Annotated in this window: 49 protein-coding genes (2 of these 49 running past the window's edge); 26 read left to right on the forward strand and 23 right to left on the reverse strand. The window is 72.5% G+C overall.

What is annotated here, in order from left to right; translation table 11 throughout:
- Nucleotides 1-34 carry the 3' end of a cupin domain-containing protein gene (locus HDA43_RS14290; RefSeq protein WP_179820809.1) on the forward strand. 455 nt of this gene lie to the left of the window's left edge, so only the last 34 of its 489 coding nucleotides appear in the window; the start codon falls outside the window, past its left edge; the stop codon is at nucleotides 32-34.
- A gap of 315 nt (nucleotides 35-349) precedes the next feature.
- Nucleotides 350-1711 carry a YVTN family beta-propeller repeat protein gene (locus tag HDA43_RS14295; protein WP_179820812.1) on the forward strand — a complete coding sequence of 454 codons (1362 nt, stop codon included), beginning with the start codon at nucleotides 350-352 and terminating at the stop codon, nucleotides 1709-1711.
- Here the strand turns inward: HDA43_RS14295 and HDA43_RS14300 are convergent.
- A complete protein-coding gene (locus HDA43_RS14300) occupies nucleotides 1597-2136 on the reverse strand; it encodes a PadR family transcriptional regulator (protein WP_179820815.1) in 540 nt (179 codons plus the stop codon). The two genes, HDA43_RS14295 and HDA43_RS14300, sit on opposite strands and share 115 nt — an antisense overlap.
- A gap of 88 nt (nucleotides 2137-2224) precedes the next feature.
- Here HDA43_RS14300 and HDA43_RS14305 point away from each other — a divergent pair, with 88 nt between their 5' ends.
- Both HDA43_RS14305 and HDA43_RS14310 read left to right on the forward strand, forming a co-directional pair.
- Nucleotides 2225-2800, forward strand: coding sequence for a DUF3159 domain-containing protein (locus HDA43_RS14305; RefSeq protein WP_179820817.1), 576 nt, complete (start codon nucleotides 2225-2227; stop codon nucleotides 2798-2800).
- 186 nt (nucleotides 2801-2986) lie between these two features.
- A complete protein-coding gene (locus tag HDA43_RS14310; RefSeq protein ID WP_312873248.1) occupies nucleotides 2987-3826 on the forward strand; it encodes a class I SAM-dependent methyltransferase in 840 nt (279 codons plus the stop codon).
- Nucleotides 3827-3863: 37 nt separating this feature from the next.
- On the opposite strand, the gene HDA43_RS14315 is transcribed toward HDA43_RS14310, so the two are convergent.
- Nucleotides 3864-4694, reverse strand: coding sequence for an AraC family transcriptional regulator (locus HDA43_RS14315; RefSeq protein WP_246423983.1), 831 nt, complete (start codon nucleotides 4692-4694; stop codon nucleotides 3864-3866).
- A 65-nt stretch (nucleotides 4695-4759) separates the two neighbouring features.
- On the opposite strand from HDA43_RS14315, the gene HDA43_RS14320 reads away from it, so the two are divergent.
- Nucleotides 4760-5170 carry a PTH2-like family protein gene (locus HDA43_RS14320; protein WP_179820822.1) on the forward strand — a complete coding sequence of 137 codons (411 nt, stop codon included), beginning with the start codon at nucleotides 4760-4762 and terminating at the stop codon, nucleotides 5168-5170.
- Here HDA43_RS14320 and HDA43_RS14325 read toward each other — a convergent pair.
- Both HDA43_RS14325 and HDA43_RS14330 read right to left on the reverse strand, forming a co-directional pair.
- Complete coding sequence (locus tag HDA43_RS14325; protein ID WP_179820825.1) at nucleotides 5145-6404, reverse strand: MFS transporter; 1260 nt, start codon at nucleotides 6402-6404, stop codon at nucleotides 5145-5147. The two genes, HDA43_RS14320 and HDA43_RS14325, sit on opposite strands and share 26 nt — an antisense overlap.
- A 13-nt stretch (nucleotides 6405-6417) precedes the next feature.
- Entirely contained in the window at nucleotides 6418-7035 is a 618-nt protein-coding gene (locus HDA43_RS14330) for a mycothiol-dependent nitroreductase Rv2466c family protein (RefSeq protein WP_179820828.1), read from the reverse strand.
- Between the two features lie 146 nt (nucleotides 7036-7181).
- Between HDA43_RS14330 and pdxR the strand changes: the two genes are divergently transcribed.
- A complete protein-coding gene (gene pdxR / locus HDA43_RS35935) occupies nucleotides 7182-8714 on the forward strand; it encodes a MocR-like pyridoxine biosynthesis transcription factor PdxR (RefSeq protein WP_179820831.1) in 1533 nt (510 codons plus the stop codon).
- A gap of 172 nt (nucleotides 8715-8886) precedes the next feature.
- Here pdxR and HDA43_RS14340 read toward each other — a convergent pair whose 3' ends face one another.
- The 3 genes from HDA43_RS14340 to HDA43_RS14350 form a co-directional block, all read right to left on the reverse strand.
- Nucleotides 8887-10164, reverse strand: a complete 1278-nt coding sequence (locus tag HDA43_RS14340) for an aspartate aminotransferase type Ic (protein ID WP_179820834.1) — start codon at nucleotides 10162-10164, stop codon at nucleotides 8887-8889.
- A gap of 259 nt (nucleotides 10165-10423) precedes the next feature.
- Nucleotides 10424-11173, reverse strand: coding sequence for an HNH endonuclease family protein (locus HDA43_RS14345; protein WP_312873249.1), 750 nt, complete (start codon nucleotides 11171-11173; stop codon nucleotides 10424-10426).
- A 269-nt stretch (nucleotides 11174-11442) separates the two neighbouring features.
- Nucleotides 11443-12411 (reverse strand): magnesium transporter CorA family protein, encoded by a 969-nt coding sequence (locus HDA43_RS14350; protein WP_179820837.1) that lies wholly within the window; start codon nucleotides 12409-12411, stop codon nucleotides 11443-11445.
- A 307-nt stretch (nucleotides 12412-12718) separates the two neighbouring features.
- Between HDA43_RS14350 and HDA43_RS14355 the strand changes: the two genes are divergently transcribed.
- Nucleotides 12719-13288, forward strand: coding sequence for a hypothetical protein (locus tag HDA43_RS14355; protein ID WP_179820840.1), 570 nt, complete (start codon nucleotides 12719-12721; stop codon nucleotides 13286-13288).
- A 118-nt stretch (nucleotides 13289-13406) separates the two neighbouring features.
- On the opposite strand, the gene HDA43_RS14360 is transcribed toward HDA43_RS14355, so the two are convergent.
- Nucleotides 13407-14780 (reverse strand): benzoate/H(+) symporter BenE family transporter, encoded by a 1374-nt coding sequence (locus tag HDA43_RS14360; RefSeq protein ID WP_246423984.1) that lies wholly within the window; start codon nucleotides 14778-14780, stop codon nucleotides 13407-13409.
- Between the two features lie 72 nt (nucleotides 14781-14852).
- Here HDA43_RS14360 and relB point away from each other — a divergent pair, with 72 nt between their 5' ends.
- The gene (gene relB / locus HDA43_RS14365) at nucleotides 14853-15470 is read left to right on the forward strand and encodes a type II toxin-antitoxin system RelB family anti-toxin (RefSeq protein ID WP_179820843.1); all 618 of its coding nucleotides are present in this window, start codon (nucleotides 14853-14855) and stop codon (nucleotides 15468-15470) included.
- A 59-nt stretch (nucleotides 15471-15529) separates the two neighbouring features.
- Here relB and HDA43_RS14370 read toward each other — a convergent pair whose 3' ends face one another.
- The 4 genes from HDA43_RS14370 to HDA43_RS14385 all read right to left on the reverse strand — a co-directional run bounded on the left by HDA43_RS14370 (nucleotide 15530) and on the right by HDA43_RS14385 (nucleotide 18053).
- On the reverse strand, nucleotides 15530-16273 hold the full coding sequence (locus HDA43_RS14370) for an MBL fold metallo-hydrolase (protein WP_246423985.1): 744 nt from the start codon (nucleotides 16271-16273) through the stop codon (nucleotides 15530-15532).
- A gap of 163 nt (nucleotides 16274-16436) precedes the next feature.
- Entirely contained in the window at nucleotides 16437-16994 is a 558-nt protein-coding gene (locus HDA43_RS14375; RefSeq protein WP_312873250.1) for a GNAT family N-acetyltransferase, read from the reverse strand.
- Nucleotides 16991-17263, reverse strand: a complete 273-nt coding sequence (locus tag HDA43_RS14380) for a type II toxin-antitoxin system TacA family antitoxin (protein ID WP_179820845.1) — start codon at nucleotides 17261-17263, stop codon at nucleotides 16991-16993. The genes HDA43_RS14375 and HDA43_RS14380 overlap by 4 nt, the downstream gene beginning before the upstream one ends.
- A gap of 226 nt (nucleotides 17264-17489) precedes the next feature.
- Nucleotides 17490-18053: a hypothetical protein gene (locus tag HDA43_RS14385; RefSeq protein WP_179820848.1), complete on the reverse strand. Its 564-nt coding sequence runs from the start codon at nucleotides 18051-18053 to the stop codon at nucleotides 17490-17492.
- 291 nt (nucleotides 18054-18344) lie between these two features.
- Between HDA43_RS14385 and HDA43_RS14390 the strand changes: the two genes are divergently transcribed.
- Both HDA43_RS14390 and HDA43_RS14395 read left to right on the forward strand, forming a co-directional pair.
- Complete coding sequence (locus tag HDA43_RS14390; protein ID WP_179820850.1) at nucleotides 18345-19193, forward strand: putative RNA methyltransferase; 849 nt, start codon at nucleotides 18345-18347, stop codon at nucleotides 19191-19193.
- A gap of 173 nt (nucleotides 19194-19366) precedes the next feature.
- A complete protein-coding gene (locus tag HDA43_RS14395; RefSeq protein ID WP_179820853.1) occupies nucleotides 19367-21133 on the forward strand; it encodes a S9 family peptidase in 1767 nt (588 codons plus the stop codon).
- A 65-nt stretch (nucleotides 21134-21198) separates the two neighbouring features.
- Here HDA43_RS14395 and HDA43_RS14400 read toward each other — a convergent pair whose 3' ends face one another.
- Nucleotides 21199-22737 carry a PP2C family protein-serine/threonine phosphatase gene (locus HDA43_RS14400; RefSeq protein WP_179820855.1) on the reverse strand — a complete coding sequence of 513 codons (1539 nt, stop codon included), beginning with the start codon at nucleotides 22735-22737 and terminating at the stop codon, nucleotides 21199-21201.
- A 121-nt stretch (nucleotides 22738-22858) separates the two neighbouring features.
- On the opposite strand from HDA43_RS14400, the gene HDA43_RS14405 reads away from it, so the two are divergent.
- From HDA43_RS14405 to HDA43_RS14415, 3 genes are all read left to right on the forward strand, one after another.
- Nucleotides 22859-27052 (forward strand): HAMP domain-containing protein, encoded by a 4194-nt coding sequence (locus tag HDA43_RS14405; protein WP_179820858.1) that lies wholly within the window; start codon nucleotides 22859-22861, stop codon nucleotides 27050-27052.
- A gap of 3 nt (nucleotides 27053-27055) precedes the next feature.
- Entirely contained in the window at nucleotides 27056-27688 is a 633-nt protein-coding gene (locus tag HDA43_RS14410) for a response regulator (protein ID WP_179820860.1), read from the forward strand.
- Nucleotides 27689-28217: 529 nt separating this feature from the next.
- On the forward strand, nucleotides 28218-28994 hold the full coding sequence (locus tag HDA43_RS14415; protein ID WP_179820863.1) for a MerR family transcriptional regulator: 777 nt from the start codon (nucleotides 28218-28220) through the stop codon (nucleotides 28992-28994).
- 624 nt (nucleotides 28995-29618) lie between these two features.
- On the opposite strand, the gene HDA43_RS14420 is transcribed toward HDA43_RS14415, so the two are convergent.
- Both HDA43_RS14420 and HDA43_RS14425 read right to left on the reverse strand, forming a co-directional pair.
- Nucleotides 29619-31271, reverse strand: a complete 1653-nt coding sequence (locus tag HDA43_RS14420) for an NYN domain-containing protein (RefSeq protein WP_179820865.1) — start codon at nucleotides 31269-31271, stop codon at nucleotides 29619-29621.
- Nucleotides 31272-31530: 259 nt separating this feature from the next.
- Complete coding sequence (locus HDA43_RS14425) at nucleotides 31531-32562, reverse strand: sigma-70 family RNA polymerase sigma factor (RefSeq protein ID WP_179820868.1); 1032 nt, start codon at nucleotides 32560-32562, stop codon at nucleotides 31531-31533.
- Nucleotides 32563-32825: 263 nt separating this feature from the next.
- Here HDA43_RS14425 and pyrE point away from each other — a divergent pair, with 263 nt between their 5' ends.
- Complete coding sequence (pyrE, locus tag HDA43_RS14430; RefSeq protein WP_179820871.1) at nucleotides 32826-33362, forward strand: orotate phosphoribosyltransferase; 537 nt, start codon at nucleotides 32826-32828, stop codon at nucleotides 33360-33362.
- Between the two features lie 82 nt (nucleotides 33363-33444).
- On the opposite strand, the gene HDA43_RS14435 is transcribed toward pyrE, so the two are convergent.
- Complete coding sequence (locus HDA43_RS14435) at nucleotides 33445-34254, reverse strand: DedA family protein (protein WP_179820874.1); 810 nt, start codon at nucleotides 34252-34254, stop codon at nucleotides 33445-33447.
- 169 nt (nucleotides 34255-34423) lie between these two features.
- On the opposite strand from HDA43_RS14435, the gene fbaA reads away from it, so the two are divergent.
- From fbaA to HDA43_RS14455, 4 genes are all read left to right on the forward strand, one after another.
- Complete coding sequence (fbaA, locus tag HDA43_RS14440) at nucleotides 34424-35446, forward strand: class II fructose-bisphosphate aldolase (RefSeq protein ID WP_179820876.1); 1023 nt, start codon at nucleotides 34424-34426, stop codon at nucleotides 35444-35446.
- 183 nt (nucleotides 35447-35629) lie between these two features.
- Entirely contained in the window at nucleotides 35630-36049 is a 420-nt protein-coding gene (locus HDA43_RS14445; RefSeq protein WP_179820879.1) for a DUF3151 domain-containing protein, read from the forward strand.
- Between the two features lie 127 nt (nucleotides 36050-36176).
- Nucleotides 36177-37460 carry an adenylosuccinate synthase gene (locus HDA43_RS14450; protein WP_179820882.1) on the forward strand — a complete coding sequence of 428 codons (1284 nt, stop codon included), beginning with the start codon at nucleotides 36177-36179 and terminating at the stop codon, nucleotides 37458-37460.
- Nucleotides 37461-37559: 99 nt separating this feature from the next.
- Nucleotides 37560-38504 (forward strand): glycerophosphodiester phosphodiesterase family protein, encoded by a 945-nt coding sequence (locus tag HDA43_RS14455; RefSeq protein WP_179820884.1) that lies wholly within the window; start codon nucleotides 37560-37562, stop codon nucleotides 38502-38504.
- Nucleotides 38505-38594: 90 nt separating this feature from the next.
- Here the strand turns inward: HDA43_RS14455 and corA are convergent, their stop codons facing one another.
- Entirely contained in the window at nucleotides 38595-39713 is a 1119-nt protein-coding gene (gene corA, locus HDA43_RS14460; RefSeq protein WP_179820886.1) for a magnesium/cobalt transporter CorA, read from the reverse strand.
- A 312-nt stretch (nucleotides 39714-40025) separates the two neighbouring features.
- Here corA and purD point away from each other — a divergent pair, with 312 nt between their 5' ends.
- From purD to HDA43_RS14485, 5 genes are all read left to right on the forward strand, one after another.
- Nucleotides 40026-41258, forward strand: a complete 1233-nt coding sequence (purD, locus tag HDA43_RS14465; protein WP_179820889.1) for a phosphoribosylamine--glycine ligase — start codon at nucleotides 40026-40028, stop codon at nucleotides 41256-41258.
- A gap of 213 nt (nucleotides 41259-41471) precedes the next feature.
- Entirely contained in the window at nucleotides 41472-42509 is a 1038-nt protein-coding gene (locus HDA43_RS14470) for a hypothetical protein (protein ID WP_179820891.1), read from the forward strand.
- A gap of 321 nt (nucleotides 42510-42830) precedes the next feature.
- A complete protein-coding gene (gene murA / locus HDA43_RS14475) occupies nucleotides 42831-44099 on the forward strand; it encodes a UDP-N-acetylglucosamine 1-carboxyvinyltransferase (protein WP_179820894.1) in 1269 nt (422 codons plus the stop codon).
- A 225-nt stretch (nucleotides 44100-44324) separates the two neighbouring features.
- Nucleotides 44325-45614, forward strand: a complete 1290-nt coding sequence (locus tag HDA43_RS14480) for a GTP cyclohydrolase IIa (protein WP_179820897.1) — start codon at nucleotides 44325-44327, stop codon at nucleotides 45612-45614.
- Nucleotides 45615-45994: 380 nt separating this feature from the next.
- Nucleotides 45995-46936: an EamA family transporter gene (locus HDA43_RS14485; protein WP_179820899.1), complete on the forward strand. Its 942-nt coding sequence runs from the start codon at nucleotides 45995-45997 to the stop codon at nucleotides 46934-46936.
- 136 nt (nucleotides 46937-47072) lie between these two features.
- Here the strand turns inward: HDA43_RS14485 and hisC are convergent, their stop codons facing one another.
- The gene (gene hisC / locus HDA43_RS14490; protein WP_179820902.1) at nucleotides 47073-48134 is read right to left on the reverse strand and encodes a histidinol-phosphate transaminase; all 1062 of its coding nucleotides are present in this window, start codon (nucleotides 48132-48134) and stop codon (nucleotides 47073-47075) included.
- Between the two features lie 102 nt (nucleotides 48135-48236).
- Here hisC and HDA43_RS14495 point away from each other — a divergent pair, with 102 nt between their 5' ends.
- Nucleotides 48237-48863, forward strand: a complete 627-nt coding sequence (locus HDA43_RS14495; protein WP_179820905.1) for a Uma2 family endonuclease — start codon at nucleotides 48237-48239, stop codon at nucleotides 48861-48863.
- Nucleotides 48864-48991: 128 nt separating this feature from the next.
- On the opposite strand, the gene HDA43_RS14500 is transcribed toward HDA43_RS14495, so the two are convergent.
- The 5 genes from HDA43_RS14500 to HDA43_RS14520 form a co-directional block, all read right to left on the reverse strand.
- Nucleotides 48992-49657: an NUDIX hydrolase gene (locus HDA43_RS14500; protein ID WP_179820908.1), complete on the reverse strand. Its 666-nt coding sequence runs from the start codon at nucleotides 49655-49657 to the stop codon at nucleotides 48992-48994.
- 19 nt (nucleotides 49658-49676) lie between these two features.
- Nucleotides 49677-51521 (reverse strand): DUF4434 domain-containing protein, encoded by a 1845-nt coding sequence (locus HDA43_RS14505; RefSeq protein WP_179820911.1) that lies wholly within the window; start codon nucleotides 51519-51521, stop codon nucleotides 49677-49679.
- 60 nt (nucleotides 51522-51581) lie between these two features.
- A complete protein-coding gene (locus tag HDA43_RS14510) occupies nucleotides 51582-52670 on the reverse strand; it encodes a glycosyltransferase (RefSeq protein ID WP_179820913.1) in 1089 nt (362 codons plus the stop codon).
- 18 nt (nucleotides 52671-52688) lie between these two features.
- Nucleotides 52689-53906, reverse strand: a complete 1218-nt coding sequence (locus HDA43_RS14515; RefSeq protein WP_246424360.1) for a nucleotide sugar dehydrogenase — start codon at nucleotides 53904-53906, stop codon at nucleotides 52689-52691.
- Nucleotides 53907-54146: 240 nt separating this feature from the next.
- Nucleotides 54147-55817: a glycosyltransferase family 4 protein gene (locus HDA43_RS14520; RefSeq protein ID WP_179820916.1), complete on the reverse strand. Its 1671-nt coding sequence runs from the start codon at nucleotides 55815-55817 to the stop codon at nucleotides 54147-54149.
- Between the two features lie 56 nt (nucleotides 55818-55873).
- On the opposite strand from HDA43_RS14520, the gene wecB reads away from it, so the two are divergent.
- Both wecB and HDA43_RS14530 read left to right on the forward strand, forming a co-directional pair.
- A complete protein-coding gene (gene wecB, locus HDA43_RS14525; protein ID WP_179820919.1) occupies nucleotides 55874-57043 on the forward strand; it encodes a non-hydrolyzing UDP-N-acetylglucosamine 2-epimerase in 1170 nt (389 codons plus the stop codon).
- 164 nt (nucleotides 57044-57207) lie between these two features.
- On the forward strand, nucleotides 57208-57215 hold the beginning of the coding sequence (locus tag HDA43_RS14530) for a glycosyltransferase family protein (RefSeq protein ID WP_179820922.1). 2050 nt of this gene lie beyond the right edge of the window; the window shows 8 of its 2058 coding nt (coding positions 1-8); it begins with the start codon at nucleotides 57208-57210; the stop codon falls past the right edge of the window.

A 57215-nucleotide genomic window follows, 5' to 3' on the forward strand; every position in this document is an offset into this window, starting at 1 on the left:
GTTCTACTTCCGCCACGACACGTTCTGGGTTTGAACTCCTCCCCGGCCTGAAGGCCGGAGCACCGGCCCGCATTTCGGTGGACGCGCCCGGCCGGCCGGTGGCGCGGCACGGCCGGTGCCGACCGCCTGACGGATCGGCGACAGGCGTTCACGCCGTCGCGGCGGGTCAGCGGCGGGTCAACCCGCCACCCGGCTCGGACCGGTGATACGCCGCGGAGGCGAGGGCCCGGTCAAGCGTCTGGCCGGGGTGCGAAGCGGCGGGATGTCCCACCTCTCGCGGGTCGTCGCGAGGGAGTAGAAAAAGTGCCGATCACCGCCGATACCGGGGGCCGCGATGCTGCGCGAGCGGATGAAGAACACATTGGGGATCGGCCGGCGCCCGGCGCGCGTCCGGCGGGGGCGGCGTCGGCCCTGGGCATGCCGGGCCCTGGTCGCGCTCCTGGCCATGACGCCGGCGGCGCCCGCCTCCGCGGACCCCGGCGGCCGGAACCTGGTCTATGTCACCAACTACGCCGACGGCACCATCTCGGTGATCGATGACGCGGCCCGCCGGGTCGTCCGCACCTTCCGCGTCGGCGGCAGTCCGGGCAGGATCGCCGCCGGTCCCGACGGCCGCCGTCTTTACGTCACCGACTTCGTCTCCGGGAGGCTGTCGGTGATCGACACCGTCACCGGTACCGTGGCCGCCTCCGTCCCCGTCGGCAAGGCCCCCTTCGGCGTGGCCGTCAGTCCCGACGGCCGGCGGGCCTACGTCGCCGACTTCGGCGGGGGCGGCCTGTCGGTGGTCGACACCGCCACCGACACGCTCACCGGCACCGTCGACACGGGCGTCACCCCCGTGGAGGTGGCGCTCAGCCCCGACGGCCGGCGCGCCTACGTCACCGACTTCGAATCGGGGACGGTGGCCGTGGTCGACACCGCCGCCGTCGCGGTGGTCGGCACCCTCAGCGTCGGCGGCGGCCCCTGGGGGGCGCGGGTCTCCCCCGACGGGCGGCGGTTGTACGTCACCGAGCTGCAGCAGAGCGTCGTGAGGGTGATCGACATCGCGACGGGTGAGACCGTCGCCGAGCTGGACGTCGGCAAAAGTCCTCGTGTCGTCAGGTTCAGCCCCGACGGCGCCCGTGCCTACGTCGGCAGCGCCTACTTCAACACCGTCTCGGTGATCGACACCGCGGCCCTGAAGGTCATCGCCGTCATCGAGGTCGGTGACGGTCCGCGGGTGGTGGCCGTCACCCCCGACGGCTCCCGGATGTATGTGGCCAACCAGGTGTCCGACACCGTCTCGGTGGTCGATATCGCCACCAACACCGTCGTGGCGGCCATTCCCGTCGGCGACCAGCCCCTCGGCGTGGTCATCGCCCACCGCCCGGCCACCACCGGGGGCGTCCCGGTCTCCCGGCCGACCCACTCGGGCCCCAGGCGGAGTCCCGGTACGGTCACCGGGCGGAACCACGGTACGGTCACCGGCCGGGAACAGCACGCGGCGGCCACCGCCGCGCACGTTCGCACCGTCCGGCACGACGGCCGCGCCCTCTGCGCGGTCGACGTCTCGTCACGCCGCCTGCTCCGGCGTCGTGACGCGCCGCCCGGAGTTCTTCACGGCCGGCGCGCGACCGCCTCGCGCTCCTCGATCCGCCGCTCGGCCCAGTCGGCCCACTCGCGCTGCATGGCGTTGAAGCGCAGCCCCCACTCCAGGGCCAGCCGACCGTAGAACGCCAGGTCGTCCTCCTCGGCCGAGACGGCGTCGCTCAGCGCCGCGAGGTCGCGCTCGGCCCCCGCGGCCGTCTCCGCCAGCCGCCGCAGGTAGGCGCGCGCCTGTCCGGGCTCGACCTGCCCCAGGAAGAAGACGCGCAGGAGCGTGTCGCTGCGACCCGACCGCGTCGGCGCGACCTCGGTCAGCCAGTGCCGGAGCTCGGCGCGGCCGGTGTCGGCGATGGCGTACTCCTTGCGGCCCCGCGGCCCCTCGGCGACCACCTCCACCAGCCCGGCGTCCGCCAGGCGGCCCAGCTCGGCGTAGACCTGGCTCTGGGTGGCGGGCCACACGTTGGCCAGCGAGACGTTGAAGATCTTCAGCAGGTCGTAGCCGCTGGCGGGCCCTGCGGCCAGGAGACCCAGCAGCGCGTGTCGAAGGCTCATGCCCTCACCCTATATTCCTACATTGACATGTCACAACAGGAGGTTCTATTCTCGACCTGTCTAAATAGGAATGTCAGGAGAGCCCCAAATGGCCCGCAGTCTGCTCGGTTTCCTCCCGTGGATCGCCTACGCCGTCGTCGCCACGAGCGACGAGTGGCGCTACGGCGCGATCCTCGGGCTCGTCATCGCCGTGGGAGTGATCGTCATCGACCGCCGGGCGGGCAGGACCTGGGACCAGATGGTGATCGAGGTCAGCGCGGCGGCGTTCTTCCTGCCGATCACCGTGATCTCCTTCGTGAGTCCCGACTCCCCGCTCATGCCGTACGGCCCGGCCCTGGTCAACGCCTGGCTCGCGCTCACCGCCTGGGGGTCGCTGGCCGTCCGGCGGCCGTTCACCCTGGGCATCGCCCGCCGGACGACCCCGCCGGAGGTGTGGCGGACCCCGCTGTTCCTCCGGGTCAACGTCGTCATCACCATGGTGTGGGGGGCGGCCTTCACCGTCGCCGCCGTCGCGCTCGCCGTCCTGCTGCACGAGGCCCCGCACGCCACCGCCGCCGTCGTCGCCGTCAAGATCCTCAGCTTCGCCGTCCCGGCGGTCTTCACGGTCCGCTACCCGAAGGCCGTCGCCGCCCGGCACCTCCGGCCCGCCGGCCACACCGCCTGATCCACACCATCCGAACCGATCCGCCGGTCGCGTCGAGTCCTGGATCCCCGACGGGAACGGCCGACCCGGTCGGCGGCGCGCCCGCCACTCCCACGAACGCCGCGTTGAGCGACCCGACGATCACTCTCCGATACGATCGGATTCCTGTCATGATCATCGGAACACGGTCTCGACGTGGGGAGAGACGTGAAGAACCACAACCGGGCGAGCCTCGCCCACCAGGTCGGATACGCCCTCCGCCGCCCCGGGCGGATCCCCCGGCACCTCAGGCGCGTGACCAGGAACGCCTGGCTCCGGCTGAGCACCTCCGACCATGTCGGCTACTACCGCGCCATCATGAGGTCCGAGGCCGCCCGCGGCGCCCACGCGGCCACCGGCAGCAGGTCGCACCGGCGCTGGCTGGCCATCGGGCAGATGCAGTTCGACTACCTCGTACGGCACGGCCTCGCGCCCGGTCACCGCATGCTGGAGATCGGCTGCGGCAACCTGCGCGCGGGACGCCTGTTCATCGGCCACCTCGACACCGGCGACTACTACGGCGTGGACATCTCCCCCGACATCCTGTTCGCCGCCCAGGACGTCGTCGCCGACTACGGCCTGCGCGAGAAGCTCCCCCACCTCACAGTGATCAAGGATCTGCGCTTCGAGTTCCTGCCCGACGCGATGTTCGACGTGGTGCACGCGCACAGCGTGTTCTCCCACTCCCCGCCGGAGGTGATCGAGGAGTGTTTCGAGCACATCGGACGGATCATGAAGCCGGGCGGCTGGTTCGACTTCACCTTCGACCGCACCGAGGGGCAGGAGCACCAGGTCCTCGGTGAGGACTTCTACTACCGCACCGGGACCCTGGTCGCCCTCGCCGAGAAGCACGGCCTGCGGGCGACGTTCATGGACGACTGGGAGAGGCTCCCCCACAAGCAGTCCAAGATCCGCGTCACGCTCCCGGACCGCGTCGCCGCCGACACCCCCCGTCCGGGCGTCGCGACGGTTCCTCCCCAGGCTCCCGCCGCCGAGGTCCAGCGCTGACGGACCCGGCCCGGAAACCGGGCTCGCCGGGCGGCGCTCAGGCCACGGCCCGGCGATAGGCGCCCGGAGTGACTCCGTAGCAGCGGACGAACCACCGGGTCAGATGCCCCTGGTCGGTGAACCCGGTCTCCGCCGCGACGTCGGCGATCGGCGCGCCGCCCGCCAGCAGCTCGCGGGCCGCCCGCAGACGGAGCTGCCGCCGGTAGTCGCTCGGTGCCATGCCGTACACCGCCTGGAAGGCGCGGTAGACGGCGAAGCGGCTGGAGCCGGCCGTCGCGGCCAGCTCGTCGGCGGTCATGTCGGTCCGGTGGTCCGCCCGCAGCGCCTCGGCCGCCCGCGCGGCGAGGACGGCCGCCCCGCGGGAGGCCGGCTCCCGACGGCTCCGCCCGGAGCCGGAGGCTGCGGCGCGGCCGGCCATGGCGCGGACGGCGGCGTCGAGCAGCTCGTCACGGAGCAGCGCGGGGGCGCCGCCGAGCAGCGCCGCGTGCAGCCTGCGCAGCGCCGCCGCGAGGACCGGGTCGTGGACGACCGGGTCGGGGAACAGGGGCAGGCCCACCGGGCGGCCCGCGGCGTCGGACAGCGCGCCGGCGACGAGTTCGGGGGCGAGGTGGACGATCCGGTAGGTGAAGCCCAACTCGTCGCCCGCCCGGCCGTCGTGCGGCTCGTCGGGGTTGAACGCCAGCACCATCCCCGCCGTGCTCCGGTGTCCCCCGCCCCGGCAGGTGAACGCCTGCACCCCCGCGTCGGTGACCCCGAAAGAGTAGGTCTCGTGACTGTGCCGGTGGTAGGTGTGCCGCTCGAAGTGGGCGTGCATCGCCTCCAGCCCCGGGCGGGGTGACCTCCAGTACCGGGACCAGTCACGCGGCATGCGTCCATTGTCCCGCCGCACGAGCGTCCAAGACCCGCCGGGGACCATGCGGCCAGGCTGTGCCCATGCGTCTCGATACGAAGCTCGGCATCGTGGTCCGTGAGGACCTCGCCGTCTGGCAGAAGCTCAACGTCACCGCCTTCCTGGCGAGCGGGGTGGCCGCCGGAGGGCCGCGGGTGACGGGCGAGCCGTACGCCGACGGGTCGGGCAACACCTACCTCGCCATGTTCCGCCAGCCCGTCCTCGTCTACGCGGCCGACGCCCCGGGCCTGGCCGCCGCCCACTCCCGGGCGCTGACCCGCGGCCTCGACGTGGCCCTCTACACCGAGGAGCTGTTCAAGACCGACAACGACGACGACAACCGGGCGGCGGTGCTCGACGTGCCGGCCGAGGAGCTGCGCCTGGTCGGCATCGCGGTCCACGGGCCACGGAACGCCGTCGACAAGACCCTCAAGGGGCTTCGGCTGCACCCGTGAGCCGCACCGCGGCGGGCCCGGTCCGGCCGGTCGGCCCCGTCCGCTCGGCCCACCGCACGGCCGGGCCCGTCGCCAGGCCCGCCAGCAGGAACAGCCCGCCCAGCGCGAGCCAGCCCGGGGCGCCCCAGCCCACGACCATCGTGGTGAGCAGCAGGGGACCGAGCATCCTGGCGACCGCCGTACCGGCGCCGAAGAAGCCCTGGTACTGACCCTGCCGGTCCGCCGGGGCCAGACCGAACCCGATCTCCCAGGCCCCCGGCGCCTGCATCATCTCGCCGACCACCTGCAGGCAGGCGGCCACCACCAGGATCGCCCCGGCAGCCCAGGCCGAGGGGACGGCCGCCGACAACGCGAACACCGCGCACGAGGCGAGCATCGTCGCGCCGGCCCGCCGTACCGACCGGGCCGCGGAGGCGAGATCGGTCACCCCGCGGGCCATCCGCACCTGGAACAGCACCACGCCCACCGTGTTCAGCACCAGCAGCGCCGAGACCGTCCAGCCCGGCGCCCGGGTGTGCTGGGCGATCCACAGCGGGACGACCAGGCTGAGCATCGGCATGTACAGCAGCATGACCGTGTTCAGCAGGGTGACCAGGGCGTACGGCCGGTCGCGCAGTACGGCCAGCGCGGGCTCGCCGGGTGGGGCGGGCGGCGCGGGCGGCACCGGGGGGAGGCGGAGCAGCACCAGCGCCGCCACCAGGAAGCTCGCCGCGTCCATCGCGAACACCGCCAGGTACGCCTCGCGCGTCCCGGCGTACAGGGCCAGCCCGCCGAGCGCCGCGCCGACCGCCAGCCCGGCGTTCACCGTGGCCTGGAGATACGCGCGGACCCGCGTCCGCTCCTCGGGTCCGACCAGCGCGGCGAGCAGCGCCTGGCGGGCCGCCGCGAGGCCGCACTGGCAGCACCCGTACAGGCAGGCCGCCACGACGAACGCGCCGAACGACCCGGCGAGGAGGAATCCGGCGACCGCCGCGCCGGTCGCCACGGCCAGCAGCACGGCGACCCCCCGGGGCCCCCGCCGGTCGGCCAGGTGTCCGAGCGGGACCCCCGCGGCGAACCCGGCGGCCCAGCCAAGGGTCAGGCCGAACCCGACCTGCTCGGGGGACAGCCCCGCGACACGGGTGAAGTACAGCGCCGAGCACACGTAGTACGCGCCGTCACCGAAGGAGTTGGCGAGCTGCGCCAGCGCCAGGACGCGCGGCGCCCCGGGGGGCGGGATGATCCGGCCGGACATGTTCGCCTCCTGCTCAACGGGTGATCGGCGGGCGGGTACGGCTCCGCTTCAGCTCGAAGAACCCGTCGACGCCGGTGACGAGCAGCACGCCGTCCCAGAGCCGCCCGGCGTCCTCGCCACGCGGGATCGGGCTCACCACCGGCCCGAAGAAGGCGTTGACCGTGCCGTCCGGACCGTGCACGTGGATCGCGGGGGTGCCGAGGTCCTCGCCGACCGGGCCGAGGGCGGCGCGGTTGGCGGCTTCCAGCTCCCCGTCCAGTTCGGCCGTCTCGGCGGCGTCGGCGAACTCGGCGGGCAGGCCGGCCTCGGTCAGCGCGGCGAGGTAGAGGTCGCGGCCCGGCGGCGTCCTGTCGTGGTGGATGCGGGTGCCGAGCGCGGTGTAGAGGTCGCGCGTGGCGGCGGCGCCGTACTTCCGCTCGACCGCGAGCGCCACCCGCGCCGGGCCCCACGCCTGGGCGAGCCACTCGACGTACCACTCCTCCAGCCCCTCGCGGCCCTCGTTCAGCACCGCCAGGCTCATCACGCGGAAGCGGACCTCCACCTCGCGGACCCGCTCGACCTCCAGCAGCCACCGGGAGGCGATCCAGGCCCAGGGGCACTTGGGGTCGAACCACATGTCGACCGTCGTCATCTCGTCTTCCTCCTCGTCGGGTGCGGGTCGGTCTCGCTTGCCGATCACGTTCGACACTTACGTTATGGAGCCGATTGGCTCGCTGTAAGATCCAATATCCGGCGAATCGATCAGGCCAATCCGACGAGAGACGAGAAAGGACGCGGATGGACGTCCACGTGACCCTGACCGGGCACGGCGACCTGGCCGCTCGCATCTACCGGCAGCTCCGCGAGGCCGTCCTGGACGGCAGGCTCCGGCCGGGCGAGCGGTTGCCGCCCACGCGCGAACTGGCCCGGCGGCTGGAGGTCTCCCGCAACACGGTGTCGATCGCCTACGACCGGCTGACGGCGGAGGGCTTCCTCGTCGGCAGGGTCGGAGCGGGCACCTTCGTGTGCGACGAGCCGCCCGGCCGGACGCTCTCGAGGAGCGCGCCCACGGGCGGCGGCGTGCGCCCCCGCGCCTTCTGGCGGTCCGCCGCGCCGGAACCGGGGACCGGGACGGCCGCCTTTCCGGAGCCGGGAGCCGGGACGGTGGCCCCGCCGGAACCGGGGACCGGGGTGGCCGTCCCGCGGGAACCGGGGGCCGGGACGGCGGCCCCGCCGCCCTACGACTTCCGGGTGGGCGTCCCCGACACGGGGCTGTTCCCTCTGGAGACCTGGCGCCGCCTCCTCGCCCGCGAGCTCCGCGCCGCCCTGGTCCGGCCCGCCGGGTACGCCGACCCGGCCGGGTACCCCGGGCTGCGCGAGGCGATCGCCCGGTACGCGGGCGTGTCCCGTTCGGTGCGGGCCGGCGCCACCGACGTGCTGGTCACCGCCGGCGCCCAGCAGGCTCTGGACCTCGTCGGGCGGGTGCTGATCGAGCCCGGTGACCTGGTCGCGGTCGAGGAGCCGGGCTACCCCCCGGCGCGGGCGCTGCTGCGGTCGCTGGGCGCCCGCGTCACCGGGGTGCCCGTCGACGCCGAGGGGCTGGTCGTCTCCGCCCTCCCCGACGCCGCCCGCCTGGTCTACGTGACGCCCTCCCACCAGTTCCCGCTCGGCACGCCGATGTCCCTCGCCCGCCGCGCCGCGCTGCTGGAGTGGGCCGCGCGGCGAGGCGCGGTGGTCGTCGAGGACGACTACGACAGCGAGTTCCGGTTCGAGGACCGTCCGCTGGAGCCGCTGCAGAGCCTCGACCGGGGCGGCCACGTCGTCTACGTCGGGTCCTTCTCCAAGACGCTGCTGCCCACGCTGCGCCTCGGCTTCCTGGTGGCCCCGGCCTCGCTGCGGCCCGCGCTGCGCGCCGCCCGGCGGCTCACCGACTGGCACGGCGAACCGTCCGCGCAGGCGGCCCTGACGAGGTTTCTCGACGAGGGGCTGATGGGACGGCACATCCGCCGGGCGACGCGCGAGTACGCGGCCCGCCGGGAGCGGATCGTCGCCGCGCTCCGGCGGGACTTCGCCGGGCTGCTCGACCCGGTGCCCTCCGTGGCGGGCCTGCACCTGTGCGCCCGGGTCTCCACCGGCGTACGGCTGGACGCCGGCGAGGTGGTCTCCCGCGCCAGGGTGGCCGGGATCGCGGTGGAGTCACTGGCCGGGTACTGCGGTGAGACGCCCGCCCAGGCGGGGCTGGTGATCGGCTACGGCGCGATCACGCCGGAACGGATCGCGCCCGGGATGCGGCGGCTCGCGGAGATCGTCCGGGCCGCCGTCCGGGACTGACGGCGGGCGGCTCCCGGAGTTCCGGGTCCCCGGGTGAGCGGTCCTCGGGAGGAGCGGTCCCCGGGTGAGCGGTCCTCGGGAGGAGCGGTCCCCGGGTGAGCGGTCCTCGGGAGGGCTCCCGGGTGGGCGGTGGGCCGCCACGCCACCGGGAGACCTCCCGAACCCGGATTCCCTACCCGGCCTGCTCCAGCAGCTTCTCGGTCGCGACCAGCCGTACGCAGACGGTCAGCCCGGTGATCGCCAGCTCCAGCTCCGCCAGGTCCGGATAGGTCGGCGCGATCCGGATCGTGCTGTCGCGGGGGTCGTCCCCGTACGGGTGGGTGGCGCCCGCGGGGGTCAGCGCGATGCCCGCCTCGCCCGCCCGGCGCACGACCTCGCGCGCGCAGCCAGGGAGGACGTCGAGCGTGACGAAGTAGCCGCCCGCCGGGGTGGTCCACGAGGCCAGGCCGGTGCCGCCGAGCTCCTTGGTGAGAACCGTCTCCACCAGGTCGAACCTCGGCCGGAGCAGCTCGGCGTGGCGGCGCATGTGCGCGAGGACGCCGTCGGTGTCGCCGAAGAACTCCACGTGTCGAAGGTGGTTGAGCTTGTCGGGGCCGATGGTGCGCTTGGCGGTGTTCTTCAGCGTCCAGGCGACGTTCGCCTCGGACGAGCCGAAGAAGGCGACGCCGCCGCCGCTGAAGGTGACCTTCGAGGTGGATCCGAACACGAAGGCGCGATCGGGATGGCCGTGCTCGGCGCAGAGCGCCAGGACGTCGGCGATCTCCACCGGCGTGTCCGTGAGGTGGTGGACGGCGTAGGCGTTGTCCCAGAAGATCCGGAAGTCGGGCGCCGCCGCGGGCATCGCCGCCAGGCGCCGCACCGTCTCGTCGGAGTAGGAGATCCCGCTGGGGTTGCTGTACTTCGGTATGCACCAGATCCCCTTGATCTGGGCGTCCTCACGCACCAGGCGCTCCACGACGTCCATGTCGGGACCGTCGGCGGTCATCGGAACGGAGATCATCTCGATGCCGAAGCGCTCGCACAGGGCGAAGTGGCGGTCGTACCCGGGGACCGGGCACAGGAAGGCGATCCGCGGCTCGTCCACCCAGCGGCGGTCGGCGCCCGGGACCCGGTCGAGCAGCGCGTGCACGATGGAGTCGTGCATCAGCGCGAGGCTGGAGTTTCCGGCCGCGATGAGCTGCCCGGCCGGGACCTGTAGCGGTCCGCTGAAGATCTCCCGGAGCTCGGGGAGCCCCTGGAGCCCGCCGTAGTTGCGGCAGTCGGTCCCGTCGGCGGCGGTGTGGCCGCCGGGCAGGGTGAGCATCCGGTCGGCGAGGTCGAGCTGGCGCGCCGACGGCTTGCCCCTCGTGAGGTCGAGGGAGAGCGAGCGCGCCCTGAGCGCCTCGTAGTCGCGCAGGGCGCTGTCACGCCGGGCGGCGAGCTCGCCGGGGTCCGAAGCGGGAATCGTCACGTGGTTCCTCCGCCTGACGGTCGCGGGTGGGGCTTCGCACGAAAGGATAGGAGATCGCCACGGCCGGATCGCGGCATTCGCCGCCCGTCCGGGAGCTCGGCGGCTTCCCGGGACGCCGTGCGCCGTCCTCGGGTGTCCGGGGACGTCTCCGCGACGTTCCCACGCGTCGTCCTCGGGTGCCCGGCGGTTCCCCGGGACGCCGTGCGCCGTCCTCGGGTGTCCGGGGACGTCTCCGCGACGTTCCCGCGCGTCTCCGTGCTCAGCGGCACTGGGCCAGCATGGCCGTCCTGTCGGCCCGCCTGACCGGGAGGCCGTACTTCAGCGCGACCTGCGCGAAGCGGACGACGTAGGCGCAGCGGATCCGGTGGGACGGCGGCAGCCAGGTGGCCGGCCCCGAGCCGCCCTTGGCCTGGTTGGCGGCGCCGTACACCGGTATGAGGTTGAGCGGGTCGTTGGCGATGCGGATCCGCTTGGACAGCGGCCACCGGGAGGCGCCCATCCGCCACTCGTAGGACAGCGGTATCACGTGGTCGACCTGGACCACGTCGGCCCGCTCCCTGCGCCACCGGATCGTCCTGCCGGTGTAGGGGTCGCGCAGCCGCATCGCCACGACGACGCAGCGCGACCCCTTCCGGCGCGTGATGTCGTCGCCGTCGCGGGCGAGGACGTCGTCGCGGGTCCGGCAGCCGTTGCGCGCGTACGGCACGCCCCTGGCACGGTCGCTCCAGTTCTCGCCGAACCTCGTCCGGCTGTACCCCTTCACCGGCCCGACCCTGCCGACCCGCAGCCCGCTGATCAGCCTGCGCGCCGCCGCCCGGTCCCGCGTGGACAGGACCGGGGCCAGTCCCGGCCGCACGCCCCGGGGGTTGTCGAGCGGGACGGCCCTCGCCCGGGTGCCGCTCCGCGCCGACGTCCCGGCGTCGCTTTCCGCCCGGGTGCCGGACTGTCCCGCCAGCGAGAACATCACGGCCGCGCCGAGAACGGCGGCGACCACCCCCCGTGTGCCCACCTATGCCTCCGGAGCGAGTGACAGGCCCAGAAGTTCTCGGGCTACCCGCGTCCGTACGGATCACACGAACTGTTTCATCACTTCTGGCACGCTCGGCGGTGAGTCATCCGGAACGCCTGGTCAACCGCGGATGTCCCGTGCGTCAGGAGTGTCCGGTGAGCAGTACGAGCCGCGAGGCACGGCGACCGCGACCCGGTCACGACCGCCCGGCGCGGCCGGGACCCCGTTCCGCGGCTCCTCACCGCGGCGGAGAACCGGCAGGACGGAACCTAGAGCCAGCCCTTCTTCTTGAAGACCACGTACAGGGCGGCCGAGGCCACGATGATGGCCGCGGTGGAGGCCCAGAAGCCGGCCGGGTGACCGTAGCCGGGATACGGCACGTTCTGGCCGTAGTAACCGGTGATCATCGTGGGCACCGCGACGATGGCCGCCCAGCTCGTGATCTTCTTCATGATGTCGTTGAGCCGGAACCCCTGCTGGTTCATGTGGGCCTCGCGCACGTTGCCCACCAGCTCGCGCAGCGAGTCCGTCCACTCCGCGACGCGCAGCGCGTGGTCGTGGACGTCCTGGTAGTAGGGGGTCAGCACGGGGTCGAGGGTCTCCACGTTCCGGCGCAGCAGGCTGCCCACGACCTCCCGCGTCGGGACCGCCATCCGCCGGAACCGCACCAGTTCCTTGCGCATCTCGTAGGTCTGGCGCTGGATGTGCGCGCGGTCGCCGGGCTGCTCGTCGAAGAGCTCGTCCTCCAGGTCCTCGACCCGGTCGTCCAATTTCTGGAGCACCTCGAAGTAGCCGTCCACCACGTGGTCGAGCAGGCCGTGCAGCAGGTACTGCACTCCGTACTTGGCCATCGCGCCGTTGGCGTCCCAGCGCCTGACGACCTCGTCGATGTCGAACTCCGGACTGTCCCTCACGGTGACCAGCGCGTTCTTCGTGACGAAGACCGACAGCCCGACGAGGTCGAGCCGCCCGCGTACCGACTTCGCCCCGTAGACCGTGAGGAACAGGTGGCTGTCGTAGATGTCCAGCTTGGGACGCTGGTGGCTGTGCAGGGCGTCCTCGACGGCCAGCTCGTGCAGGCCGAGCTCCTCGCTGATCTTCGCCAGGTCGGCGGGGGTGGGGGAGCACAGGTCGAACCACACCGTGGCGGACGGGTCACAGACGTGGTCGGAGACCTCGTCCACGGGGAAGCCCTCCGCTTCCAGGACGCCGTCGCGGTACAGGCGGGTACGGTTCATGGCCGTCAACGGTAGCCCGCGCCCCGGTAAAGCGGCACCACCCCCGTGGACCCGTCCCCGGCGGCTCCTCGCATCCCGGCGGTGTCCGTCCGGCTCCGCGCATCCCGGCGGCACCGCCCCGGGCCCTTCCCGCGTCCGCCGTCGTTGCCTTCCTGACGACTCCCGCCGGCGTTCCCGCCCTGGTCGGCCCCGGAAACCCCGGCCGCGTCGGCGTTCCGGCGACTCCCGGCGTCCCGGCCGCGCGCATAATCCCGCCTCCCCGGGGCAGAGGCGGTGGCACCACAGACGCAGCCCGAAGTGAGGTCAAATGATAGTTCTGGGACTCCTCATGATCGTGCTCGCGGGCGCTGCCGTGATCGCGGTTTCCTGGGACGAGACCGCCACGGCGACCACCCCCGCGTCGTTCACGGTCTTCGACCAGACGATCCAGCTCTCCCAGCTGGAGTTCTTCTTCGCCGGCGCCATCACCGGCGCCGTGTTCCTGCTCGGCCTTTCGATGATCTTCAGTGGGATGCGTCGCGCCGCCGAGAAGCGCCGCCGTTTCCGCGAGACCAAGCTGGAGACGCGTGACCGCGTCGCCCGCCTGGAGGCCGAGAAGCGGGAGCTGGAGCGCAAGCTGGAAGAGACCCCCGCCACCACGACCGCCACCACGACCACGACCACGACCGACGCCCACGTGCCCGCGCGCCGGACCCCGGTGTCCGACCGCGACGGCGACGGCGTCGCCGACCGCGCCCCGGTGTTCGACCGGGACCGCGACGGCATCGACGACCGGAACGAGCCGACCGCTCCGCACCCCCGGATCGACGTGCCCCGGCAGTCCAGCGACGACCGGCTGGTGGCCGGCCGCCACGGGCGCCACGAGAACACCCGGTGACCATGCCCCGATCTGGTTCACCGCGGCGTCCTCGCCGGTGCGGCACGCAGGCCGTACCGGCGAGGACGCGTTCCGGCGGGGACGCAGGCGACCCGCTCGCCCGGCGATAGCTCGGCGGTCACCGCTGGGCGAGCCGGGTCTCCCCCCGGGACGCGCCGGCCTTATTCCCGGGGAGCCCAGACTCTCCGGGGTCGCCGGCACTCCCGTGGGCACCGGACTCCCCGGCCCCGGAGCCCTCCCCGGCACCGCCGGCGCTCTTCCCGGGACCCCCGGCGCCCTCGACGCTCTCCCCGGAATCCCCGGAATCCCCGGTTTCCCCGGTGCTCTCCCCCGATCCGGCCCGGTCCTTCCTCCGGCCGTGCAGGAGCGTCATCGCCCCGCCCGCGACCAGCCCCCAGAAGGCCGCCCCCACCCCGAACAGCGTGAACCCCGAGGCGGTGACCACGAAGGTCGCCACCGCCGCCTCCCGGCGCTCCGGGTCCGCCACGGCCGCGGTGACCGCCGAGGCCAGCGCGCCGAGCAGGGCCAGGCCCGCGACGGCCTCGATCAGCACGGGGGGCGAGAGCAGCACCAGCGCGGTCGCCAGGCCGGAGCCGAGGCCGAGGACGATCATCGATCCCCCGGCGGTGACCGAGGCGATCCACCGGCGTCCCGGGTCGGGGTCGGCGTCGGGACCGGCGGCGAGCGCGGCGGTGATGGCCGCCAGGTTCACCGCGTGACCGCCCAGGGGCGCCCCGGCCACGGTCGCCAGGCCGGTGCCGACGAGGATGCCGCCCAGCCGCGGGCGGTAACCGTACCCGGCGAGTACGGCCATGCCGGGCACGTTCTGCGAGGCCATGGTGACCAGGAACAGCGGAAGCGCGATGCTCACCATGGCCTGCACGCCGAAGGACGGCACGGTCGGCACGACCACCGGGCGCACGTCCACCGCGCCGAGGCCGGGGCCGGTGAGCGCGATCGCCGCGACCGCGACCAGCAGCGCCCCCGGGACCGCCCACATGCGGGCGAACCTGCTCAGCAGCGCCCAGGTCAGCACGACCGGGACGGCCATCGCCGGGATCTCCGCGAGCGCGCGGACCGGCGCGACGCACAGACCGAGCAGCACCCCGGCGAGCATGGCGCCGGCGATCGGGGCGGGGATGGCGGCGATCCAGCGCCCCAGCACGGGGAAGAGCCCGGCGGCGACGACCAGCAGTCCGCACACCGCGAACGCGCCGACCGCGGCGGGGAAGCCGCCCTGCACCGCACCGGTCGCGGCCAGCAGCGCCGCGCCCGGGGTGGACCAGGCGATGGTGATCGGCATCCGCCGCCGCAGACCCAGCCAGATCGCCACCACGCCGTTGGCCAGGCAGAGCGCGAGCAGCCCCGACGCCGCCTGCCGCTCGTCGGCGCCCACCGCCCGCAGGCCGGCCAGGACGACGGTGAAGGAGCTGGCGAAGCCGACGATCCCGGTGACGACCCCGGCCGTCACCGGTTGCAGAAGGCGTGTCATCTGGTGGTCCTCTCCCGGTGTGCGGGCCGATCGTTCCGTAAACGGAACGACGGCGTGTTGCACGATATCCCCATGAAGCCCGGCACACCAGTCCCCCGCCCTGCGCTCGACGCGGGCGTCCAGGAGGTCGGATCACGGATCCGCAGGCTGCGCGAGGAGCGCGGCGTCTCCCTGTCCGAGCTGGCCCGGCGCGCCGGCGTGGGCAAGGCGACGCTCTCCGGCTTGGAGAACGGCACCCGCAATCCGACCCTGGAGACGCTCTGGGCCGTCACCGCCGAGCTGGGCGTGCCGCTGGCGCTGGCCCTGGGCGCGGACGCGGCCGGGCGGGGCCCCGGGGAGACGGCGCCCTCCGGCGCCGCGGGCGCGGTCATCCACGGCGCCGCCGTACAGGCCGAGCTGCTGGAGGTCTTCCAGGACGAGGCGGTCACCTACGAGCTCTACCGGCTGACGGTCCGGGCGGGGACCGTCCAGACCTCCCCCGCCCACCACGCGGGCGTCACCGAGCACATCACCGTCTTCTGCGGCACCCTCCGCGCGGGCCCGGCGGACGCGCCCCTGGTCGCCGGGCCGGGTGAGCATGTGAGCTGGACGTCCGACGTCCCGCACACCTACGCGGCGGCCGGCGACGAGGACGTCCGCGCGAGCCTGCTCATCCGCTACCCGCGCCGCCCGCCGGCCCCCGGGCGGTGACCGCCGGCGGACGGGCCCGGAAGGCACCCGGAGAGGACTCCGGAGGTTCCCGGCGCCCGTCAGCGGACGGGGGTGAAGGGCTCGGCGAAGTGGGCGGTGGCGATCAGCCCGTTCTCCGCCCTGACCCGCTCCAGCAGTTCGACCCGGGTCGCCGCGGCCTGCTCGGGGTCGGCGTCGTAGAGGTAGGGCACCTTCGGGTCGGCGAGCTGCACCGGGTGCAGCACCACGTCGCCGGTCAGCGTCAGCTCCCCCACCTGGACGACCTGGTGACCCGGGGTGTGCCCGGGCGCGTGGAGCACCCGGATGCCGGGCAGCACCTCGGCGGGGCCGTCCACCACCCGCACCCGCTCGCCCAGCGGCCGGACCACGTGGTCGAGGACCGCCTCGGAGGCGGTGTCGACCTCCGCCCGCTGCAGGAGGTGACGGGCGTTGGGGAAGGCGGGCACACCGCCGACCACCGCTCCGCTCGCGTGGTCGCTGTGCAGGTGCGTGATCACCACCGCGTCCACCTCCTCGGGGGTCACCCCCACCCGCGTCAGCTCCGCGCCGAGCGCTCCGGGCGCCGGCGCCCAGCTCGCCGCGGGGGAGTCCTCGGGACCGACCCCGGTGTCCACCAGCACGGTACGGCCGGCCGCGTCGCGCAGCAGGTAGCAGTGGAAGTGCAGGATCCACTCGGCGTCCTCGTGGACGCCCCCGGGGAACAGCTCCGGCAGCGGACGCCGGACGTCACCGCCCATCGGTCCCACGGCGTCGCACAGCGGGAACACCTCGACTCCCGCGACGATCCTCGGCTCGTGCCGCATCCGGCCTCCTGCTCCCATGTTCCAGCGGATTCCCAGAGATACCGGACATCCGTCCCCGCTCACCACCCCCGGCGCGAATTCCGGGACCCGCCGGCCTCCGGGCCGCTTCGCCGGGAACACGACCGGCCGGAGGCCGATCCCGGGGGCTTCGGTGCGGCGGCTCTCACCGCCCGCCGGACCGGCTCCGATGGTCACCATCCGGCCACCGGTCTCCGGAGCCCAGCGAACGCCGCAGGTCCTTGGTGAGAAGTACGAGGTGGAGCGGGTCGGTCGGGCTGCTTTCGAACTCGGCGATACGCGTGTAGAACCCGCGGACCGCCTCGTTCTCACAGTGGATCAGCAACGCCCTGACGCCTATCTGGTCGGCCACGTTCCCCACCCTGCGCAGCGCGTCGGCCACCAGTGCGCGTCCCAGCCCGACTCCCTGGGCGGCGCGGTCGACCCCCAGACGCGTCAGGAGTATGACGGGCTGGTCGTGCCGGCCCACGCCTTTGAGCAGCCGTTCCGGGGCGGATGGCGCCGTCATGCTTCCGGCGGCCAGAGCGTAGTAGCCCACGACCCGTTCGGCATCGAGGTCTTCCACGACGTAGACACGGGAGGTGCCGGCGGTGTGCGCCATTCGACCGTACCGCCGGAGCCAGTCACTCTGTGCCGGAGAGCCGCAGTCGAACTCCTCCATCCGGTGGCTCCTCCGCAGGAGCTGCAGGGGAGCAAGCTTCACAGCAGCTCGTCGAGGATCGTGGGAGTGTCGAGGAGTTCACGAAGTTTCGGGAGATCCCGCGCCGGCCGATCCGACAACGCGTCGAAGGCCGCCCACTGCTCCTCGCTCAGCCTGAAGACGGTTCGGTCGGCCAGAGCGTGCTCCGCTGCGACGGTCGCGGCATCCAGGATGAACGCTGAGACGGACCTGCCCTCGGCCGCGCTCGCCGCCTCGAACAGCTGCTTCCGCTCCGCGTCGACCCGGAGGTTGATGCGCTCGTCCTTCGCCATGACAACAGTGTACGTACGTTGTGCATACATACGGCGGACGCTACTCGGCGCATCAACAATCCGCATGCGATCCATCACAGATAGTTGAAGAAGCCGGACGGGCTGGTTCCCGAAGGCCCGCCTCGAATGGCTGCCCGGCCGCGGCCACTTCCCCTGGGTGGACGACCCGCCCCGGACCGCTCAGGCCATCCGGGCGGCCCTGGCCTGAGAGCGGCGCGGCCGAGGACTACCGGGGCCAGCCGGCGATGGTCTCGGCCTTGATGGGGTCCACGTGGCAGCGGAAGGGCACGCGCCCGGCGTCGAGGAGGCAGACCCGCACGTCCACCCGGGTGATCTCGCCGTCCGACGACAGCCGGAAGGGGGCGCTCGCCCGGCAGGTGGTGCTCGGCCGCGCCCATCCGGTGCCGCCGCCCGCGTAGTGGAACCTGGCGCGGACGTAGGCGCAGTGGCCACGGTGGGCGTCGCGGTCGCGGAGCGCACCCGACACGACGAACGTCTCGGCGGAGAAGTCGCTCACCCACACGTCCGCCGCGGCGTGGCCGGAGTGCCCCGCGGCCGACCGGACCGGCCCCCAGTGGTACTTCGTGCCCGCGGGCGCGACGGCCCGCACGGCGCTCACGGACGCCGCGGAGGCGGTGGTCCGTACGGCGTTCGCGGACGCCGCGGAGGGGGCGGGAGCCGTGGCCCCAGACGAACCGGTGGAGCCGGTGGAGCCGGTGGACGCGGCGGCGGGCAGGCCGGCCGCGAGCACGAACGCCAGCGCCCCGCCGATGACGGTGATCTTCCTCATGTCCCCTACAGATAGTCCGCCCGACTTGCAGAGCCCTTGTGCTCCGCTGAACGGCTTCGTCCCTTCGTCGTGGCCCCGACGGCTCATCCTCATCGCCCGTGCCTCCCGCGGGACGGTGACGGCCGGGGGCCGTCGGCTCCATGTCGGCCGGGGGAGGCCGGCGCGAGGACGCGTGCCCGCCGTACGGTCCCGCTCAGGGGTCGGGGCCGCGCGGGGAGCGGGCGTTTTCCTGGCGGAGGCGCCCTGCGGCTACGCTGCGCCGGTAAGGCCGTCTTCGTCGATTGGTTTCCGGTGAGCCTCGCAGACATCGTCGAACACCTCATCTGCCCGGTCTGCGGGGACGGGCTCGGCCTCGGTGACCGGGTGCTCCGCTGCCCCCGGGGGCACGCCTTCGACATCGCCCGGCAGGGGTACGTCAGCCTGCTGACCGGTTCCCAGGCGCCCGGCACGGCCGACAGCGCCGCCATGGTGGCGGCCAGGGACTCCTTCCTCGGAGCGGGGCACTTCGCGCCGCTGGTGGAGGCCGTCGCCGCGGCCTGCCGTACCGGTACGGGAGCGGCGGACGTGCGGGTGGTGATGGACGCGGGCGCGGGGACGGGCCACTACCTCGCCGGGGCGCTGGACCGGCTGCCCGGGGCGGCCGGCATCGCGCTGGACGTCTCCAAGAACGCGATCAGGCGGGCGGCGCGGGCGCATTCCCGGCTGGGGGCGGTGGTGGCCGACGTGTGGCGGCCGCTGCCCGTCCGCGACGGCGCGGCCGACGTGATCCTCAACGTGTTCGCCCCCCGCAACGGGCCGGAGTTCGCCCGGGTGCTCGGGCCCGGAGGGTCGCTGGTCGTGGTCACCCCCACGCCGCGGCACCTGCGGCCGCTGGTGGAACGGCTGGGCCTGCTGTCGGTGGACGAGGACAAGGAGCGGCGGGTGGCCGCGAGCCTGGACGGCCGGTTCGCCGAGTCGGAGCGGAGCGTCCACGAGTTCGAGATGGCGCTGGACCGCGCGGCGGTGGAGGCCGTGGTGGGCATGGGGCCGAGCGCCTGGCACACCGATCCGGAGAATATGCGGCGGGAAATTGCGAAACTGCCGGAAACGAACTACGTGACGGCTTCTTTTCGCATGTCTATCTTCCGGCGGAACCCATGAGCAAGGGTGCGGCTTGACAGCAGCCTAAGGGGCGCATGTTACTTAAGTGACATATAGTCCGAAATTGCCACACATTAGCCACGCGAAACACGGGGCGAACCGACATACTGGACGGCAATCCGGCGATCCCTGCGCCTGGATCGTAGCCATGCCATGACGGAGGGAAGCGCCGTATGCAGGCCGAGGAACGCTGGCAGACCAGGTTCCGGGCACCGCGCGCGACGCTGCCCGCGTGGGCGCCCCAGGCCCCCGCGCGGGCGGTCTACCGCAGCAACGCCTCGGGCACCTGGGAGGTCTACGCCTGGGACCGCTCGGCGGGCTCCGTCCGCCAGGCGACCTCCCGCCCCAAGGGCACCTCGCACGGCGCGATCGACCCCTCCGGCCGGTGGATCTGGTGGTTCTCCGACACCGACGGCGACGAGTGGGGCCGGTGGATGCGCCAGCCCTTCGGCGGCGGCCCCGACGAGCCGGTCGACCTCCCGCCCGGCACCCCGGCCGGGCTGGCCCTGTCCGCGACGGGTGACGCGGTGGTCGGCATGGCCCGGCCCGGTGAGGGCTTCACGATCCACCTCGTCCGGCCCGGCCACCCCGCGCGGGTGATCTACGAGCACGCCGAGGCCGCCTCCGTCGCCGCCATGTCGCTGGACGGCTCGCTGATCGCGATCAGCCACAGCGAGCACGGCGACGCCCGCCACCCGGCGCTGCGCGTGCTCCGCCCGAACGGCGAGACCGTCGGCGAGCTGCACGACGGCCCCGGCCGGGGCGTCCTCGGCCTGCGCTTCGCCCCGCTCCCCGGCGACCGCAGGCTGCTCGCCCTGCACGAGCGCAGGGGACGCCGCGAGCCGCTGGTCTGGGACCCCGAGAGCGACGAGCAGCGTGAGATCTGGCTGCGCGACCCCGGCGAGATCACCGCCGAGTGGTACGGCGACGCCCGCTCCCTGCTCATCGTCCGCGCCAACCGCGGCCGCACCTACCTGCACCGTTACGACCTGGCGGGCGGCCGCCTCTTCCCGGTCGAGACCCGGCTCGGCGTGATCGACGCCGCCGTCCCCCGGCCCGACGGCTCGGTGGAGTACTCCTGGTCCAGCGGCGCCCACCCGCCGGTGATCCGCTCCAGCAACGGCAACGTGGTGATCAGCCACGGCGGGCCGACCCCGCCCCCGTCCGTCCCGGTCCAGGACCTCGACGTGACGGGTCCCGGCGGGCGCGTCCACGCCCTGGTGTCCCGTCCCGAGCGCGGCTCCGGGCCGCTCCCGGCGGTCTTCCTGCTGCACGGCGGGCCTGGCAAGCACGACGACGACTCGTTCCTGCCGCAGGTGGCCGCGTGGGTGGACCTCGGCCTCGCGGTCGTCCGGGTCAACTACCGCGGCTCCACCGGGTACGGTTCGGCCTGGCGGGACGCCCTGACCGGCGACGTCGGCCACATCGAACTGTCCGATGTCGCGGCCGTCCGGGACGCCCTGGTGGCACAGGGGGTCATCGACCCCGAACGCCTGGTGCTGGCCGGCGCCTCCTGGGGCGGCTACCTCACGCTGCTCGGCCTCGGCACCCAGCCCGGGACGTGGGCGGCGGGCGTCGCGGCGGTGCCGCTCACCGACCACCTGGCCGCCTACGAGTCCGAGCCGGAGGCGCTGCGGGCCTACCACCGCGCGCTGTTCGGCGGCCCGCCCGACGAGCACCCCGAGCGCTACGCCGTCAGCTCCCCGATCACCTACGTCGACCGGGTCGAGGCGCCGGTGCTGATCCTGGCCGGGGAGAACGACCCGCGCTGCCCCATCGGCCAGGTCGAGAGCTACGTCACCAGGCTGGCCGAGCGCGGGCACGAGCACGAGGTCCACCGGTACGACGCGGGCCACGGCTCACTGGTCGTCGCCGAGCGGATCGCGCAGATGGCGCTCCAGCTCGACTTCGTCCGGAAACACGTCAAGCTGGACGACTGACGTCCCGCTCCGCCGTACCGGCGCCCCTCCGGCGGGTGCGCCCGGCCGGCACGCGGAGCCGGGGCTCAGCGGGCGCGCAGGACCACGATCGCCATGTCGTCGGCGCTCGGGTCGGGCGCGAAGTCCTGTACGGCGCGGCGGATCCGCTCGGCGACCGCCCGCGCCGACAGCCCCACGCACTCGGCGAACAGCTTGGCCAGCCCGCCGTCGTCGTCGAGCAGCCTGCCGTCCCGGCGCCGCTCGGTCACCCCGTCGGTCACCGCCAGCAGGACGTCGCCCGGGTCGAGGTGGACCGTCTCGGCCTTGAAGGTCGCCTCGGGGAAGACGCCCAGCAGCGACTGGGAGGTCACCACCGTCTCCACCAGGCCGCTCGGCCGCAGCCGCAGCGCCTCCGGATGACCGGCCGAGACCAGTGACGCGTCGAACCCGGACGCGGCCGGCACGAGCTCCCCGTGCAGCAGCGTCAGGAAGCGCGCCCGGTCGCCCTCGTCCAGGATCGCCTGGTTGAGCCGGTCGAGGACGGCGGCTATGCCGTACCCCTCGCGGGCGAGCAGGCGCAGGGTGTGCCGGGCCAGGCCGGTGACCGCGGCGGCCTCGGGACCGGTGCCGCAGACGTCGCCGACCGCGAAGCGCCAGGCGCCGTCGCGGGCCGCGAACAGGTCGTAGAAGTCGCCGCCCACCTCGTTGGTCTCGCCGGCGGGCTCGTAGACCACCGCGGGGTCGAGGCCGGGGATCTCGCCGGGCTCACCGGGCGGGAGCAGGCTGCGCTGGAGCGCGCGGTTGGCCGCCGCCTGCGTGGCGTACAGCCGGGCGTTGTCCAGTGCCAGGGCGGCGCGGCGGCCGATGTCCTCGGCGTACTGGAAGGCGTCCTCGGCGAAGCGGTCGGGCCGGCCCAGGCACATCACGCCCAGGGCGCGCCCCCGGGCCAGGAGCGGGATCACCAGCATCTGGGAGTCGCCGACCTGGAGGGTGCCGCCGGCCTGCGGGATCCGTACCGTGTCCAGCTCGTCGCGCAGCGCGTCGATGCGGCGCTCGTCGGCGTGCCACACGTACGCCGGGCGCTGCGGGCCGCCGTCGTCACCCCAGGTGTAGACGGCGCACCAACTGGCCAGCCGGGGCACCACGATCTGCGAGATGATCGCCGGCACCATGCCCGGGTCGAGGGTGCCGGCCAGCAGATCGCTGGCGTTGGCCAGGAAGCCCATCCACAGCGGGCCCCTGCTCGGCTCCCCGATCTCCCACTCCCCGGTCGCCGGGCCGCCGGCCTCGGGCAGCCGCAGCCGCACCCAATGAGTACGGGTCTGACCTGCGAAGGTGACTCCCCACTCCTCCACAGGTACGGTGGGAGCGGCAGGGGTTTTCTCCGGAACACCCCGCTGCCGGACCTCGATCTGGACGCTGTCTCCCAGGTGGCTCCAGACGACCTCGAATGGTTCGTCGATCACCTGCGAGGAGAGCTCTCCCGCCAGGTGCTCGGCCGATGCCATCACGGACACGGCGGCCCAGGCGGTCATCACCTCCGTGGTGAACCGTCTGGCGGCGAGGACGGCCGTGTCTGCTGGGGCGAACGCCGCAGCCAGGACGGCTCGGGGAGCATTAGTCATTGCTTCGTGCCTATCACACTTGACGGCGGCATGGGGTAATTCGAAGGCGGGACTCGGGGTTGCGCACCGTGACAGACTGGGATGACTCACGGATGCGCCCCCCGGGAGTCAAGGAGGTCTCATGACCACGGCCGACACCGTGTCCCACGTCGAGGAGCGGCGTTACAGCGAATCGGATCTCAGGCCGATCCTGCAGACGCTCATCACCTGGCGCGACGGCGACTTCCGCCGCCGCGTCCCGCACGCTCCTCCGGGGATCCTGAGTGAGATCCGTCTCCTCCTGAACGAGGTCGCCGACCGCCGTGAGCACCTGGCCAACGAGCTGCACCGCGTCCGCCGCGAGGTGGTGCGGGAGGGCCGGTTCGGTGAGCGTCTCACCCCCGGCCCCGGCGTCGGCTCCTGGGCCGAGAGCGTCGACTCGGTGAACCTGCTGATCGACGCCCTGGTGGGGCCGGTCACCGGCGCGGCCGACGTGATCGACGCGGTCGCCAAGGGCGACCTGTCCCGCCGGATCGACCTCAGCCGGGGCACCCGGGGCGAGGTGCGCCGCCTCGGCAAGGCCATCAACGGCATGGTCGACCAGCTCTCCCTGTTCACCTCCGAGGTGACGCGCGTCGCCCGCGAGGTCGGCACCGAGGGCCGCCTGGGCGGGCGGGCCAACGTGCGGGGCATGTCGGGGAGCTGGCGCGACCTCACCGAGGCCGTGAACACGATGTCCAGCCGCGTCTCCGCGCAGGTCCGCGACATCGCGCTGGTCACCACCGCGGTCGCCAAGGGCGACCTGAGCCGCAAGGTCACCGTCGACGCGGTCGGCGAGATGTTCGAGCTGAAGAACACCGTCAACACCATGGTCGACCAGCTCTCCGCGTTCGCCGAGGAGGTCACCCGCGTCGCCCGCGAGGTCGGCACCGAAGGCCAGCTCGGCGGCCAGGCCCGCGTCCGCGGCGTCTCCGGCGTCTGGAAGGACCTCACCGACAACGTCAACGTCATGGCGAGCAATCTCACCACGCAGGTGCGCGCCATCGCCGACGTGTCCACCGCGGTGGCGCGGGGCGACCTGTCGAAGAAGATCACCGCGGACGCCGCGGGTGAGATCCTCCAGCTCAAGGACACCCTGAACACCATGGTGGACCAGCTGTCGATGTTCGCCGACGAGGTCACCCGCGTCGCCCGCGAGGTCGGCACCGAAGGCCAGCTCGGCGGCCAGGCCCGGGTGCGGGGTGTGTCGGGGGTCTGGAAGGACCTCACCGACAACGTCAACTTCATGGCCAACAACCTGACCTACCAGGTCCGTAACATCGCCGAGGTCACCACCGCCGTCGCCAACGGCGACCTGACCCGCAAGATCGACGTGGACGCCCAGGGCGAGATCCTCGCCCTGAAGACCACCATCAACACCATGGTCGACCAGCTGTCCTCCTTCGCCTCCGAGGTCAGCCGCGTCGCCCGCGAAGTGGGGTCGGAGGGACAGCTCGGCGGCCAGGCGCAGGTGCGGGGCGTGTCGGGCGTCTGGAAGGACCTCACCGACAACGTCAACGTCATGGCCAACAACCTCACCACCCAGGTGCGGCAGATCGCGGCCGTCTCCACCGCGGTGGCCCAGGGCAACCTGTCGAAGAAGATCACCGCGGACGCCGCGGGTGAGATCCTCCAGCTCAAGGACACCCTGAACACCATGGTGGACCAGCTGTCGATGTTCGCCGACGAGGTCACCCGCGTCGCCCGCGAGGTCGGCACCGAAGGCCAGCTCGGCGGCCAGGCCCGCGTCCGCGGCGTCTCCGGCGTCTGGAAGGACCTCACCGACAACGTCAACTCCATGGCCAACAACCTGACCTACCAGGTCCGCGACATCGCCGAGGTCACCACCGCCGTCGCCAACGGCGACCTGACCCGCAAGATCGACGTGGACGCCCAGGGCGAGATCCTCGCCCTGAAGACCACCATCAACACCATGGTCGACCAGCTGTCCTCCTTCGCCTCCGAGGTCAGCCGCGTCGCCCGCGAGGTCGGCTCCGAAGGCCAGCTCGGCGGTCAGGCCCGCGTCGAGGGCGCCGAGGGCATCTGGAAGCGGCTCACCGAGAACGTCAACGAGCTGGCCGGCCGCCTGACCACCCAGGTCCGCGCGATCGCCGAGGTCACCACCGCCGTCGCCCGCGGCGACCTGACCCGCTCGATCACCGTCGACGCCGAGGGTGAGATCGGCGAGCTGAAGGACAACATCAACACGATGGTGTCGGTGCTGCGCGACACCACCACCGCCAACCAGGAACAGGACTGGCTCAAGTCCAACCTGGCCCGCATCTCCCGCCTCATGCAGGGCCACCGCGACCTGATGGAGGTCGCCAGGCTCATCATGAGCGAGCTGACCCCGCTGGTCTCCGCCCGCTACGGCGCCTTCTACCTCGCCGACGCCTCCGGCGACCTGCACCTGATCGCCGGGTACGGCACGCGCCCCGGCTCCAACGCCCGGGAACGGTTCAGGATCGGCCAGGGCATCGTGGGACAGGCCGCCCTGGAGGGCAGGCGGATCGTCCTGGACGACGTGCCCGCGAAGTACCTCACCGTGGACACCGGCCTCAGCTCCTCCTCCCCCGCCCAGATCGTCGTGCTGCCGATCCTGTTCGAGTCGCAGGTCCTCGGCGTGCTGGAGCTGGCCTCCTTCCGCCAGTTCGGCGAGGTCCACCACGACTTCATGACCCAGCTCGTCGAGACCATCGGCGTCACGATGAACACGATCATGGCCAACTCCCGCACCGAGGACCTGCTGACCGAGTCGCAGCGCCTCACCACCGAGCTGCAGGAACGCTCCGACGAGCTCCAGCGGCAGCAGGAGGAGCTGCGCCGCTCCAACGCCGAGCTGGAGGAGAAGGCCGCGCTGCTGGCCAAGCAGAACCGCGCCATCGAGATCCAGAACTTCCAGATCGAGCAGGCCCGCCGGACGCTGGAGGAGCGCGCCGAGCAGCTCGCGGTCTCCTCGCGATACAAGTCCGAGTTCCTGGCCAACATGTCGCACGAGCTGCGCACCCCGCTGAACAGCCTGCTGGTGCTGGCCAAGCTGCTCACCGAGAACACCGAGGGCAACCTCACCGTCCAGCAGGTCGAGTTCGCCCGGACCATCCACGGCGCCGGCTCCTCCCTGCTCCAGCTCATCAACGACATCCTCGACCTGACCAAGGTCGAGGCCGGGCGGATGGACATCCACCCCCAGCAGATCTCCCTGCCCAAGCTCGTCGACTACTTCGAGGCCACGTTCGCCCCCGTGGCACAGGACAAGGGCCTGTCGTTCGCGGTCGAGGTCGACCCGGCGGTCCCGCAGGAGGTGCACACCGACGAGCAGCGCCTCCAGCAGGTGTTGCGCAACCTGCTGTCCAACGCGATGAAGTTCACCCCCACGGGCGAGGTACGGCTGCGCGTGAGCTACGCGCAGCCCGGCGTGGCCTTCGTGGACGACACCCTGCGCGGCGCCACCGGCATCCTCGCCTTCGAGGTCGTGGACACCGGCATCGGCATCGCCGCCGACAAGCAGGAGGTCATCTTCGAGGCGTTCCGCCAGGCCGACGGCACCACCAGCCGCAAGTACGGCGGGACGGGCCTGGGCCTGTCCATCTGCCGGGAGATCGCCCGCCTGCTCGGCGGTGAGATCCACGTGGTCAGCGAGGTCGGGAAGGGAAGCATCTTCACCCTCTACCTCCCGCCGGTCTACAGCGGCCCGCTGGCGTCACGCGACGGCGGAGCCGCCGTGCCGGCAGTCTCCGCCCCGTCCCACGACGAGGCGCCCATCCTCGTGCCGGACGAGACGCCGGCGGAGCCGGTCGCGCTGCCCGAGCTGGAGACGATCCTGCCGGAGAGCCTGCCGGCCCCGAACCCCTGGCAGAACGAGACGAAGCCCTGGAAGGGCGATGACCCGCTCACCGGCGCCAAGATCCTGATCGTGGACGACGACATCCGCAACGTCTTCGCGCTGACCAGCGTGCTCGAACGGTACGGTTCCACGGTCATCTACGCTGAGAACGGGCGCGAGGGCATCGAACAGCTCGAACGCAACGAGGACGTGGCGTTGGTGCTGATGGACATCATGATGCCCGAGATGGACGGCTGGGCCACCACGTCCGCGATACGCCAGATGCCACAGTTCGCCGATCTGCCGATTATCGCGCTAACCGCTAAGGTCATGCACGGCGATCGGGAGAAGAGCATCGCGTCCGGCGCCTCCGACTACGTGCCGAAGCCCGTGGACGTCGACCGCCTGCTGGAACGCCTGCGCGGCTGGCTGAGCCGCGGCAAGGCGACCGGCGACTCCTACGAAGGGGCTTGATCGATGTCCGACCGGGCGAAGATCCTCCTGGTTGACGACCGGGAAGAGAACCTGATCGCGCTCGAGGCCATCCTCAGCTCGCTCGACCTCGTGCCCGTCCGAGCGAGGTCGGGCGAGGAGGCGCTGAAGGCCCTGCTCAACACGGAGTTCGCGCTCATCCTCCTGGACGTCCGTATGCCCGGCATGGACGGGTTCGAGACCGCCTCCCACATCAAGCGGCGCGAACGCACCCGTAACATCCCGATCATCTTCCTGACCGTCGTCGACAGCGCCCCCGACTACGCCTTCCGCAGCTACGCCGCCGGCGCCGTCGACTACCTCACCAAGCCGTTCGACCCGTGGGTGCTGCGGGCGAAGGTCGCGGTGTTCGTCGAGCTCTACAACATGAACCGCCGCCTGGCCGAGCAGGCGTCCATGCTCCGCGACCGGCTCGCCGGTGAACTGCCCCCGGGCGACGCCGCCGACCAGGCGGCCGTGCTCCCGGAGCTGTCGAGGCGTCTGGCCGCGGTGGAGGACGAGTTCATCCGGGTCGGCGAGCTGGCCCGCAAAACCGGTGACCCCAGTCTCACCGGCGCGCTGGCCGACCTCTCCCACCGCCTGGACCACCTCCGCGCCGGCCTCGACGCGCTCTCCTGACCACCTGCCGGGCTGGGGCTTTTCCTGCTCCTCGGGGCATTTTTCTGGTGTTGGGCGGGTTGGTGGTTGCCGGGGTGGTGGTTGCCGGGGTGGTCGTTTGTGCGCGCTGCGGTGGGTGGGTGTTCCGGCCGGCGTTGTGGCTGGGCTCTGGTGTTTTCCGGCCTCCGGCCTGGCCTCGGGCGCGGTGGTTTCTGGCGTTTTGAAGCCGGCCGGAACACCCACCCACCTCCGCGCCATGACTTGCCCGGCCGCACGGCCCGCTCGCCGTAGCTTCTCCCTTTCCGCCCGCCCATGGTTCCCGCCGCCGCTGAAGCGACCCTTGCTCCCGGCCCAAGGCGGGTCGCCGTAGCCTTGCGGCCACACTGGCAGGGGAGAGCGCAGGGCCGGGCGCCGTAGCCTCTCCCTTTCGGCCCGCTCACGGTCCCCACCCATCTTGAGAAGAAATCCGAGGGGCGAGGAAGTAAGAGGCGAGAGCGGGCGGAAGGCCGGGCTTGAACCTCTCGTCGCGTGAGGTCCTAGCGTTGCTGACGTGATCGGGGAAGACGCCACCGCGCGCTGGTGGAGCATCGGTGAGCTGGCTCGGGCCAGCGGGGTCACGGTGCGCACGCTGCGGCACTACGACGAGATCGGCGTGCTGCGATCCGGCGAGCGCGCCACGTCCGGCCATCGCCGGTACACCGCGGCTGACCTACGGCGGCTGTACCGGGTGCGGTCACTGCGTGCGCTGGGCATGTCGCTGGATGAGATCAAGGAGGTGCTCGCGTCCTCGCCGGAGGACCCGGCGGCGATGCGGGCTCTCCTGAGAACCCAGCTGCGGCAGCTGACGTTCCAGGCGGAACAGACTCAACAGCTGATCGAACAGATTCATGGGTTGCTGCGACAGCTCGACGAGGCGTCGATGCCCGATCCGGACCAGTTCATGACGACCCTGGAGATGATCTCGATGTTGGAGACCTACTTCACGCAAGAGCAACGCGAGGAACTCGCCCGTCGCCGCGGCGAGCTGGGCGCCGAGGCCGTCGAGGAGGCCAAGACCCACTTCGTCGAGCTGGTCGAGCAACTCCTGAGGCACGTGCAGGACGGCACCCCTGCCGACGATCCGCAGGTGCAGGAACTCGTCCGGCGCTGGGACGAGCTGGCCACCCCCTTCCACGCCGAAGACGCCAGGGGAGAACAGACCAAGGCGGCGGCCCGGCGAATGTGGCAGGAGCACCGCGACCAGCTCAGTGCCCGCCTGCCCTGGCCAGCCGAGAAGATGGCCGAACTCCTGGCGTATCTGGAACGCGCACGGACCACCGCCCACTGAGCGGTCCGTCGCCGCAGCCGCTCACCGTAGGACCGCGTTCCTGCTCCCCGGACGGCACCCTGGGAGACCCGAGTTCCTGCTCGAAGGGAAAGGGGCGGGGGCCATGAGCGGGCCGAAAGGGAGAGGCTACGGCGCCCGGCCCTGCGCTCTCCCCTGCCAGTGTGGCCGCAAGGCTACGGCGACCCGCCTTGGGCCGGGAGCAAGGGTCGCTTCAGCGGCGGCGGGAACCATGGGCGGGCGGAAAGGGAGAAGCTACGGCGAGCGGGCCGTGCGGCCGGGCAAGTCATGGCGCGGAGGTGGGTGGGTGTTCCGGCCGGCTTCAAAACGCCAGAAACCACCGCGCCCGAGGCCAGGCCGGAGGCCGGAAAACACCAGAGCCCGGCCACAACGCCGGCCGGAACACCCACCCACCGCAGCGCGCACCACCCACCGACCCGGCGACCACCGACCCGCCCAACACCAGAAAAATGCCCCGAAGAGCGGAAAAGCCCCAATCGAAACACCCGCCGCAGTACGCACAAACGACCGGTGCGGCAATCGCCGAATCACTCAAACCTGAGGGAAAAGCACCAGCCTGAACGGCCGCACGGGCCGGACTTCGCGATGCGGACCGTCGCGCCCGCGCTAGCGGCGGGCGCGTTCGAGGGCGTCCCAGAAGCCTCGGCGGAGGGCGTGGCGGACCTCGTCATGGAGGAGGAAGTCGATCGGCAGGGAGGAGCCCTGAAGGAGACGCGCCTCAAGGTCGGAGGGCATCCGAGGCTTGCGGGCCAGCACGGCCTCCAGCCACAGGGCGGGGGCGTCCTTGGCGACGGACTCGCCGAAGTCGTAGCCCTCCTTGTGCGCGGCCTTGACCGCGTCGGCGAGGGTGGTGGCGACGCCCGCGGGCATGCTCTGGATCGGCACCGGAGCCGCCTGGGGACCGGTGTAGGCGGACTGGTAACCGGACATGCCTCCGGTCCCGTTCGACGTGTACGGCGAGGCGGCGGGCAACGGGCTGGTCGGCCCGTTGGGGGTCGAGGCCGCCGGGAGCGAGGCCGGGGCGGGCGGGGAGGCGGGAGCCGGGGGCGGGGAGGCGGGAGCCGGGGGCGGAGTGGCGGGAGCCTGCGACCGGGGCGCCGCGGCGGGCGGGAGGGAAGAGGAGGACGGCTCCTGGGGGTAACCGGAGTAGGACGGCGGTGCGGGCTGGGAGGTCTGGGCGTGGCTCGCCCGGCTCCTCCTTTGCGGAAGGGGGGCGGGGGCCGGAGCGCCGCCCGCGCCGGTGTTCAGGCCGTCGCCCGCGGCGCCGATGCCCTGTCCGCCGCCCGCGGAACCGCCCGGCGTACCGGTGTTCAGGCCGCTGCCCGCCGTACCGCCGCCCTGCGCACCACTGTTCAGGCCGCTGCCCGCCGTACCGGAACCCGGGCCGGCGCCGAAGCCGCCACCCGCCGTGCCGGGGTTCATGCCGCTGCTCGGGGTGGTGTCGTCCAGGCCGGTCGTGCCACCGCCCAGGCCGCCGGCCGACGTACCGGAGCCCAGGCCGCCCGGACCGCCCGTGCCACCGTTGCCGCCGCTGCCGCCCAGGCCGGCCGGGCCATCGCCAAGGCCGGCCGTGCCGCCGCTCAGGCCGTTCGGGCCGCCGTTCGGCGTACCGGAGCCCAGGCCGCCTGTGCCGCCGCTCAGCGAACCGCTGGTCAGGGGTACGGTGACCTGGCCGTTTCCGGCGGCGTGGTGGCCGTTGCCGCGGGCGGGCGAGTCGGCCGCGGCGCCGTTCAGGGTGACGTAGGGCCGCAGGTGGCCGGCGCCGATCTCGATGAGGTCGTCGCATTCCTGGCGCAGCGAGCGGGACACCGCCCAGCTCCCGTCGGCGCCGATGTGCACGACGGTGACGCGGACGCCGAGGTCCTGGGCGTCGCAGACGACCTGGGCGAGGTCCTCGTCACCGCTGACCACGACGGCGTCGCAGACCGCGTTGTTGCGGGCGAGCGTCATCAGGTCGCGGTGGACCTGGGCGTCGACGCCCTCCCGGCGGCCGGGGCGGATGCGCGACAGCCGCAGCTTGAGGCCGGGGATGTCGGCCAGCGTGTCGTGCTCGGGCGTGCGCCGGCCCTCGACGGTCGCCTCGTACCAGTAGCAGCGCAGCACGGGGAGCCCGGTGCGTTCCCGGCACAGGGTGTTGAGGAGCTTCAGCAGGCCCGGGTAGTCCCAGGTGACGGCCTCGCGATGGCGGGTCCCATGCGCGGCCATAGCGCCGTCGGCCAGCAGGTAGCCAGCGTCCACGAACAGCGCGCAGCGATCCACGCGACACCGCCCTTCCTACGTGGCCCGCCTTCGGCCTGAAGAAGCCAGAAAGCACCCTGAGGGATCAGGCAGGCGGCCCTTCCTCAGGGTAATCAAGCAACTGATCGTCTGAGGCTGAATCCCGGCGATTCGACCCGCGCCTGACCATACGCCAGTGTGTCCACGCAGACCGTACCAGTTTGTCCTGTTATTCAGGTCTTCCATAACTGCCCGATTCGCCCCGGCCCGTTCGGCCCGTGTCCGGATTCCCGTGAGCGATTCACGGCCGGGGGAGAACGCTTCCCGCCCCCGGTGATCCGCCCGGCGTACGGGCGGACGGGTCCCCGGCGCACCGGCCCGCCGGGGAGGGCGGGGACGGCGTGCCGGGTGGCGGAAAACCGGACCGCGGGCCCGGCGGCTCGCCCGCGGACGCCACCGTGAGCGCGGCGGCCAGGGTCACCGTGGCGGTCAGCGCGACGGTCGCCGCGACGGCCGCGAGGGGCCGCCACCAGGAGCCGGAAACCCGCCACCGGCGGAGCCGCCCGCGCACGCCCCTCGCCCGTTCCAGCCCGGTGAGGTAGGCGGGGAACGCCGGGCCCGCGACGAGGGGGCCGACGGCCCGGCGCAGCGCCCGGCCGACGTCGGCCAGTTCCAGGAAGGCGGCGTGGCAGCCGGCACAGCCGTCCATGTGCTCCTCCAGGGCCGCCACGGCGCGCCGGTCGAGGTCCCCTCGCAGGTGAGCGGCCATCTTCCGGAGCGTGGGGCGGCAGCCGATCCGCAGGTCGCCGGCCAGGCGGGTCCGGATGTACGCCTGGCGCAGCCCCTCCCGCGCGGTGCGGGCGAGCGCGGCCGCGCCGTCGGGGGTCAGACCCAGCAGGGGCGCGATCTCGGCCGGTCCGGCCCGCTCCGCTCCCGTGTGCCACAGGACGAGCCGCCAGCGTTCCGGCAGCGAGAAGAAGACGCGTGCCATCGGCGCGCGCTCCGGCCCGGCCAGGGCCGGGTCCGCCGGCAACGTCCCCCGGCCGGGCCGGCGCTCCCCTCGCCCGCGGTCGCGGATCGTCCGGCGGAGCGCGGCGAGCAGCCAGGGCCGGAACGCCTCTCGCGGACCGCCGCCGTCCCTGACCAGCAGCAGGAGCGCGGTGAAGGTCTCCGCGACGGCGGTCTCGGCCTCGACGGGGTCGCGGACGAGGCGGCGCGCGAGGATCCGGGCCGCCGTGGCGTGCCGTTCGTACAGCGTGCCGTAGGCCGCGGCGTTCCCGCCCCGCGTCGCGGCCAGCAGGTCGGCGTCTCCTTGAGGCCCTACCGCGCTCATCGAGAACCCTCCGTTACTCTGAGTAGCAGTATCGGTGATTCCGCACTCGGGGTGATGGCTAAACCGGGACCGCGGTTTTGCCGGGGTCGCGGTGCGGGTAAAGCCGGCCCCGGAGGCGCGGAACCCGGGTACGGCTCAGCGGCGGCCAGGCGGGAGCGGCGGGGCGACCAGGCGGGGCTGGCGGGAGCGCCGGAGCGGGCGGGGACGGAGCGTGAAGCGGGGCGGGAACGGCGTGCCGGGGATGCCGCCCTAACCTTGTTGCCATGAGCGATCGTGAGAGCCTGCTGGCCGAGATCAAGAGCAAGGGTGTCGTGCACGGCAAGGTCGTGCTGTCCTCCGGCAAGGAGGCGGACTTCTACGTGGACATGCGGAAGGTGACCCTGGACGCGCAGGCGGCTCCGCTGGTGGGCCGGGTCATGCTGGACCTCACCGAGGACCTCGACTACGACGCGGTGGGCGGGCTCACCCTGGGGGCCGACCCGGTCGCGGCGGCCATGCTGCACGCGGCGGCGGCCCGGGGCCGCCGACTCGACGCGTTCGTGGTGCGCAAGGCGCAGAAGGTCCACGGGCTGCAGCGCAGGATCGAGGGCCCGGACGTCGCGGGGCGGCGGGTGCTGGCGGTGGAGGACACCTCCACGACCGGCGGGTCCGCGCTGACCGCGGTGGAGGCGCTGCGCGAGGCGGGTGCCGAGGTGGTGGCGGTGGCCGTGGTCGTGGACCGGGGCGCGGCGGCGGCGGTCGCCGAGGCGGGCCTGCCGTACCGGAGCGCCTACGGCCTGGAGGAGCTCGACCTGGCCTGAGAGCGGCGCCCCGGCTCGTCACCACCGTGCCTCACCCGCATGGTGGTGACCCCGCGTCACCGCCGGGCGTCGTCCCGCGCGGTCACCACTGGCCGTCGCCCCACGGGGCGGACGTGTCGCGGTGGTGCCTGCCCCGGGGGCGGGCGACACCGGCCTCGCCCTGCGGACCCTGAACGCCCGGCACACCCGGGACACCTTGGACGCCCGGGGCACCCTGGGTGCCGGGGGCGGCCGGACCGCCGGGTCCGCCGCCCCTGCGGCTCTTCACGATCTCCAGGATGATCGGGATGATCGAGATCAGGATGACGACGAGGGCGCCCGGCAGGATGTACTTGTCGATGTCGGGCACGGCCGAGCCGACCAGCCGGCCGAAGACCAGCATGCCGTCGGTCCAGATGATGCCGCCGATGCAGTTCCACAGGAAGAACCGCTTGCGGTCCATGCCGAGCATGCCGGCGACCGGGTTGAGGAACGTCCGGACGATGGGGATGAACCGGGCGAGCACCACCGCCCTGGCCGGGCCGAACTTCTGGAAGTAGTGCTCGGCCTTGTCGACGTACTCCTTCTTGAAGAGCCTGGAGTCGGGGCGGTCGAACATCCTTCGGCCATAGGTGGCGCCGAGGTGGTGCCCGAGCTGGGCACCGGCGATGGCGCACAGGGGCGCCAGGATCAGCAGCAGGGGGAACGACAGAGGCGCGAGCCCCGGGATGGCGGCGGCGGCCTCGGCCGTGCTGAAGATGCCCGCGGCGACCAGCAGCGAGTCGCCGGGCAGGAAGAAGCCGAGCAGCAGCCCGGTCTCGGCGAAGATGATGCCGAGCACGCCGGCCGTGGCGAACGGGCCGAGCAGGCCGAGCCACCACTTGGGGTCGAGGAGGTTGTGCAGGAGGTCCATCAGCGTGAAGCCTACCCCGCCGGGGATTACCGGCGAGGTCGTCTGGGCATGCGAAGGGACGGTGGCGGAACTATCGGGCCGGACCAGGACCCTGGATACTGGCCAAGGGCCCGGTCCGCGCCGAGCCCCGCGCCAGCCGCCTTAAGCCGTCTCGTAGGGAGATGACACCATGCCCATCGCGACCCCAGAGGTATACGCCGAGATGCTCGACCGGGCGAAGGCGAACGAGTTCGCCTACCCGGCGATCAACGTGACCTCGTCCCAGACCCTGAACGCCGCGCTCCGCGGCTTCGCCGAGGCGGAGAGCGACGGGATCATCCAGGTGTCCACCGGTGGCGCCGAGTTCCTGTCCGGCGCGAGCGTCAAGGACATGGTGACGGGCGCCAGGGCGTTCGCGGAGTACGCCCGCGTCGTGGCGGAGAAGTACCCGGTGACGGTCGCGCTGCACACCGACCACTGTCCCAAGGACAAGCTGGACAAGTTCGTCCGGCCGTTGCTCGACATCTCCCTTGAGCGGGTGTCGCGGGGTGAGGACCCGCTGTTCCAGTCGCACATGTGGGACGGCTCGGCCGTGCCGCTGGACGAGAACCTGGAGATCGCGCAGGAGCTCCTGGACAAGGCGGCCCGCGCGAGGATCGTGCTGGAGGCGGAGATCGGCGTGGTCGGCGGCGAGGAGGACGGCGTCGTCGGCGAGATGAACGAGAAGCTCTACACGACGGTCGGGGACGCCCTGGCCACGGCCGAGGCGATGGGCCTGGGCGAGCGGGGCCGCTACATGCTCGCCGCGACCTTCGGCAACGTGCACGGCGTCTACAAGCCGGGCCACGTCAAGCTCCGCCCGAGCGTGCTGAAGGACATCCAGGAGGCCGTGGGCGCCAAGTACGGCAAGGAGAAGCCGTTCAGCCTCGTCTTCCACGGCGGCTCCGGCTCCGCCCTGGAGGAGATCCAGGAGGCGATCTCCTACGGCGTGGTCAAGATGAACATCGACACCGACACCCAGTACGCCTTCACCCGGCCGATCGCCGACCACATGTTCCGCAACTACGACGGCGTGCTGAAGGTGGACGGCGACGTCGGCGACAAGAAGACCTACGACCCCCGCTCGTACGGCAAGGCCGCCGAGGCCGGCATGGCCGCCCGCGTGGTCGAGGCCTGCCGGCACCTGAGGTCCGCGGGCACGAAGATCTCCTGATCAGCGGCGCCGGGGCGGCTCCCGGACGACGCGTGACGTGACGGCGCCGGAACGACTCCCGGACGGTGCCCGGCGTCAGGGGAGCCGCTCCGGACGCCCGGCGCGGCGCCGGGGCGGCTCCCCGGCGCGGACAACCGGGGGTCGTTCTTCGCCAGGACCGACGGAAGAGGTAGGACTGTCCCCATGGAAACGCACGAGAACCTTCTCGCCGGCCCGCCGCCGACCCGGCTGCCGGACCTGCCCGAGGCCAGGGAGGCGCTGGAATCCGGCGTCCAGGCATCCGACGTCGCCGCGCGCTTCCCCGCCTACCCGGCGGCCTGGGCCGCGCTCGCGGACGAGTACTTCGCGGGCGGCCACGCGGTGACGTCGTACGCGTTCGCGCGCACCGGCTACCACCGCGGCCTCGACCAGCTGCGCCGCGCGGGCTGGAAGGGCCACGGGCCCGTCCCCTGGGAGCACGAGCCCAACCGGGGCTTCCTGCGCTGCCTGCACGCGCTGTGCCGGGCGGCCACGGCCATCGGGGAGAAGGACGAGGCCGAACGCTGTCTGCAGTTCCTGAAGGACGCGAGCCCCGAGGCGGCCGAGGTTCTCAGCGCCCGCTGACGCCGGTGGATCTCCCGCCGGGAGGGCGGGAGATCCCCTTACCGGATTCGTTCGGGTATTCTCACCACGCAAGAGCCCCAGTCGCGATTGCGTCCGGGGTTTTCGTTTTTGCGGTGGGAGAAAAGCGATGCCGGCAGTCGTTCTCGTGGGTGCCCAGTGGGGCGATGAGGGCAAGGGTAAGGCGACCGACCTTCTCGGCGACCGGGTTGACTACGTCGTCAGATACCAGGGCGGGAACAACGCCGGTCACACGGTCGTCATCGGCGACCAGAAGTACGCCCTGCACCTGCTGCCGACCGGCGTGCTCTCGCCGAACGTCGTCCCGGTGATCGGCAACGGCGTGGTCGTCGACCCGGGCGTGCTGCTGAGCGAGATCGACGGGCTCAGTGAGCGGGGCGTCTCCTCGGAGCGGCTGCTGATCTCCGCCGACGCGCACCTGATCATGCCGCACCACAAGGCCATCGACAAGGTGACCGAGCGCTTCCTCGGCAAGGCCAGGATCGGCACCACCGGCCGGGGCATCGGCCCGGCCTACGGCGACAAGGTCTACCGGATGGGCGTGCGGGTCCAGGACCTCCTCGACCCGGGCATCCTGCGGAAGAAGATCGAGGCCGCGCTGCAGGAGAAGAACCAGGTCCTCACCAAGCTCTACAACCGCCGGGCGATCGAGGCCGACAAGGTCCTGGAGGAGTACCTCGGCTACGCCGAACGCCTCAAGCCGCACATCGCCGACACCTCGCTGATCCTGAACAGGGCGCTGGACGACGGTAAGACCGTGCTGCTGGAGGGCGGTCAGGGCACGCTGCTCGACCTCGACCACGGCACGTACCCGTTCGTCACCTCCTCCTCCCCGACGAGCGGCGGCGCCTGCGCCGGCTCGGGCATCCCTCCGACCCGGCTCACCCGCGTGATCGGCATCCTGAAGGCGTACACCACCCGTGTCGGCTCCGGCCCGTTCCCCACGGAGCTGACCGACGAGATGGGCGAGTGGCTGCGCACCACCGGCGGCGAGTACGGCGTCACCACCGGCCGCAACCGCCGCTGCGGCTGGTTCGACGCGGTGATCGCCCGTTACGCCAGCCGTATCAACGGCGTCACCGACTTCTTCCTCACCAAGCTCGACGTGCTGTCGGGCCTGGAGCGGATCCCGGTCTGCGTGGCCTACGAGGTGGACGGCGTCCGCCACGACGAGATCCCGATGACCCAGACCGACTTCCACCACGCCAAGCCGGTGTACGAGGAGTTCCCGGGCTGGCAGGAGGACATCTCCGGTGCCACGTCGTTCGACGAGCTGCCGCCCAACGCCCAGGCGTACGTCAGGGCGCTGGAGGAGATGAGCGGCGCCCGGATCTCCGCGATCGGCGTCGGGCCGGGCCGTACCCAGACGCTCCAGCTGCACTCGCTGATCTGATCTCCTTTCCCTTAAGGTTCATCCCGATGACGCGCGCCCGTTGCACGGCGGGCGCGTGTCGTACGGGCGTTCGGCACGGGAGATCGGTAAGGTCCCCCCGTGCATGTCGAGATTCACGGCCACAGGGGGGCCCGCGGGCTCCGTCCGGAGAACACGCTTCCCGGTTTAGCCCACGCCCTGGAGCTGGGAGTCGACGCGCTGGAGTTCGACGTCGTGATGACGGCCGACCGGTGCCTGGTGCTCAGCCATGACCTGACCGTCTCCCCGGTGACCAGCGCCGACCGCGGGCCGGTCTTCCCCGGCGACCCGCTCTTCCCCTACGTCGGCAGGCCCGTCGGCGCGCTGACGCTGGCGCAGCTGCGCACCCTCGACTGCGGGGTCCGGCGCCCGCGCTCCGAGACCGACCGGTTCGCCGCGACGCAGGTGCCGGTGCCCGACACCCGGATGCCGACGTTCGGCGCCGTGCTCGGCCTGGTGGACGCCTACGGCGCGGACGACGTGCGGATGCACGTGGAGCTGAAGTCCGACCCGTCCAGGCCCGACCTCACCGCCGATCCCGTGGAGTTCACCGAGGCCGTGGTGGCCGAGCTGGCCCGCCACCGCAGGCTCGGCGGGGCGGCGATCCTCAGCTTCGACTGGCGGATCCTGGACGTGGCCCGCTCGCTCGTCCCCGACGTCCCCCGGTACGCGCTGATCGAGCACGCCACCATGGACGCGGTCTGGCTCGCGGGCCTGCACCTGGCGGACTTCGGCGGCGACGTGCCGGCCGCCGCGGCGGCGGCCGGGGGCACCGTGCTGTCGCCCGCGCACGTCATGGTCGACGTGGAGCTGGCGCGGCAGGCGGAGAAGCACGAGCTGCCGGTGGTGCCCTGGACGGTCAACCACCCCGGCCGGGCCGCGGAGCTGCTCGACCTCGGGGTGGCCGGGATCGTGACCGACTACCCCGACCGGATGCGCGCGCTGTGGGCGGAGCGTGGTCTGCCCGTCCCCCCGCCCGTCACCGTCCCTGCTCCGTCCCCGGCTCCGGCCCTGGCCCGCGCGTAGGTCCGAAAGGCCGCCCGCGCCCTTCCCCGGCCGTACGGCGGGCGTTCCGAACCGGGGCCCGCGCCGTACGGCGCAGCCCGGCCTGTGCCGCTACATCCAGCCGTTGCGGCGGAAGCCCCGGTAGAGCAGCGAGCAGGCGATGACCATCGCGCCGATCACCAGCGGGTAGCCGAAGACCGAGTCGAGCTCGGGCATGTGCTTGAAGTTCATGCCGTAGATGCCGGCGATCATCGTCGGGACCGCCATGATGGCCACCCACGCGGAGATCTTCCGCATGTCCTCGTTGGCGAGGGCGTTGGAGCGGGCCAGCGCCGCCTGCAGGATCGAGTTGCACAGCTCGTTGGACGATTCGACCTGCTCGCAGACGCGGGCCAGGTGGTCGACGACGTCGCGGAAGTACTCGCGCATCTCCGAGGGGATCATGCGGCGCTGGGCCAGCGACGACATGGGCGACTGGAGCGGCGTGACGGACCGCTTCATCTCGATCATCTCGCGCTTGAGGTTGTAGATGCGGCCGATGTCGCGGGCGCTGACGTCGGCGAAGACCATGGCCTCGACGTCCTCCAGCTCGGCCTGCATCAGGTCGGCCACGGTGAGGTACTTGTCCACGACGTGGTCGGCGATCGCGTGCAGCACGCCGGTCGGGCCGCGGTCGAGGAGGCGGGGGTCGTCCTCCAGGCGCTCGCGCACCACCGACAGCGGGCAGAGCCCGCCGTGCCGTACGGTCACCACGAAGTCGGGCCCGACGAACATCATGATCTCGCCGGTGTCGATGATCTCGCTGGTGGCGGTGAGCACGTCGTGGTCGAGGTAGGCGACGGTCTTCAGGACCACGAACAGCGAGTCGCCGTACCGTTCGACCTTGGGGCGCTGGTGAGCCTTGACGGCGTCCTCGACGGCGAGCGGGTGCAGGGCGAAGACCTCCGCCAGCCACTCGACCTCGGGGGCGTCGGGTTCGTGCAGCCCCACCCAGACGAACGCGTTGCCGTTCTCCTCGGCCGCGTTGTGCCGGCGGACGATCTCCAGGGCGTCGGGGATGCCCAGCGCCTCGATCTTCTTGCCGCCGATGTAGGCGGCGTACTCGACCAGCGAGTCGCTGGGCGGGACGCACCGGCCGGCGGCCCTGACGCGGGCGGAGGCGGCGGGGGCGTGCGGAGCCCGCACGACGCGGGCGTGCTTGATCCGGGGAAAGAGAAGCGAGGAGCGCATGGCAGGCCTTCCCGCCCGGCCTGGGCCGTTCACGCGCGACGCGATGTCACCTCGGTTCTGCGGAGAAAAGCGCGCGATGCCCGCCGGGCAATGATGCGGAGTGGTCAAGGGTGCGCACCGAAGACGTGCGCGTGCACGTACTGCTGGGATCGCCAGAGGACATCCCCAACCACCTCCAATCACCCTGAGAGAGGCAAAGCCGCCCAAACCTAGCACAGAAGTCGGGTGCCCTCCAGCTTACTCCTGGCCGTGACGGCCGTCCGCCGAACCGGGAGGACCGCCGCCCGGCGGGGGACCGATAGGCTCTCGCACGTGCGCGTTCTTGTGATTGGTTCCGGCGGGCGCGAGCACGCCCTGTGCCGGGCGCTGGCGGCAGATCCCGAGGTCACCGAAGTCCACTGCGCTCCCGGAAACGCGGGCATCGCGCGGGTGGCGACCCTCCACGCGGTGACCCCGACCGACCCGGACCGGGTCGCCGGGCTGGCCGTGGAGCTGGGGGCCGGCCTGGTGGTGGTGGGCCCGGAGGCTCCGCTGGTCGCCGGGGTGGCCGACGCGGTCCGGGCGGCGGGCGTCCCCTGCTTCGGGCCGTCGGCGGAGGCGGCCCGCATCGAGGGGTCCAAGGCGTTCGCCAAGGAGATCATGGCCGCGGCGGGCGTGCCCACCGCGCGGTCGCGCACCTGCGTCACCCCCGAGGAGACCGCCGCGGCGCTGGACGAGTTCGGCGCGCCGTACGTGGTGAAGGACGACGGGCTCGCGGCCGGCAAGGGCGTGGTCGTCACCGGCGACCGCGACGAGGCGCTGCGGCACGCCGCCGCCTGCGGGCGGGTCGTCATCGAGGAGTTCCTCGACGGCCCCGAGGTGTCGCTGTTCGCCCTGTGCGACGGCTCCACGGCCGTGCCGCTCCAGCCCGCCCAGGACCACAAGCGCGCCTACGACGGCGACGAGGGGCCCAACACCGGCGGCATGGGCGCCTACACGCCGCTGCCGTGGGCGCCCGCGGACCTCGCGGAGCGGGTGATGGCCGAGACCGTCATCCCGACGGTCACCGAGCTGGCCCGGCGCGGCACCCCGTACACCGGGGTGCTGTTCGTCGGCCTGGCCCTCACCGCCGACGGCCCGAAGGTCATCGAGTTCAACGCGCGGTTCGGCGACCCGGAGACCCAGGTGGTGCTCGACCGGCTCGCCACGCCGCTGGGCCGGCTGCTGCTGGCCTGCGCGAACGGCACGCTGGGCGGCTTCGGGCCGCTGTCGTGGCGCGAGGGCGCCGCGGTGACCGTGGTCGTCGCGGCGGAGAACTACCCCGGCGAGCCGGTGAAGGGCGACGTGATCGAGGGGCTCTCCGACGTCGGCGGGGACGCCTACGTGCTGCACTCCGGGACGGCCGCCGACGGCGACCGCGTCGTCTCCAACGGCGGGCGGGTGCTCAGCGTGGTCGGCACCGGCCCGGACGTGGCGGCGGCGCGCGCGGCGGCCTACGAGGCGGTCGGCCGCGTCCGGATGCGCGGCTCGCACCACCGCACCGACATCGCGTCACGCGCCCTCTGAAGCCGCGGGCACGGCGCCCCGGGCCCTCCCCGGGCCTCTTCTCGGCGCCGCCCCCGTACGGCGGGCGCGGCCGGCGCGGCCCGGAGGCCCGCGGGAGACGCCGGGGCGGCACGGTGAACCCGCGGGGGGCGGGAGACGTAGCGTGGAGGAGGCATGCCCCGATGAGCAGGGGGCAGGTGCCGCCCGTCCCGCCGCGCCCCCCTCGGAGGAACGATGACGCTCGACTCCCCGGTGTCGCTCGAACGGATCGGTGACACCGGCGTGCTGCGCTGGCCGGGCACCTGGCGGGTGTACGTCGCCACGCGCAGCGAGGAGATCAGGGCCGACGCCGAGCGCGCCCTGGCCCTGCGCGACGAGGCGGGCCAGCTCGTCTCGGTCGGCGAGGGCATCGGAACCCACCTGGCCCGCGCGGAGACCTACGCCCGCAGCAGGCACGGGCTGCGGCGCTGGCTGACCGGCCAGGCCATCGAGGGCGCCTGGTCCAACATCAACAGCGCGACCGTCATGCTGTACGGCGTGCTGCCCACGGTGGAGCTGTGCGGCAGGTGCCCGGAGGTGGTGGCGATCGGCCGGGCCTACCTCCCCGCCGACGACCCCCGCCTGGTGCACCTGCAGGCCAGGCTCGCCGCCGGCGACCTGGGCGAGGACGACAGGCCGCTGATGCAGTCGGTGCTGCGCGCCGCCTACACCGCCCAGGCCATGGAGACGGGGCGGGTCCGCAGCTTCCGCAACCTGCTGCTCGCCGGGGTGCTGATGCTCACCCTGCTCGTGCTGGGCGTGGTCGCCGTCGGCGCGATCTGGCCCGAGGTCGTCCCGATGTGCGGGAACCAGGCGGTGATCCAGGCCCAGGGGCTGATGCCCGCGCAGATCTGCCCGACCGGCGGGCGCAGTCCGGGCCACGGCGACGTCCCGCTCGTCGCCCTGGTCGGGATGCTGGGCGCGGCGCTGGCCACCGCGGCCTCGCTGTCCACCCGGTCGGAGCAGTCCACCCGCTACTCGCTGGCCGTGGTGCAGAACCTCCTCAAGGCGCCGGCCGGGGTCGCCACGGCCGTGCTCGGCCTGCTGATCCTGAACTCCGGTTTCGTCCCCGGTTTCGCCGGGCTCGGCTCGCAGCCGGCGATCCTGGTATGGGCCATGGCGTTCGGGTACGGCCAGCAACTCGTCACCCGCTTCGTCGACCAGCGCGCCGACACCCTGTTGTCGGCCGCCTCCCCGCTGACCCCCGCCGCGCGGGGGACCCGGGCGGCGTGAATAAAATCGGGGCGGTGAAGCACGTGCCCTGGGGCGGGCTCCCGTGGCCCCCGGTCGCCTCCGCGCCGCCCCGGCGACCGTCCCGGACGACCCCGCGAAAGACCCCCGTGCCGCCCTTCCGTTCCCCCCGGACCGCCGAGCGGACGCGTGCCCCTCACCCGGAGTTCACGCGCCCCCCGACTGTTCGGCCGTTCGAGGGGTAGTTCCCGCACGAAGCGGCCTGTTCAGGGACATCCAGCGGCTACTGTTGGCCGGTAGCCGCCCCGGCTGTCGCGCTTCGCCGTAGACGTACAACCGCCCCACCTGCAAGGAGCATTACGAATGGTCCGTTACCGCGTGCGCGGTGGCAATCCCCTCCGTGGAACCGCCTTCATCCAGGGAGCCAAGAACGCCGTCCTTCCGATGATCGGCGCCGCGCTCCTGGCGGCCAAGGGCCGCACCGTGCTGCGCAACGTGCCGATCATCGAGGACGTCCGCCGCGCGGTCGAACTGGCCGAGGCGATCGGCGCGAAGGTCGAGCTCCACGAGGCGGAGCGCACGCTGGTCATCGACGCGTCCACGCTGACGAGCCCGGTGCTGCCCGCGGAGATCGCCCGCCGCTTCCGCGGCTCGGTGCTGTTCGTGCCCGCGCTGCTGCACCGCCTCGGCGAGGCCGTCATCGAGGGCGTCGGCGGGTGCAACCTCGGCAGCCGCAACCTCGACTTCCACTACCTGGGCTACAAGCGCCTCGGCGCGGTGGTGGACGAGGGCGACGCCGTCATCCACGTCAAGGCCGCCGGCTTCACCGGCGCCACCCTCTACCTCGACACTCCCTCGCACACCGGCACCGAGAACCTCATCATGGCGGGCGTCCTCGGGCGCGGCACCACCGTGATCGAGAACGCGGCGCTGGAGCCCGAGGTCCTCGACGTGATCGAAATGCTGACCCGGATGGGCGCCAAGATCAGCGGCGGCGGGACCGGCTTCATCACCGTCGAGGGCGTGGAGGAGCTGCAGGCCGTCGAGCACACCGTGATGCCCGACCGTCTCGACGCGGGCGTGTTCGCCATGGCGGCGGCCGTCACCGGCGGCGAGGTCAACCTGGTCGGCGCCGACCTCGACCACCTCGGCGTGGTCCGCTACAAGCTGGAGCAGATGGGGGTGGAGTTCGCAGACCACGGCGCGGTGCTCCACGTGCGCCGGGACCGTCCGCTGCGCCCGATCAACGTCATCACCGACACCTACCCCGGCTTCGCCACCGACCTGCAGTCGCCGATCATGACGGTCGCCTGCCTCGCCGACGGCGCCAGCTACATTCACGAGCGCATTTTCGACGGCCGGTTCGCGTTGGCCTCCGAACTGAACAAGATGGGCGCCGACATCGAGGTCAAGGAGAACAGCGCGGTCGTCCGCGGTGCCACTCCGCTGACCGGAACGTCGGTGACCGCGCACGACCTTCGTTCGGGAATCGCCCTCGTGCTCGCCGGTCTGGCCGCCGAAGGGGAGACCGTCATCGAATCCGGATATCTCATCGACCGCGGCCACTCATATCTCGCCGAGCGTATGCAGGCCCTGGGCGGCGATGTGACCCGGGAGATTTCTCCCGCGTAATCGCCGGGTTCACGCCTCCCCTAAAGCCGGGATGACCTGTGTAAACGATGGAAGTAAGGGGTTTACCCCCGAACTTGCCTCCAGAATTGACATCAAATCGGGCGTGACATTACGGCCATCACAAGCGATCGTTCCAAAAGAGAGCCGAAACAAACGGATGGCATGATGGGACGAACATTGGTCGAGCGAGCTGAAGAAGCTCCACGAGTGTCACGCCCGGGTGCCATGACACCGGACCTCACTATCGGTGTCGTGGGACCCCATGACCTCGTCGAGCGAGTGATGTTGATGGGACACGCGGCGGCCCCGCTGCCCTGTCGCCTGGTAGCCGCTGCATACCGGGACGAGCAGGAGGCCTCCGACAAGGTCAATCGTTTGGGTGCGGGGGTGGACGCCTGCCTGTTCGCCAGCCCCGTCCCCTACGACCTGGCCCGGCGTTCGGGGGTGCTGACGATGCCCGCGACGTACGTCCAGCTCGGCGGCGCCGCCCTGATCGCCGCGCTGGCGAGGGCGGCGCTGGACGAGCGGATCGACCCCCGCCGGGTCAGCGTGGACGTGTTGAGCCGGGCCGACGTCGAGGAGGCCTACGCCGACCTCGGCCTACCCGCGGGCGAGGTGCACAGCCGTGACGAGCCCGGGGCCACCGGGACGATCACGGCCTTCCATGAGCGCCTCGTCCGCCAGGGCCTCAGCACCGGCGCGCTGACGTGCCTGCCCGCGGTCGCCGACCGCCTGCAGGCGGCGGGGGTGCCGACGATCAGGATCCGCCCGACCTCCGCGGCGATCCGTACGGCGCTGCACACCGCGACCCTGCTGGGCGCCCACCACCGGCTGGAGGAGTCACAGCTCACCGTGATCCTGGTGGAGGTGCCCACGCTGCGCGAGCCGGTCCGCCGGGCCGCGCCGCGCCACTGGCGGGACGAGCTGCGGCTGTCGCTGCACCGGCTGCTGGTGCAGGAGGCCAACCGGATCAACGCGGCGGTGACCCCGGTCGACGACCACAGCTACATGGTGACCGCGACGCGGGGTTCGGTGGCCACGGCCACCGAGGGGTTCCGGGTGCTGCCGTTCGCCGCCCGGGTGCGCGAGGAGCTGGGTCTGGCGGTGGAGGTGGGGGTCGGCATGGGCCGTACCGCTCACGACGCCGAGGCCCACGCCCGCGCGGCCATGGCGCGCACGCAGGCGGGCAAGCAGGCGCAGGGCTTCGCGGTGGACCGCGAGGGCAGGGCGCTGGTCCCGGCGCCGAGGATGCCTCCCCAGGGCGGCGGGCAGCTCAAGCCGAAGGGCGTGGAGGTGCTGGCCAGGCTGGCGGCCAAGCTGGAGGGCGGGGACACGGTGGTGGACGCGGAGAGCGCGGGCAAGATGCTCGGCGTCACCCCGCGGACGGCACGGCGGTTGCTGCGCACGCTGGTGGACGAGGGACTCGCGTGGCCGCTTCCGCCGAACCGCACCCCCCAGCCGGGCCGGCCCCGCCAGCTGTACCGGTTGATCGTGGAGAAGCTCGGCGGTCACTGAGGCGGCCACCGGGCCGGCCACCGAGCGTCCGCTGTGCGGTCAGCCGTCACTGTACGGTCATCCGAGCCGTCACCGTACGGCCGCTGAGCGGTCGTCCGAGCGGTCACCGAGCCCCTGCGGCCTTCCGCGGCCGGGTGACCCCGCCCTCGCACGGCGGGGTCCCCGGGCTCCGCGGTTCACCCCCCGGGCCCGACGGCTTCCTTCCGCTCCCGGCGGCTTCCGGGAGCCCGGTGGTTCCGGGGTCCGGTGGTTCGTCTTCAGGCTTCATGGCTTCCCCGGATCCGGCGGTTCACTCCTGATCCGGCGACTCGCCCCTCGCCCATCTCAATGTCTGAAATATGCGACATGACGATCGGGCGCAGGGGCTATTGTCATGCGTCATGAGCCGTGACACTGCTGTCGGCCCCCGGCCGCTCCTCGTGTGGGGAGCGCTCGCGATCGTGTACGTCGTGTGGGGGTCCACCTACCTGGGGATCAGGTTCGCGATCGAGACGATCCCACCGCTGAGCAGTGGCGCGATGCGCTTCCTGGCGGCCTCCCCGATCCTGGCGCTCGCGGTGCTCGCGCTGCGGGGGCGGCGGGCCTTCCGGATGACCGCGAAGGAGGCCGGCGGGGCCGCGCTGGTGGGGCTGCTGCTGCTGACCGGCGGCAACGGCATGGTCGCGGTGGCCGAGCAGCACATCTCCAGCGGGCTGGCCGCGCTGCTGGTGGCCTCGGTGCCGCTGTGGCTGGTCATCCTGCGGCTCATCGCCAGGGACCGGCCGCGGACGCTGACCCTCACCGGGGTGCTGCTCGGATTCGGCGGGGTGGCCGGGCTGTCGCTGACCGGCGGGGGCGGTTCGGGCGACGGCGTGGGGATCGCCATCATCCTGTTCGGGTCGCTGTCGTGGACGGTCGGATCATTCCTGTCGGCCCGGATCCCGATGCCCGCCGACCCTTTCGCCGCGAGCGCGGTCGAGATGGCCGCGGGCGGCGCCGGGCTGGTGCTGGTCGCCTCCGTCGCGGGTGAACACGTGGACTTCGGGGCCATCTCGGGGGCGTCCTGGGCGGGACTGGCCTACCTGATCGCGATGGGCTCCCTGGTGGGCTTCACGGCCTACGTCTGGCTGCTGGGCAACGCCCCGATCTCACTCGTCTCCACCTACGCCTACGTCAACCCGGCGGTGGCGGTCGCCCTGGGCGCGCTCGTCATGCACGAGGCGGTCACCGTCCCGATGCTCGTGGCGGGCCTGGTGATCGTCCTGGGCGTGGCCCTGGTGGTCTCCACCGAACGCCGCGGCCGGACGCGGACGGCCGCCGAGGAGGAACCGGCGGCCGCCTGACGGCGCGCCGGGACGGGGCCGTACGCGGCGGACGCGGGCCGTGCACGGCGGACGCGGACCATGCGGGCCCGTACGCGGCGGGCGAGGGGCCGTGGGTTTCGCCGCGGGCCCGGCGGAGCGGGCCCGCGGCGGGCCGTCAGGCCTTCCGGAACGCCTCGGCGACCGCGAGGAAGGTGTCGTTGGCGTCGGGGGACCCGATGGAGATCCGCGCCCCCTCCCCCGCGAACGGGCGCACCGCCACACCCTCGGCCGCGCAGGCCTCGGCGAAGGCCGTCGTGCGCTCGCCCAGGCGGAGCCAGACGAAGTTGGCCTCGGTGACGGGCACCTCCCAGCCCTGGCCGATCAGGCTCTCGCGGACCCGGGTGCGCTCCTTGACCACGGCCTCCACCCGCTCCAGCAGCTCGTCCTCGGCCGCGAGCGAGGCGACCGCGGCGGCCTGCGCGAGGTGGCTGACCGCGAAGGGCACCATCGTCTTGCGCACGGCGGAGGCCACCGGCTCGTCGGCGATGAGGTAGCCCACCCGGAGCCCGGCCAGGCCGTACGCCTTGGAGAAGGTGCGCAGCACGGCGACGTTGGGCCGGGACCGGTAGTGGGTGAGGCCGTCGGGCACGTCGGCGTCCCTGACGTACTCCCGGTAGGCCTCGTCGAGGATGACCAGCACGTCCTCGGGGACGCGGTCCAGGAACGCCTCCAGCTCGGCCGAGTGGACGGCCGTGCCGGTGGGGTTGTTGGGGTTGCAGACGAGCACCATGCGGGTCCGCGGGGTGATCGCCTCGGCCATGGCGTCCAGGTCGTGCGACTCACCCGCCAGCGGGACCCGTACCGAGGTCGTCCCGGCGAGGTCGGCCAGCAGCGGGTACGCCTCGAACGACCGCCAGGCGTAGACCACTTCGGCGCCCGGCTCGCCCACGGTCTCGAAGAGCTGCTGGGCCACCGCCACCGAGCCGCCGCCGAGCGCGACGTGCTCCGGCGGCACGCCGTACCGCTCGGCCAGGGCGTTGGTCAGGCCGGTCGCGGCCGGGTCGGGGTAGCGGTGGATCTCCGTGGCCGCCTTCGCGACCGCCTCGACCACCGAGGGCAGCGGCTCGTAGGGGGATTCGTTCGAGGACAGCTTGTAGGACCGGCCGTCGGGCGAGACGACGGCCTTGCCCGCCTTGTAGGCGGGCATGGTGTCCAGGATGGCGCGGAAACGAGGCATGCTCTTACTTTAGGAGGATCGCCCGGCTGGGAGAACGGCGGGCGCACGGGGCATGATCCTGGAACACTGGAGGTGAGAGGCTTGCCCGACCGGGAGGACGACATGAGCATCGCACCGCCGCACGTGGCCGAGGCCCCCGATGCCGACATATCCGAAACGGAACCCCTGCCGTCCTGGGTGATCCCTCCCGCGGAGGGTTTCACCGCCGACGACCTGGACCGGCTCAGGGGAATCCCCCCGCACACCGAACTGATCGATGGCACTCTCGTCTTCGTGAGCCCCCAGACCAACTTCCACGCGCTGGTGATGTTCCTTCTGGAGCGTGAGCTTCGCCGTGCCGCTCCCACGGACGTGCGTGTCCGCAGGGAGATGACCGTGACGCTCGGAAAGCGTCAGCGGCCGGAACCGGATCTCATCGTGATCCGCGGGGAGGCCGTCAAGGACATGCGGCAGACGACCTACCAACCGGCCGACGTGCTCCTGGCCGTCGAGGTCGTCTCCGCCGAGTCCGAGATCCGCGACCGCGAGCGCAAGCCGCAGCTGTACGCGGGCGCGGGCATCCCCCATTTCTGGCGGGTGGAGTTCGCCGAGGGCCGCCCGGTGGTCTACGTCTACGAGCTCGACCCGGCCACCCGGACCTACGGGATCGCCGGCGTCCACCACGACCGGCTGAAGGTCGGCGTCCCCTTCGAGATCGACATCGACCTGGGGGAGATCGACGAGCTCTGACCGCCGTGAGGCGCCGAGGACCGAACGACGGGGGCTCCGTCCGTCTCCTCGGCCCTGCGTGACCGGGGCTCACGTCCGGGCGACGCCGCCCGTGCCGTCACCGCCCGTCCTTCGGGGATCCGCCGAGGTCAGTCCTTCAGGGAGCGGAGCATCGGGGGGTGCAGGAGCGTCGCCGGGCCGCGTCGGTAGAGCTTGGCGGGGCGGCCGCCGTCGCGGGTGGTGGTGCGGCCGGTCGGCACCAGGAAGCCCTCCGCCCGGGTGACCTTCCGGTGGAAGTTGCGCGGGTCCAGGGGACGGTCCCAGACGATCTCGTAGACCCGGCGCAGTTCGGCGACGGTGAACTCCGGGGGGCAGAACGCCGCGCCCAGCGGGGTGTACTCCAGCTTGCTGCGGGCGCGCTCGACCCCGTCGACCATGATGCGCCGGTGGTCGAAGGCCATGTCGTGCAGCGAGGAGACGGGCTCCCAGCTCATGTGCGCCTCGGTGGAGGCCGGCAGGTCGGGGGCGAGGCCGAGGTAGGCGACGCTCAGCACGCGCTGGCGCGGGTCACGGTCGGGATAGCCGTAGGTCTGGAGCTGCTCCAGGTGGACCGGGGCGCCGGGCAGGCCGGCCCGTTCGGCGAGGATCCGCGCCGCGGCGGCCGGGAGGTCCTCGTCGAGCTGGATGAATCCGCCGGACAGGGCCCAGCGTCCTTCGGAGGGGGGCCTGTCGCGGCGCCAGACGAGCGCGCTCAGCGCCTGGCAGCGCACCGTGAGGACGACCAGGTCCACGCTGACGGGAATGCGCGGCACCATGCCAGGCACGTTACACCGGTCAGAGGGCGACGCGGACGTGCAGCGCCTCGGCGGCGGCCCGTCCGTCGGGGGCGGCGACCTCGACCTCCACCCACTGGCCGGGCGGCACCTGGGTCCAGTCGAAGGGGATCCACGCCGTCTCCATCCGGGCGGGCTGGTTCGGCGGGGGCGGGTTGAGGTTCACCCCGGCCACCTCGACGACCTTGGGGGTCTCCTGTCCCTCCCAGGTCAGGGTGACTTTCGCGCCCATCGGCATGTTGTAGCCCCGGATCTCCACGCCGTCCTGGATGTCACGCGGCCGGCGGACGGCGTCCACCGGGATGGGCCGGTTCCAGTCGCGGGTGATCTCCTCCGACAGCGGCGGCGAGCCGCAGGTGTAGAAGTCGCTCCACATGTAGGAGACGATCTTGGAGACGTAGCGGCCGGCCTGGGTCACGGCCGCGTCGAGCCGCTTCTTGTCGGTACGGCCGCGGTCGCCGGTCCGCACCTCGCAGGGCTCGCCCTTCGACGGCTCGAACGCCTCCACGTTGGCCCACAGCTGCACGTTGTAACCCTGCTCGGCCATCCGGTCGCGGGCCGCGGACATCTCCCGGTAGTAGTCGCGGGTCGAGCCGTGGTAGGCGGTGCCGTTGTCGGCCTCCCCGACGACCGGGCGCAGTCTCTCGTCCACCTTCTCGTCGCGCTCGTCGGGCCAGAACAGCCCGACCTTGCCGGTGCCGCGGCTGTCCTGCGGCGCGATGATGCCGACCCCGGTCCTGGCGAGGGCCTCGAACCCCCGGGCGACCTCCTGGGGGGTGGCGCTGAACGACAGCCTCTTGCGGGCGTCGAGGTAGGGGCTGACGAGGATGGGCCTGCCCGGCATCTCCTGCTCGACGATCTCGTGCTGGGAGGCGTAGACCCGCAGCGTCGGATGGTCCTTCTTCGCCTCCTCCGGGTCGCTGGACCCCGAGTAGCGCATGTCGCGCATCTGCACCTCGAACGGCTGGTAGAAGCCGCCCAGTGAGGCCCGGTCACCGAAGCGGTCGCCGTAGTCCTGCAGGATGCGCCGGGTGAGGGTGGTCAGGGTGTTCGTGCCCTGCTTGGCGGCCCTGGACTGCAGCGCCGGGTCGCGCGGGGCCAGCGGCAGGGCGGGGAAGACCTTCACCCCGAACTGGTCGCCGAGGTCGAGCAGCTCGGTGAGGCTGTCCTTCTCCGCCGCGGCGATCAGGATCACGTGGTAGCCGCGGCCCTTGGCCCTGATGTTGTCACAGGTCGGGTCGTCGCTGCCGTCCTCGTTGACGAGGAGGCGGTAGAAGACGGTCTTGCCGATGGGGATCTTCCGCTCGAACTCCGGGCAGCGGAACAGGCCGGGACCGAACGCCTCGTCGGTGCGGTAGACGAACGTCCAGCTCACCCGGTTGCCGGGGTTGGCGGCCTGGAGGTCGCGCTCGGCCGCGGCCTCGCAGGGCAGCCCGTCCTCCACGCACGGCTCGTAGCGGGGATCGACCTCCTCGCCGTTCTTGTCCAGGACGCGGCCCTCGTCGTCGACGCGGCGGGCCTGCAGGCCCCAGCCGATCCGGATCACGGTGTCGCCGCCCAGCCGGTGGATGGCGGCGAACTGCCGCCGCCAGGTGCAGTGGTCGACCGTGGGGATGAGCCAGTAGCCGGTCACCGCGTACGGCGTGGGCATGGCCGTGTCGAACGTTCCACAGGGGTCGGTGAACTCGGCCTTCGGGGCGGGGGTCGAGGGGGTCCGCGCGGGGACCGACGACGCGATCGGCGTCCTGCCGTCGGCCGCCTTCTCGCCGTCCCGGGGGAGGACCAGGACGACCGCCGCCACCGCCGCGAGGATCGCCACGCCGAGCAGAGCGGTGAACCAGCGCACGATCAGGACACTACCGTTCTTGTGATCAGGCGGACGTAAATCATTTCGCCGTACACGCGGTCAGTTCTTGACGCCGCCCCACTCCTCCAGCTGGGCCACGAAGCGACGGGCGGAGTTCGGCCAGTGATGGTTCGCACGGGCCGCCGCATACCCCCGGGCGCCCCGGCCATGCCGTTCGCGGGGGTCGTTCCGGAGGAACAGCACGGCGTCGGCGACCGCCCTGGGGTCGTTCCAGGGCACGACCACGCCGCTGTTGTAGCGCTCGACCAGCTCCACCGCGCGCGGCGAGGGCGTGGTGATGACGGGGACCCCGTGGGCCATGTACTCCACGATCTTCGTCGGCATGGAGTGGCGGTAGTTGGGCTCGTCGTGCAGGAGCGACAGGCCGGCCAGCGCGCCGTCGAGCCGCTTGAGCGCCTCGTCGTTCGGCATGAAGTCGCGCCACTCCAGCACCCCCTCGGCCACCGCCGCGTTCAGCGCCGGCCGGGACTGCGGGTCGGCGTAGCCGATCAGCTCGACCGCCACCCGGTGCGGTCTCAGCAGCCGGGCCGCCTCGATGGCGTCGTGCACCCCGCGCGCCTCCGACAGCCAGCCGAGGTAGACGACGCGGTCGTCGCCCGGCGTGGTCACCGTGTCGGGCACCCAGGTCTCGTTCGGGACGACCAGGTGGGTGCGGCTGAACCGGCCGGCGTAGGCGCTCTCGGCCAGCAGCAGGTGCAGGTGCCGCTCGGCGACGCCCTCGAACATGCGGGCCATGAACCGTACCGGGGGCCGCAGGAACGCCGGTAACCAGGGCTTCAGCGACAGGGTCGCCGGGGTGTCCTCGTGGACGTCCCAGACCACCGGGGGCCGCCGTCGCACGCCCGCGACCGCGAGCAGCAGCTCGGGGTCGTGGATCACGACCAGGTCGACCTGGTCGCGCATGCGCTTGAACACCTTGCGGGCGGCCCGCACGGCGGACAGGCGCCTGCGCTCCGCAGCCCGGGGCAGGTCGACGCCGTTCACCCACGACCGGGCCATGACGCCCCGCGCGGTGTACGGCGCGGCGTACGTGACCTCATGACCGGCATCGACGAGCGCCCGGATCTGCCGGTGCAGGATCCGGGCGTCCTCGGGGTGATGCACCACCGTCATGACGAGCACGTGCACTGCGCGCAGCCTCCGCCGTCAGAGTCGCTCGACGCGTTCACCCTCGGCGAGCACGCCGCGGGTGTCGAGCACGAGCCGGCCGTGGTCCTCGATGGTGGCGAGGTCGAAGGCGGCGTGCTGCTGCAGCAGCAGCGTCACGTCGGCCTCGGCGACCGCCCGGGCGAGGTCGTCCTCGCGCGGCACCTCCGTGCCGTCCACCCGCCATTCCCTGACGTGGGGGTCGGCGAAGACCAGATCGGCGCCGAGCTCCAGCAGGGCCCGGGCGACCGGGAGGGCCGGGGTCTCCCGCTCGTCGGCGATGTCGGGCTTGTAGGTGACGCCGAGCAGCAGCACCCTGGCGCCGTTGACCGCCTTCTTGTGCCGGTTGAGCAGCCGCTGCACGCGGGCGACCACGTACGACGGCATCCGCTCGTTGATCTCCTGGGCCAGCTCCACGAACCGGAACGGGTAGCCCAGCTTGCGGACCGTGTAGGACAGGTACGACGGGTCCACCGGGATGCAGTGGCCGCCGACGCCCGGACCGGGCAGGAACTTCTGGAAGCCGAACGGCTTGGTGGCCGCGGCCTCGATGGACTCCCAGAGGTCGATCCCCAGCTCGTCGCAGAAGATCGCCATCTCGTTGACGAGGGCGATGTTGACGTGCCGGTAGGTGTTCTCCAGGAGCTTGGCCATCTCGGCCTCGCGGGTGCCGCTGACCGGCACGACCTGCTCGACGAACTGGGAGTAGAACCCGACCGCGCGGTCGCGGCAGGCGGCCGTGTAGCCGCCGACGACCTTGGGGGTGTTGCGCAGGCCGAACTTGGGGTTGCCCGGGTCGATGCGCTCGGGCGAGAAGGCGAGGTGGAAGTCGGTGCCCGCGGCGAGGCCGGAGGCCTCCAGGATCGGGCGGGCGACCTCGTCGGTGGTGCCGGGCCAGGTGGTGGACTCCAGGACGACCAGGGTGCCGGCGGAGAGGTTGCGGGCGACCGTGGCGGTGGCGCCCTCGACGGCGGACAGGTCGGGGCGGTGGTCCTCGTCCAGCGGGGTGGGCACGCAGATGACGATGGTGCGGCTGGCGGCCAGCACGGACTCGTCGAGGGTGGCGCGGAACCCGCCGGCCAGCATGTGGTCGAGGTCGGCGTCGGTGAGGTCGTCGATGTAGGAGCGGCCCGCGTTCAGGGCGTCGACTTTGGCGGGGTCGACCTCGAAGCCGACGACCCGCAGGCCCGCCGCCGCGGCCTCCTTGGCCAGGGGCATGCCGACATACCCGAGACCGATCACGGCCAGGTCGTAGACGCCCGCGTCATGGGCTTCCTCGGCCACGCCCGCGAGGCTGCCTCGCCCGTCGGCGTGCTCACTTCGCTCGCTCACGGCGCGACCTTGGAATGCCGGAAACAACACTTCATGGTGGCAAAGGCTATCTCAAGTCGGCACGAGGCACGTCTAATGCGACTGAACGCCTCGTAAACGGCTGGTCATACAGCTCATGGTGGGTGGTCATCGGTCGGTGAGGGATCGGTAGATCTCGCGGTAGGTCTCCGCGACCCGGCTCCACGTGCGCTTCGCCGCCACCTCGGCCCGCCCCGCCTCGCCCATCGCGGCCCGCCGTTCGGGGTCCTCGCGCAGCTCGGCGAGCGCGTCGGCGAGCGCCTCGGGGTCGCCCGGCGGGACCAGGAGGCCGGCTCCGTCGGTGCCCACCAGCTCCGACAGCGCGGGCAGGTCGCTCAGCACGACCGGTTTGCCGAGCGCCATCGCCTCGACCGGCTTCAGCGGCGTGACCAGCCGGCAGACCCGCAGGTCCTCGCGGGGGCAGACGAAGATGTCGATGGCCGCCTGGGCCTGCAGCGCCTCGTCCGGGCCGACCCGGCCGGGCAGGATCGCGATGTCCTCAAGACCCAGCTCCTCGACCTGCTCCAGCAACCCGGGCCGGGCGGCGCCGTCGCCGACGAGCAGGACCTTGATCGGGGCGCCCCGGTCGCGCAGCAGCGCGGCGGCGCTGATCATCGTGCCGAAGCCCTCGTAGCCCACGATGCTCGACACCGAGCCCATGATGATCTCGTCGGGCTCGATGCCGTAGGCGGCGCGGAAGGCCGGGCCGTCGTAGGAGGCGGTGAGCAGGGAGTCGTCCACCGCGTTGGGCGCGAGGTAGATCCTCTCCCGCGGCACGCCCCGGTCGACGATCTCGGTGGCCATGGTCTCGGCGAGGGTGACCACGGCGTCGGCCGAGCGCATGATGAACGCCTCGCGCTCACGCTGCAGCACCTGCCGCTGGCTGCCGACCCGCTTGGGGTCGCGCGAGGCCCAGGTCTCCTCCAGGAAGCCGCGGACCTCGTAGACCAGGGGCGTGCCGGTCCGCTCGCGGGCGGCCAGCGCCACCGAGCCGTTGCGGTGGTCGGTCGCGGCGTGCAGCACCTGCGGGCGCAGCGTCCTGACCAGCTCGGTCACCTCGCCGGCGCCGCGGATCATCCGGCCGTGGCTCTCGAACGGCACCTCGCCGCTGGGCAGCAGCCGGTGGTAGGGGATCCCGTCGATCTCCTCGTACGGCTCGGCGTCGGCGTGGCCCTGCATCATCGGCCAGCCCCAGCTCGTCACGACGTGCGGGTCGAGCCCGGCGGCCTTCTGCGCGGTGACGATGCGGTGGGTCCGCACGGTGTAGCCCGCCTGGGTGTACGGCAGGGCGTTGGTGACGCAGTGCAGCACCCGCCCCTGGACGCGCTCGCCCACGATCACCTTGGGCTTGGGCGGGATCGGGTTCGGCTGGATGGCGGCCAGCTCACCCGCGTAGTACGTCGCCCGGCGGTTGATGAAGGGGTACTTGGTGTACGGCTGCAGCACCGCGACGGCGTCGGTCATCCGGCCGGCGTCGAAGTGCTCCTTGGCGTCGTTCCAGGGGCCCTTGAGCACCCGCATGCCGAGCTTGCGGAACACGAACCTCGCCCGGCGCGCGGCGGGCCAGGCGACCCGGCCCACGACGGGGCGCAGCTTCGGCGGGAGGGTCTCCGCGGCGGCCTGGGCCACCCTGACCGGGTCGGACTTGACCTTGGCCGCGACGACGCGGGACACGATCACGGGGTGCTGGGCGAACCCCTTCAGCAGCCCGCCGAGACCGGCTCGGGCCGTCCTCGCGGATACCTTGGGGGACTCTGGCCTGCTGGCGTCGGATACCACGCCGTGACCGTACCATAGGCAACGTTTGACCTACTCCCGGATGAAAGGCGAGGTCAGTGAGGGACTACGCCCCCACGGAGACGGCTCCGGCCCCCGAGGACCCGCTCGTCCTGCACGTGCTCGGCGCGCGGCCCAACTTCGTCAAGGCCGCCCCGGTCGTGCGGGCGCTCACGGAGGTGGGGGTGCGCCAGGGCATCGTCCACACCGGCCAGCACTACGACGCCCTGATGTCGGACGTGTTCTTCGCCGACCTCGGCCTGCCCGAGCCGATCGCCAACCTCGGCGTCGGGTCCGGCTCGCACGCCCGCCAGACGGCGGCCCTGCTGACCGGCCTGGAGGAGGTGGTGCTGGAGCACCGCCCGGCGCTGGTCGTCGTCTACGGCGACGTGAACTCCACGCTCGCGGCGATCCTCGTCTGCGCCAAGCTGCAGGTCCCGACCGCGCACGTCGAGGCGGGCCTGCGCTCCTTCGACCGGGGGATGCCCGAGGAGGTCAACCGGGTCGTCACCGACGCGCTGTCCGACATCCTCTTCGCCACCTCGTCCGACGCGCTCTCCCACCTGGCGAACGAGGGCGTGGACCCCGCCCGGGTGCACCTCGTCGGCAACCCGATGATCGACAGCCTGTTCTCCGCGCTGGACCGGCTCGACCCGGCCCCGGTCCGGGCGCGCCTCGGGCTCGGCGAGCGGTACGCCGTGGCGACCCTGCACCGCCCGGCCAACGTCGACGACCCGGCCGCGGCCAAGGAGCTGGTCGACGCCGTGCTGGCGGTGAGCGAGCGGCTGCCGGTCGTGGTGCCGCTGCACCCGCGCGGCCGGACCCGCCTGGCCGAGGCCGGTCTGGTGGACGGCGAGCGGCTGTCCATCGTCGACCCGCTCGGCTACGTCGACTTCCTGTCGCTGGTGCGCGGGGCGGCCCTGGTCGTCACCGACTCCGGCGGCGTGCAGGAGGAGACCACCATGCTCGGTGTGCCCTGCCTGACCGTGCGGCCCAACACCGAGCGGCCCGTCACCGTCACCCACGGCACCAACCGCCTGGTCACCCCGGCGGGGCTGCCCGCCGCCGCGGACCGGGCCCTGGCCGGCGGCGCCGCGACGCCGTCGGGCGAGCTGCCGCCGCTCTGGGACGGCAAGGCCGGTCCCCGGATCGCCCGGGTGATCGAGGCGTGGCTCGGCGGCCGGAACCTCTCCCCGGCGGCGCAGAACGAGCCGCGCGACGCGCTGTGACGGGCGGCACGCCGTGACGGGCGCGGGCTGTGCCAACGGCGCGAGCCGTACCGTACGGCGTGCCGTGACGGGCGGGCCGTACTCCGCGAACCTCCGCAAAACGCCCATTTGATCACGGCGTAAGCCGTACGCTGGCACGACCCCGGACGAAGGCGACCGACCCCATGAGTGA

Origin of the sequence: Streptosporangium sandarakinum, from assembly GCF_013409935.1 — a bacterium.
Classification (GTDB): Bacteria; Actinomycetota; Actinomycetes; order Streptosporangiales; family Streptosporangiaceae; genus Streptosporangium; species Streptosporangium nondiastaticum.

Excerpts from the sequence above, each read along its gene's own strand:
- HDA43_RS14295 (WP_179820812.1), top strand. The coding sequence starts at position 350 with ATGAAGAACACATTGGGGATCGGCCGGCGCCCGGCGCGCGTCCGGCGG.
- HDA43_RS14300 (WP_179820815.1), bottom strand. The coding sequence starts at position 2,136 with ATGAGCCTTCGACACGCGCTGCTGGGTCTCCTGGCCGCAGGGCCCGCC.
- HDA43_RS14305 (WP_179820817.1), top strand. The coding sequence starts at position 2,225 with ATGGCCCGCAGTCTGCTCGGTTTCCTCCCGTGGATCGCCTACGCCGTC.
- HDA43_RS14315 (WP_246423983.1), bottom strand. The coding sequence starts at position 4,694 with ATGCCGCGTGACTGGTCCCGGTACTGGAGGTCACCCCGCCCGGGGCTG.
- HDA43_RS14320 (WP_179820822.1), top strand. The coding sequence starts at position 4,760 with ATGCGTCTCGATACGAAGCTCGGCATCGTGGTCCGTGAGGACCTCGCC.
- HDA43_RS14325 (WP_179820825.1), bottom strand. The coding sequence starts at position 6,404 with ATGTCCGGCCGGATCATCCCGCCCCCCGGGGCGCCGCGCGTCCTGGCG.
- HDA43_RS14330 (WP_179820828.1), bottom strand. The coding sequence starts at position 7,035 with ATGACGACGGTCGACATGTGGTTCGACCCCAAGTGCCCCTGGGCCTGG.
- pdxR (WP_179820831.1), top strand. The coding sequence starts at position 7,182 with ATGGACGTCCACGTGACCCTGACCGGGCACGGCGACCTGGCCGCTCGC.
- HDA43_RS14350 (WP_179820837.1), bottom strand. The coding sequence starts at position 12,411 with ATGAACCGTACCCGCCTGTACCGCGACGGCGTCCTGGAAGCGGAGGGC.
- HDA43_RS14355 (WP_179820840.1), top strand. The coding sequence starts at position 12,719 with ATGATAGTTCTGGGACTCCTCATGATCGTGCTCGCGGGCGCTGCCGTG.
- HDA43_RS14360 (WP_246423984.1), bottom strand. The coding sequence starts at position 14,780 with ATGACACGCCTTCTGCAACCGGTGACGGCCGGGGTCGTCACCGGGATC.
- relB (WP_179820843.1), top strand. The coding sequence starts at position 14,853 with ATGAAGCCCGGCACACCAGTCCCCCGCCCTGCGCTCGACGCGGGCGTC.
- HDA43_RS14370 (WP_246423985.1), bottom strand. The coding sequence starts at position 16,273 with ATGCGGCACGAGCCGAGGATCGTCGCGGGAGTCGAGGTGTTCCCGCTG.
- HDA43_RS14380 (WP_179820845.1), bottom strand. The coding sequence starts at position 17,263 with ATGGCGAAGGACGAGCGCATCAACCTCCGGGTCGACGCGGAGCGGAAG.
- HDA43_RS14385 (WP_179820848.1), bottom strand. The coding sequence starts at position 18,053 with ATGAGGAAGATCACCGTCATCGGCGGGGCGCTGGCGTTCGTGCTCGCG.
- HDA43_RS14395 (WP_179820853.1), top strand. The coding sequence starts at position 19,367 with ATGCAGGCCGAGGAACGCTGGCAGACCAGGTTCCGGGCACCGCGCGCG.
- HDA43_RS14400 (WP_179820855.1), bottom strand. The coding sequence starts at position 22,737 with ATGACTAATGCTCCCCGAGCCGTCCTGGCTGCGGCGTTCGCCCCAGCA.
- HDA43_RS14405 (WP_179820858.1), top strand. The coding sequence starts at position 22,859 with ATGACCACGGCCGACACCGTGTCCCACGTCGAGGAGCGGCGTTACAGC.
- HDA43_RS14410 (WP_179820860.1), top strand. The coding sequence starts at position 27,056 with ATGTCCGACCGGGCGAAGATCCTCCTGGTTGACGACCGGGAAGAGAAC.
- HDA43_RS14425 (WP_179820868.1), bottom strand. The coding sequence starts at position 32,562 with ATGAGCGCGGTAGGGCCTCAAGGAGACGCCGACCTGCTGGCCGCGACG.
- pyrE (WP_179820871.1), top strand. The coding sequence starts at position 32,826 with ATGAGCGATCGTGAGAGCCTGCTGGCCGAGATCAAGAGCAAGGGTGTC.
- HDA43_RS14435 (WP_179820874.1), bottom strand. The coding sequence starts at position 34,254 with ATGGACCTCCTGCACAACCTCCTCGACCCCAAGTGGTGGCTCGGCCTG.
- fbaA (WP_179820876.1), top strand. The coding sequence starts at position 34,424 with ATGCCCATCGCGACCCCAGAGGTATACGCCGAGATGCTCGACCGGGCG.
- HDA43_RS14445 (WP_179820879.1), top strand. The coding sequence starts at position 35,630 with ATGGAAACGCACGAGAACCTTCTCGCCGGCCCGCCGCCGACCCGGCTG.
- HDA43_RS14450 (WP_179820882.1), top strand. The coding sequence starts at position 36,177 with ATGCCGGCAGTCGTTCTCGTGGGTGCCCAGTGGGGCGATGAGGGCAAG.
- corA (WP_179820886.1), bottom strand. The coding sequence starts at position 39,713 with ATGCGCTCCTCGCTTCTCTTTCCCCGGATCAAGCACGCCCGCGTCGTG.
- HDA43_RS14470 (WP_179820891.1), top strand. The coding sequence starts at position 41,472 with ATGACGCTCGACTCCCCGGTGTCGCTCGAACGGATCGGTGACACCGGC.
- murA (WP_179820894.1), top strand. The coding sequence starts at position 42,831 with ATGGTCCGTTACCGCGTGCGCGGTGGCAATCCCCTCCGTGGAACCGCC.
- HDA43_RS14480 (WP_179820897.1), top strand. The coding sequence starts at position 44,325 with ATGACACCGGACCTCACTATCGGTGTCGTGGGACCCCATGACCTCGTC.
- HDA43_RS14485 (WP_179820899.1), top strand. The coding sequence starts at position 45,995 with ATGAGCCGTGACACTGCTGTCGGCCCCCGGCCGCTCCTCGTGTGGGGA.
- hisC (WP_179820902.1), bottom strand. The coding sequence starts at position 48,134 with ATGCCTCGTTTCCGCGCCATCCTGGACACCATGCCCGCCTACAAGGCG.
- HDA43_RS14495 (WP_179820905.1), top strand. The coding sequence starts at position 48,237 with ATGAGCATCGCACCGCCGCACGTGGCCGAGGCCCCCGATGCCGACATA.
- HDA43_RS14500 (WP_179820908.1), bottom strand. The coding sequence starts at position 49,657 with ATGGTGCCGCGCATTCCCGTCAGCGTGGACCTGGTCGTCCTCACGGTG.
- HDA43_RS14515 (WP_246424360.1), bottom strand. The coding sequence starts at position 53,906 with ATGCCCCTGGCCAAGGAGGCCGCGGCGGCGGGCCTGCGGGTCGTCGGC.